We start from the raw sequence: 54,863 nt of genomic DNA on the forward strand, positions 1-54,863 counted from the left end.
GGAAGGTACCGCCAAGGGTGTGGAGTCACTGAATACTGGGAGGGAAACAGGGTACGGTGAGGTGCAGACGTTCTTTGGTAGGGATAGCCATGGTGTGGATCAAGTCTGCACGCTTTAAGACCATCTTCGAATTCAAGCGTATAGGTTTGCACATCAACTGGGCGGTGTGCCGTCAAGCGGCAATCCGCATGTCACGCTTTTCATTGCTCAAAGAAAGGAAAAGAAATCATGAGTCGACTCAATTGGTTTGAAGCTTCGCCTAGTGCAGCCAAGGCCCTTGGCGGGCTGCATCATTTCGTGACCACCGCGACAAATTTGCCAGCCCCGTTGATTCACCTGGTGTTTCTCAGGGTGTCTCAAATCAACGGCTGCGCCCATTGCATCGATCTGCACTCACGCGATCTGATCAAAGCAGGTATATCAGTGGACAAGGTGCTGTTAGTACCGGTATGGCATGAAGCGCACTATTTGTTCTCGGATCAGGAGCGCTCAGCATTGGCCTGGGCAGAAGAAGTCACGCGTGTAAGCGAGACACATGTATCCGACGGAGCTTATGCAGCAGCATCAACGATGTTTGCAGAAAAGGATCTTGTCGACCTGACAGCGGCTATTGCCGCAATGAACGCTTTCAACCGTATGGGCGTCAGCTTCCGACTAAAGCCTGCGGCTAGAGCTTGATGGCATAGACATTTAATATGTTAAAGCATACTTTAGTGATCACCTAGATCGTCTCCTACAGTCGGGCTCTGTCTGTTAGCTGTCTTTCGAGGGTAGCAATTTTGGGTCAACACCTAGCGGTCGCGAACTAATACTATCGATACAGTGTATGAAACGCCGGAATGTACATGGCGATGTTGACAATAGAGGCCCGTGCATAGGAGCGGGCCGCTCAGAGAGCAACTCCCGCCTCGTTCAGTTCTCCAGTTCGTCGTTGATGATCTTACCGTCGTGAGTATCAACCTGGAATTCGTACTGCTTGCCGTCAGCCTTGATGCGCTCGCCTTCCCAGTGACCATCGTCGGCCTCGATCTTGGTGATCTGCGTGTAGCCGGCACCTTTCAGCGTCGCCACAGCCTGATCTTTGTTCACCTTCCAGTCAGCACCGGGCGTATCAGCCCATGCGGAAGAAGCGCCCATAGCACCAACCAATGCAAGGCCGGTGAAAAGTCGAGTCATCGCTTTCATCATTAACATCCTTTTTGTTGTGAATGTGAACATGCGACCTGGCCCTAACGAGCCGGGTTCAGGCGAAGAGTTCGTGTAGAAATTTCATCCGCACCCAGCCCAAGGAGGTGGGGTATCAGCATTACGCGGTGGAAACCTCTATCTGAGACAATCCAAGCAAATCGGCTTGAGCCAGGATGTCGTCAGGCGATGAATCAGCTGCAGGCAGTACAAGGCTGTTTTCACTATCCCCGAAGTGCAGCACGATCAGGTGCATTGCAGCCTCATGACGTCTGAGCTCGTCCTGCTCCAACTCCAGTCGGTAACTCTTCGGCTCTTCAGCCAAGCGATATTGAATGTTGTACGTGGCCATGCTCACCTCAAGGTTTACGGGACTACGAAACCTGACCACCAGGACAACAATCTGTTCCTATGAGGATTGGGCCGCTGGGTTAATACCTGGTCATGTCTGCTACTCGACGATTTGCTGATCGAATGGGGCAAGCGACGAGAGATCCCTCGATAGCAGCGCAGCTGCTGTGGGCTTAAGCATGGTCGGGCTCAGCTGAGCCCACTCTACCCACCTGCAGGCCTCGATCCGCTTTCCTAAGACAACCCGGCAGCCATCAGGTACCTCAGTGGAAAAGAGGTGGTGGAGGATTTTCCCCACTTGGACGGTGCCAGTACCGTGCAGACCGGAGCAATGCAGCGATAGCTCACTCCAAAGCTCGCGCGCAGCTGCAACGATTGGCGCCTCACCTGCAGCGAGTGCCCCACTCGGAAACTTCCACTTGGCGCCCTTTCTGCGCACAAGCAGAACCTTGTCGTTGTGGGTACAGATAATAGTGGCTTTGGCTCTGACTGGGCGATGCTTGGATACGCTCATGACAAATCGCACCTCGATAACGCGCGACATCCTGAACGCTGATGTGACCTTCCATACGATGGATGACCTGACGGATTGAAGTTCAGTTCCGACCAGCATTTTGACGGCTCGAATTACTACCTGCTTTGGAATGTCTCGAAACGTTTGAAAGCTCCGGAGTAGAAAGGACGAGCTAGGCTTGCCGTATGGAGATGTGACGAGGGGCCAAGGATGCGACATCGAGGAGCAGTATTTTGGGCTTGGGCAGATCCTGCCTTGCAACACCATTCGCATCTGGAGTCGCTAGCTGACGGAGCTTGGCTAGACATCCAGGTTCGGCTATCTCGCACTGGCGATACTCAACTGTTTATCGGGATCTACGAGCAATCCGGCCTAGCACGTGTTGAGGAAGCCTATGCAAAGCGGCCAGGTGAGACAGTAACTCGAGCAATGGCGTGGGGCGCTCGCAGAGGTCGGGCACTCGCTGAAACAGGCTCTCAAAGCAAAGCAGGCACTGTTTAGGTCGAAGGAGGGAATCCCATGATTGATCCGATCATGCAGCTAGACGCTGAGTTAGAGTGGCTGGGTCAGATCGCAGACGAGCTCGAACGGGAGGTAGCTATCTGCCCTCTTACTCGGCCAACGCTGATCGCGTGGCTAACGGAGTGGGCAGCAAGGCCTGACGGAAAGGCAGGATTGAAGCGGGAGATCCCTCACCTTCCCCAGGCCTTGAAGTCGGCCTACGCAGAGTGGATTCATCACGGTGGGGGTCGCTGATATTACTGCCAGCGACCACCAATCCGTTGCCTAGGCTTTTACGCTACATGCTTCTCGGCAGGACGCTGCTCGGTCGCCAAGCATCTGGCTCTACCTACCCCCCATGCCAACGCGCGTGTCATCGACTCACCCGGGCGAGAGTCGTAAGCCTCTTCGTGAAGAGCCATCCCTGAGCCGGCATAGACGCCAATGAACAACTGCGTATGGCCCGTCCGCGACAGCCGCACCTGGATGTCCATGCTTGTGCCGTTGTCCAAAGTTTCATCGTGAGTTCTATGGTGGAGCGATGGTCAGCCCATTTCCAAAACACATCACCGCGAATCCGCATGCCGCCCTCCTACGACTTTAGTCTTATATGTGGGGTGCCTCTACCATAGCGCAGCGAAGCCGAATCGGCATAACCACCGAGCGGATTATGGATCCGAAATATGACGGGATGTGAATGGTGGAGAAGCAGAACCGAGCGGCTAATTGGCTTCGAGGTACCCCACCCTTTTAAAAGCCTTCTCAAGGTTGCTCCTGAGTGCCGACGTACACCACCTACCAACAGTAATCAGCGCTCCATGTGATCAGCCTGGCAGCATCCAGCTCCACCTGCCGTCCGCGCTTTCTCATCACAATTCTCGTCTCCGCCGCCAGATGCAGGCTCGCATCATCAGCGTTGGGTAGCTGAGTTTCCCGAGCTGAACCAGCTTGACTGTGCACCGTGATTTGCCGCGAGCGCAGTGCTTCATAGGCAGTGCGCAACAAGCGCCGAGCGAGACCTCGGTCTTTCGCTGAGCCTGCATCGCTTCCTATGACCAGACAGGCCGCCGCGAATACCTCGGCAATCAACTGCTCAGCCTGATCTTGGTTCTGATGTGGCATGGCATCTTCTTCCGTTTTCCGAGGAGAGCTTTGTGTTGCTTTGATGAGACAACTGACAAAGATTTTAGAGGGCAAACCTCCGCTACCTCCGTTTGTGAATCTGCATTGCCGGCCCCGCTTGGCCTGGTCTCATAGAGAAAACGACCAACGAGGCAGCATTTTGTTCGCTCGAAACGACTTCCTAACCTGCAAGGAGTGTCAGTAGTGGACTGCAAGATCTTGCCCTTTCGATTGTCTCGGCGGCACTATCATTCTCTTGGAGCCAACGCCTCTTGGCCGAGCGGAGAATCGATCCATGGACATTCAGCGCAGGAACAACGTCAGAGTCCATGGCGAAGGTACTTCGACTTTGGTCTTCTCTCACGGCTTCGGCTGCGATCAGACTATGTGGCATTACCTGTTCCAGCACTTCACCAACCGCTTCCGTGTAGTGTTGTATGACTTGGTCGGCGCAGGCAGATCAGATCTGGATGCGTATGAAAGTGGGAAATACGATTCACTGGCCGCTTACGCACAAGACCTGAACGACGTCATAGATCACTTTGGGCGCGTCCCTGTAATCGTTGTCGGCCACTCGGTGAGTGCGATGATCGGCGCACTAGCCGACCGTCTTTCCCCGAATCGCATAGCCGCTCATGTCATGGTTGGGCCCTCTCCGTGCTATATCGATTCTGATGGCTATGTGGGTGGGTTCAAGCTCGAAGACATTCACTCGCTCCTTCACACCTTGGACAGCAACTATCTGGGATGGTCGAGCGCGATGGCCCCTACCATCATGGGTTCACCAGGGCAGCCAGCCCTAGGCGACGAGCTTACAAATAGTTTCTGCCGCACAGATCCGGAGATCGCGAAGCAATTTGCTCGGCTGACCTTCTTATCCGACAACCGCGAAGACATCGCCGGGCTGGATACACCGACGCTCATCCTGCAGTCTTCCGATGACATGATTGCGCCGTTAACCGTGGGCGAGTACATGCATGCACAGTTGCCCAATAGTGTCCTTCATCTCGTAAATAACGTGGGGCATTGCCCGCACATGAGCGCTCCAGAAGCGTGTGCGGAAGCCATGGACAACTTCCTTCAGCCCTGGGTAAGCAAAGATGTCGATTGATAAGCCTCCGGCTCCCGACTTCGAGGATCTTTTCGACGGTGCCCCTTGTGGCCTGGTTGTCACCGACGAAGACGGCACCATCCTGCGCAGCAATCGGATTTTCAGCCTTTGGATGGGCATCAGCCAAGAAGCTCTTACCCAGCGTAGGTTTCAAGATCTCCTGACAATGGGCGGAAAAATCTTCCATCAGAGCCACTGGGCGCCACTAATGCGCATGCAGGGCTCCGTTGCAGAGGTAAAACTTGACCTCAAAAACGCGAGCGAGCAGACAGTCTGCCATGCTGCTCAATGGCGTGAGGCGCGAGCATGCCGATGGCGTTTATTACGAACTGGCGCTGTTCGGGACGACTGATCGGGACAACTATGAGCGCGAGATTGTGGAGTCACGCCAACGCGCCGAAAAGCTGCTATGGGAAAAAACAAGCGCAGAGGCAGCTTTACTGCAGGCAAAGGTGGAGCTAGATCACGCTTATGAAAAATCCCAACAGAGGGCTTTCTTTGCTGAACAAATGGTCGCTATCGCAAGCCATGACCTCAAGAATCCCCTCACCGCGATCAAAATGGCCGCAGACCTCTTGGTAAGAGGAGCACGTTCTCCAAGAGACACAGAATTACTGGGCCAAATCAGCCAGTCATCCGAGCGTGCTCAGCGGATGATCGCAGATCTTTTGGACTTTGCATTGGCTAGGGTAGGTCGTGGAATCGGCATCACGCGAAGGACAGTTAATCTGTACATGGTCATTGAGCGAAGCGTAGACGAGCTACGTGTAGCCTTCCCCCAGGCAAGAATGATCCATGAGCAGGTAGGGGTAGGTTTGGCAGAGGTCGACTCTGACAGAATGCATCAGATTGTTGGAAACTTGGTGGCTAACAGTGTGGCTTACGGGGATCTTGACCAGCCCATAAAAGTCACGTCTACCCTGCAGGGGGATATAGCCATGCTATCGGTTCATAACCTGGGTAACGCTATACCCGAATCTTCGCTGGGTACCCTCTTTGAACCGATGACGAGAGTGAGCGACCTGGACACAGATCTTAGAAGCGTAGGTCTGGGCTTGTTCATCGTCAGGGAAATAGCCAAGGCCCATGGCGGCGATGTGGCCGTCAACTCCACGAACGAAATGGGTACGTCATTTTGTGTGAGTTTCCCCGTACCGGTACTCCGCCCCCAATAGACGCACCACCCTGCTAAACACCTGGTCGGCGCTTCTCCTCTCGGATGAGCTGTTAGCCGACCTCAGACACTCCCAGCAGCGTCCGTTGAATTCGTATCGGGTGGATTATTGCGGTTGGTGCATTCGTACTCAGCGTCGGCACGTGTCGGCAGACGCAGGATCAGCCGCGTTTTCTCTTGGTTATCATAAAGATCGAACCCCACCTCCAATGCACGCGGGAAGCCAATACGCCTAGGAAAATGCTCTTTTCCAGCAGGGAAAGCGGGAACCACAACGAAGCGCTTCAGCATGGCCACCCTCAACCTACAGTTCTTTAGCATTAATCTTCCTGTAGGAAGAATGTCTGCAATTCAAAGTTCATTTTCTTTGGTGAGGCGGCGTGGATGAAGGCCACGGACAGCTACCGGACTCACCAGATATCCGACGGCAACAACACCTACGCGATGACAACCCAAAAGGCCGATTTAAGGGCAATAGCCGTGACTCGAGATGCCATTTTGGTGGCCACCGCCGACTATCGCTTTCCAATACCCTCGAGCATTGAATGGGGTTAATCTCTCGCCGCTTTTGCGCATCCCCCTCACCGACCGGATTTCTGGAGTAGCTATACGTGGAATGCTGCAACATTGGTGCTGCCGCAATACTGGCTTGGCGTAACCGTTTTTTGAGGGCAGGTTCACTCGGGGAGGATGAATACGAGAGTGCGTGCCGTAGCGCTGAAGATCTGGAATTATCCGGGATGATCAGTCGTAGACAATGGGTTCATCTGGTGAGGCAAAGCCAACGCTGCGCTTCTCAACTTTGATGAGACCCGAGCGGCCTGACAAGCCATCCACTGTAGCAGAATAATGAACGGGAGCGAGGTTCACGAGCCAAATACCTAAACCAGTCACAGCATGACTAAATAGGTAGAAACCCATGGCTGAACCAAAGGAAACCACCGATCTCCCCCTTGATCCCTATGTTGATCCAATACCGCACAACCCTGGAGAACCCGTCCCGCAACCTGAAACTGAGGCTCCTGATTGGCCCGAGGGTCAGGTACCCCCAGAGGAGCAATCTGATGGTTGAGCTGTCACGCTAGTCTATCGGTCGCTGCCAGTCAGGCGCCTCTCCCACACCGATAACAAGCTCGCACTTCATCTTCCTCCCCGCTGAGCAGCCGGGAGAAGCGCCGACTCTACAGCAGGCCACCGTGAGCCGTCCGGCTGTCACCGCGCTCAAAGCAGTAATGACTACCATCGGACTTGTTGGTCTGAACTTTGCCGACTGTCATGGCTTCCCCTGCATACCTATCACGGAAATATGCGACTGCAGGAGCTGGCCACCAATGAGAGCACTGACCTACCACGGAGCAAACGACGTCAGGGTCGATAACGTTCCTGATCCCATCCTCGAGGAAGCAGACGACATCATCCTCAGGGTCACCGCCACAGCCATTTGCGGCTCTGACTTGCATCTCTACCGAGGCAAAATTCCAGAAACCGAAGCGGGTGATATCTTCGGCCATGAGTTCATGGGGATCGTTGAAGACACCGGCAGCGCCGTCACTAATCTGCAGATCGGCGACCGGGTGGTGATTCCCTTCGTTATCGCTTGTGGCAACTGCTTCTTCTGTCAGCACGATCTGTTTGCCGCCTGCGAAACCACCAACACTGGGCGCGGCTCAATCATCAACAAGAAGGGCATTCCGCCAGGCGCCGCGCTGTTTGGATACAGCCATCTCTATGGCGGTATCCCTGGCGGTCAAGCTGACTACGTCAGAGTACCCAAAGGTAACGTCGGCCCGTTCAAAGTCCCTACCGACCTCGCCGATGACAAGGTGCTTTTCCTGTCCGATATTCTGCCCACCGCGTGGCAAGCGGTCATCAATGCCGAGATTGGCCAGGGTTCATCGGTGGCCATCTATGGCGCCGGGCCGGTGGGGTTGCTGAGTGCCGCCTGTGCACGAATGCTCGGTGCGCAGACCATTTTCATGGTCGATGACAACGATTACCGACTGGCATATGCCCGGGACGCTTATGGGGTTGTCCCCATCAACTTCGAGAAGGACGACGATCCTGCAGACAGCATCATCCGTCAGACGCCAGGCATGCGCGGCGTTGACGCGGTGATCGACGCGGTCGGCTTCGAGGCCAAAGGCAGCACTGCCGAAACGGTGATGACGGCACTGAAGATTGAAGGCAGCAGTGGCAAAGCGCTGCGCCAGAGCATTGCTGCCGTGCGTCGTGGCGGCGTTGTCAGCGTCCCGGGTGTGTACGCCGGCTTTATCCATGCATTCATGTTCGGCGATGCCTTCGACAAGGGACTTACCTTCAAGATGGGCCAGACCCATGTTCAGAAATACCTACCCGAACTGCTGGAGCACATCGAAGCAGGACGCCTGCAACCGGAACTAATCGTCACCCACCGCCTGGCACTCGAAGAAGCGGCCATGGGCTACAAGATGTTCGATCAAAAGCAAGATAACTGCCGCAAGGTCATCCTGGTGCCAGGCGCTGCGGCGGGCACCCTAGGCCCTGACTACGTGTAGAGGAGCCAAGGTCATGAACGGTCTCGCCAGTTACTTCTGGATTGCCGTGGCGGCAATTCTCTTACTCATCGACCTGTGGGCCATCGTGAGCGTATTCAGGAGCGACAAGACGGATGCGGTCAAGGCCGCCTGGGCGCTGCTGATCGTGGCGCTACCGCTTGTTGGACTGGGTATCTGGGGCGTTGCTGGCCCGCGAGGCATCAAGCGAGGCTCTGGGCCCACTTCAGACGAGCACAGTAAAGGCTGACATTTCTGAGCACCACCTATAGGGGGTTGCAACATGATTGATCAAGCGACAGGCATGAAATTAGGCGAACGCTACAGCGTAGAGAACGTCGAGCGCGCCCATCAATTTCCCGGTTTCTTTCTGGATGGAAAATACTACCTTGGCCCTGAACTGCTGACGGCTGTCGGCTGGCTCGAAGGGACAAAGTTCATCTATGACAGCCTGGATGCGCAAGGCGAGCCAGTCTTCCCGGATCGAGTGGCAGGTACCATCGAGGGGCTGAAATTAGTGCTGATTGACGGCACCGCCCTTAAGCTTTCGAGGATAGAAGCCAGTTCCATCCTCGCGTCTGCGACTAACGAGCCGGAGCAAGATTCACCGCCAGCCGAGCAGTCACGCCCAGCACCGACAAAAGGCCCGTTGCGCGGCAAAGTGGTGGTCATCACCGGCGCTTCAAGCGGCATAGGCAGGGCCGCCGCGCATGCGTTTGCCTGCAAAGGTGCTCGCCTGGTGCTGGCCGCACGCGATGAAGAAGCGCTGTTCGATGTTTTGGACGAGTGTACCGATTGCGGGACGGACGCCGTGGCAATCACCACCGACATGACCCGCAGCGACCAGGTGCAAGCGCTGGCCGTGCAGGCAGCCGCATTTGGTCAGGGAAGGATCGATATCTGGGTCAACAACGCCGGCGTTGGCGCAGTCGGCAATTTCGAGGACACGCCATTGGAGGCCCATGAGCAGGTCATTCAGACCGACCTGGTCGGTTACCTGCGTGGCGCCCATGTGGCCCTGCCGTACTTCAAGGCTCAACGCAGCGGCACTCTGATCAACACGCTGTCACTGGGAAGTTGGATTGCCCAGCCCTATGCGGCGGCCTACTCGGCAAGCAAATTCGGCCTGCGTGGCCTGACCGACGCACTGCGGGGAGAGCTGACGGAATTTCCCGAAATCCATGTCTGCGACATCTACCCCGCGGTCATGGACACGCCGGGGTTCAGAGATGGTGGCAACTACACTGGCCACGCCCTGACCCCGCCTGGGCCGATCTACGATGCCGAGTTGGTGGCAAAGGCCATGGTGGCATGCGCTATTTCCCCTCGTGCGCACACTACAGTCGGCGCCGCCGCCCGCGTCGCCCATCTGGCCAGCTTCCTGGTTCCAGGACTACCGCTGCTTTCCGGATGGCTGACACGCTGGGGCTTAAACCGCAGTCCCAGTGCAGCGATTTCATCGGGCAATCTGTTCGAGCCACCCAGTAGCCGACGCAGCGTGGACGGCGGCTGGCGAAACCGCAAAGACAACAAGCCGTTGTTAGTGAGTGCGGCAGTCCTCGGCATCATTGCCGGGTTAGTCATTACCCGCACGCAACGGCGGCGCCGCTGATTTGAACCACTCAGCATCGCGCAGGAACTTTGCCTGCTGGTGCCGGCCCCTATATGAGTTCTATCGGTACGAGGAGAAGAACGATGAGTGCACAACTGAACGGCAAGCGCGTGGCCTTTCTGGTCACCGATGGCTTCGAGCAAGTAGAGCTGACGGGCCCGCGTGAAGCCTTGGAAAACAGCGGTGCGGTGGTCGATATTCTAGGCGAAAAGGAAGGTGTGGTTCGTGGCTGGAACCATGACAAGCCCGGCGACGAATTCGCAGTTGATGCGACATTCGACGGTGCCGACCTCAACCTCTACGACGCATTGGTGCTGCCTGGGGGCGTGCAGAATTCCGACACCATCCGCCTGATCCACGGTGCGCAAAAGCTGGTGAAGAGCCATGACGCGGCTGGCAAGCCGCTGGCCGTCATCTGTCACGGTGCCTGGCTGCTGGTGTCCAGTGGTTTGGCCAAGGGCAAACGGATGACCAGCTACAAGACACTGCAGGACGACATTCGTAATGCGGGTGGCAATTGGGTGGATGAGCAGGTGGTGGTGGACGGCAACCTGATCACCAGCCGCCAGCCCGACGATATTCCGGCCTTTAATGAGCAGTTGATCAAGGCATTGGCCGGCTGATTTCGCGTTCGAAACTGCAGGAGCTTTCACCATGAGCGAGTACCCTACCCCTCCATTCCCGTCGCAACCGCAAAGCGTTCCAGGCTCACTACGCAAGATGGAGCCCTATCCAGACTGTGGTGAGCAGACCTACACCGGCAACAATCGGCTGGAAGGCAAAATCGCCTTGATCACCGGCGGCGATAGCGGCATCGGGCGCGCAGTTGCTATTGCCTATGCTCGGGAGGGCGCTGACATTGCCATTTCCTACCTGGATGAACACGAAGATGCGCAAGAAACCGCGCGCTGGGTTGAGGCTGCTGGCCGCCAATGCCTGTTGCTGCCAGGCGACCTAGCGCAGAAACAGCACTGCTTTGACATCGTCGACAAGACCGTGGAGCAGTTTGGTCGTATCGATATTCTGGTCAACAATGCCGCGTTCCAGATGGCTCATGAGGGCCTGGAAGAGATTGACGATGATGAATGGGTAAAGACCTTCGATACCAACATCACCGCCATTTTCCGGATTTGCCAGCGCGCGTTACCCTCAATGCCCAAAGGCGGTTCGATCATCAACACCAGCTCCGTCAACTCTGACGACCCATCACCCAGCCTGTTGGCATATGCCGCCACTAAGGGAGCCATTGCCAATTTCACTGCGGGCCTGGCTCAATCACTTGGCAAGAAAGGCATTCGGGTCAATAGCGTGGCGCCCGGCCCGATCTGGACACCGTTGATTCCTGCCACTATGCCCGATGAAGCCGTCAGGAACTTCGGTTCGAGCTACCCGATGGGGCGGCCAGGACAACCTGTGGAAGTAGCGCCAATCTACGTCCTGTTGGGATCCGATGAAGCGAGTTACATCTCGGGCTCACGATATGGAGTAACCGGCGGCAAACCCATCCTCTGAAGGTATTCCTGAGGCCAGATATCACTGGCCTCAGTGCTTCTTCTCCCCTTCATGCCGCGCTGTTTTCTGCGCGGTCGAGTCATGATCAGTGCCTGACGAGCCATCCGGTCGATGCGCATCGTTGTCGCGTTCTTCTTCACCCTGAGTTTTTGACGGGGCCTGCGGTTTATGCCCGGCGTCGGTGTGCTTTTTCATGGCCTACCCTACCCTTATCAAATAGCGGTTCGGAGCATGGCTCCGTGTTCCCTACAGTGATGTCAGCACGAGCATTAAAGTTCAGGTTAAGAAACCAAGCGAACCTACGCTAAACCGGTGAACCATTTACCTGACGGATACGTCCACCGCAAAAGAACAACGAGTCGACACCAAGATGGCAAGTGACCCCGTACTGGCCGTGCTCGGCTATCTCAAAGACCACCACCTGGTACTCACCACTGCCGAGTCATGTACAGCAGGCTGCATGGTCGCTTTGCTGGCGGCCTTCCCTGGTACTGGCGAGGTACTGGAAAGCGGCTATGTCGTGTATTCGCCTACCGCCAAGAAGCGTCTGCTAGGGGTAAGTCCGGAAACCATCGAACGGTACGGGCTGACCAGCGAGCCAGTTGCCTGGGAAATGGCGCTAGGGGCATTGAAGGACAGCGATGCCAACGTCGTTATTGCAACGACCGGTGTAGCCGGGCCTGGCCCAGCATCCGGGGTTTTACCCGGCACGCTGTGCTTCGCGTGGGCGTTCGCCGGCGAGCCGATTGCCGTGTTTACCCGAACCCAGCGTTTTTTGGGTGAGCGAGCGCAGGTCATGCATGACGGCGCCGTCTATGGGCTCACCCGCCTGATCCATTATCACGAGCGCTGGCTACGTGGGGAGCGCGCCTGAGGGCTAAAAATGTGACGGATGATGAACTGGTGTCCAGGCAGCACCCTGTCCAGGAAGACATGGCCATGCAACAGCGCGTTTGGCGCTTCGAACGCGTGGGTTGGTACGTGCTGGTGGTCATTGTCTTACTTGGGTTGGCCGGCGTCTTCGGCAACGGCCCGCTCAGCAATGCCCAGGTCACAAGCGCAGATGGCCGTTTGCATGTCGAGTATCAACGCCTCAGCCGTAGCGGCACGACTGACTCCCTGCGCATCACGGTTCGCGGTAGCGCCCGAGAACCCATCATGGTGCTACTCGATGGTTCACTACTGCGCGAAGCCAGTATCGAAACCCTGCAACCCCAACCACAAGCCTCGCTCTCACAGGGCAAGGCCATTCTGCTGCAACTGGGTACCAGCGAGGATGGTATTGCCACGCTCTACCTCACCGTGCGCAGCGAGTCTGTGGGCACCCTTGAAGGTATCGTGCGTGCAGGCCCATCCAGCGCTGTCCACTTCACCACTTTCCTATTCCCTTGAGGAGCGAGTGATGGATTCGATCCTCCGCGCAGCCGGCATGTACGTCGCATTGATGCTGTTGTTTCGCGTCGCCGGCAGACGCTCACTGGCCGACCTGACCACCTTTGACTTCGTCCTGTTACTGATCATCGGCGAAGCGACCCAGCAGGCTTTGCTGGGCGATGACTTTTCCTTCACCAACGCCATGTTGGTCATTGCGACGCTGATAGTGCTGGATGTCGGGCTGTCGCTCGCAAAACTTAATTCCAAGCCCTTGGCGCGGCTGCTGGACGGCCACGCAACGCTAGTCGTCGAGCATGGCCGATTTCTTCACCATCGCATGCGTAGAGTTCGGCTCACGGAAGACGACATCCTCGAATCGGCCCGGGACAGCCAAGGGCTCGAAAAAGTAGAGCAGATCAAATTTGCCATCGTCGAGCGCAATGGGAAGATTTCGATCATACCCGACGAGTGAGTACGCTCTTATGCCTGCGCTGATTTAAGTGACGAGGATGGCATGATGAGGTTCGATAGCGGGGATGGACACACAACTGCGCCGGGTCGTGAGCCACTTCCGCATCCGTAGGGTGTCGAAGATTTGCCCCTCTTCCATCATCACCAGAACGAGCGTTTGGGACATGCGATAGCTCCCGCACTGCGAGCAATGGCGCTCCTCCCAACCCGCAACACATTCAACGGACTCAGCATTTCCGGCGCAAATCAGACAAGTCATGAAGCCTCCTTTTGCTGTTGTTAGTAGGAGGGTTGAAGTCAGGCGACTGGCGCCTGTGACGCTATTGAGAGTTCGATGGCCATTTGAAATTCCCTTTATTGTGAATCCGTGAAAAGCGCGCGAGCTGGAAACTGAGACGAACTCTGCATTCGACGGCTATGTCCGAACAGGACAACCTACCTCGGATGCGTCGCGTGGCAATTACATCGGTCGATGGATGGCAACACGGGGAGCCTCAGCGGGATGAAGGCGGCTGGTTGTTGCTGGAGGAGTACGGAGCGCTCGGCGATGGGCGCTCTGTAGCCTTGATTGGCCTGGATGGATCCATCGACTGGTGGTGTGTCCCCCATATGGATTCGCCTCCGCTGTTCGACCGATTACTCGCGCCCCATTCAGGTGGGTTCTTTTCCATTACGCCTTGCGAAAACTACCGCGCAGAACGCCGTTACCTTCCAGACAGTAATGTACTGGAGACACTGTTCGTCACGCCCAGTGGCCGGGCCCGGCTGACCGAGTCACTCAACAGCGGGCCAGCGGGCCGTTTGCCATGGGCAGAACTCGCCAGACGCATTGAGGGTATCGAAGGGCAAGTCGATTTCAACATCGCCATCGACTTTGGCACCCAAGCCGACACCGTCAGCCCCTACCTTGCACCGAACGACAACGGCTGCGTTTTCCATGCCGGACACATACTCGGTATGTTCATCCACGACGCCCAGGTGCGTATTGATCGCAAGGACGATATGGGCGTCAGGGCATTCGTCAGCGTTGGCCAAGGACAAAGAACCGTACTGGCTATCGTCGCGGGACGGGATGAGCCGTTGGTGCTTCCCCCGCTCGAACTCATCGACGAACGTATCGATGGCTCCCACCGTGAGTGGCAGCAATGGTCGAAAGGCCTGATCTACGACGGCCCGTTCAAATCGCTGGTTGTCCGCAATGCGCTGGCATTGAAGCTTCTGCTGTCCTCACCGAGCGGCGCGATCATGGCGGCAGGCACCTCGTCACTGCCTGAGCGAATAGGCGGGAACAAGAACTTCGATTACCGCTTCGCCTGGATCCGGGATGCCGGCTATACCATCGAAGCCTTCCTCGCTATCGGCGCGCAGCCTGAGGCCAAGGCAGCCTTCACCTGGCTGCTGAATCGGCTAGGTGAACATGGCCCACGTGTGTTTTATACACTCGACGGTGCAATCGGAGAGTGCACCCACCCGGTAGACCTGCCGGGTTACAAAAACTCGCCACCGGTGGTGGGTAACGACGCTCGCGACCAGCTCCAGCATGGAGTATTCGGCGACATATTCGAGACCGCCCGCTGCTTTATCGACAGCGGCAATATCCTCGATGCGACCAGCGCGATGATCCTCTCTGGGCTGGCCGATCAATGCGCCGACAGCTGGAGGCAGGCCGACGCCGGTATCTGGGAGCTACACGAGAAACGGCATTACACCTTGTCCAAGATCAGCTGCTGGCAGGCGCTGAGTCGGGCCATAGAGTTGGCAGATGGCGGCCACCTGCCGACCACCTGCCGTGAACGGTGGCACCGGGAGCGTCAGCGTATCCAGGCGTGGGTAGAGGAACATTGCTGGAACGAGAAACGCCAAGCCTACGTGTTCTACGCGGGCAGCGACCGCCTGGATGCGTCCATCGCACTCGCAGTGCGTTTCGGCTATCCCTCGCGGCCACGCCTGGATAGCACCCTCGAAGCCATACAGGCGGAATTGGGGACAGGGCCCTTTCACTACCGATTCAGTCAGGCCAGTGAAGAGGAAGGTTGCTTCCTGGCCTGTACTTTCTGGCTCATCGAAGCTTGGGCATTGATAGGTCAATGCGACCGCGCAGAAGACGCCTTCCACCGTGCGGTGAACGGCCTTGATCACGGCGTCGGCATTTACTCCGAAATGGTTGATCCAGCCACCGGTCAGTTTCTTGGCAATCTGCCGCAGGGCTTGACCCATCTCGCGGCATTGCGCGCCGCACTGGCGATAGGGGGGCAAGGGCCAGAGCGCTAAAACAGATCTGCCCTACGCATCATCATTGAACCCTGCCGTTGTCGGCCACTCAACTCCTAGGAAGTCAGTATTTATCCACCCATGACGAGGTGCCTCCATGAATGCTATCGATCTGCTGATTCAAGACCATAAAGTGGTCAAGAAACTGCTGGAAGAACTCTCATCGACCACTGAACGTGCCGTTAAAAAACGCGCTGAATTGCTGCAACGCATCGAACAGGAGCTGCAAATCCACACCGCGTTGGAAGAGAACATTCTCTATCCAGCGATCAAGGAAGCCGGTGGTAAAGAGGAGGCCAAGATGTATTACGAGGCCAAAGAAGAACACCGCACAGTGGACTCACTGGTGCTCCCTGACCTGCTTAATACCAAAACAGGAACGCTCGAATTCGCCGGTCGAGTGAAGGTGATGAAGGAGCTGCTTGAGCATCACATCGAGGAAGAGGAAGGTGAGCTCTTCCCAACCGCGAAGAAGCTTCTCGGTAAAGACCAATTGGAGGCGCTGGGACAAGCCATGGAGATCCACAAAAAAGTGCTGAAGAGCGAGCAGCGTGCCGCTTGATTCAAACCCGCGTTGCCGGATCAACGATCTGGCAATTGCGTCATGAATTGACGATTGGAACAGGGGCTGATGGAGAACTGGATTGAATTGCTGGAGTGGCCTGCCATGGCGGTCACGGTATTGGCAGCCTGGTGTATCGGTTCGCACCGTCCTAGACGACGCATGGTAGGTTTCTGCTGCTTCATCGCCAGCAACCTGCTGTGGTCAGTGTGGGGCTGGCAGGCTGAAGCTTGGGCACTGATTGTGCTGCAAGTAGCGCTGTTCCTCATGAATTTGAGGGGCTGGAGGAAGAACAGCATATCCAAAGAGATGGGTAGCCTATACGACGGGAACTCAGGGGGTCGATGATGCATGAAGCATGATTACCTCGAATACGGTTCCATCCTCGCCAGATGAGCTGACCTGGATTTTGCCCCCATGGCTGGCCACTATCTCCGCTGCGATGAATAACCCTAGGCCCAGGCCCGCTGACACGCCCCTATCACCCGCAGCGTAGCTCGAATAACGACCCTCCGGCTTGAAGAGATGTGGCATGGCCTCAGTGGGAATGACCTCTCCCCAATTATGGACACTAACGCACGGATCACCTTCATGGTCAAAGACCTTCACATGGATCGGGAGGGCTGGATCACCATGGCAGATAGCGTTTCTAATCAAATTCGAGAAGACTTGGGCCATCCGTGCCGGGTCGAATAGCCCTGTGATGACCGCCTGTTCACTCAAAACAATCCTGGCCTCGGGGAAGGCAGTGCGCAGTTCATTGATAACCGAGTGACAGATCGCATTCAGCTCAGCTGGTTCTAACTGTCCTGGAATGCCGGTGCCGATGTTGCAGCGAGCAAGATCAAGCAGATCGTTCACCATGTTGTTGGCACGTTGGGCGCTCGTACAGATTTGGGCTGCCAGCACCCTCCCTTTCTCATCTAAGCCTTCTTGGCGGAGGATCAAGCCGCCCGCCATAAGCACCGCACCCAAAGGGGAGCGCAGATCATGGCTCAGCACAGCGAGTAGCATCTTACGGGTTGATTCCAGGGCGGATCCGTAGGCTGCGATTGACTCTACGAGGGCTTGGTCTATCGCTTCGTTGAAGCGGATCATGTCTCGAACATGGTGCTCTTCTTCAAACATCTCTTGCGCAAGCCAGTGCGATAGGACGCTGGAGCGTAGCGCTCGGTACTCTGAGACCATTTGATCCAGTGAGAAACCGGCAACCAAGCGCGTCAGTGCATGCGTCTGGGCAGCAGTCTCACTGGTATTTAGGGGGCCCCGGCCCTTAGCCTTTTCCGCTTGTTCTCGTGTGGTCTGCTCTTTGCACAAATCGGCGGCGATCGTTCGAAGAATCTTCTCTGCATGATTCCTAAGCCCGGTTGCATCGAGATCCGGCTGTTTAGTCTCTACCGATCGGGCAAAGTCTTCCCATGCCTGGAGAATACGTTCCATGCTGTTTTCGATGAAATCGTGCAGTCGCATAGCAGTCTTGATGCTCGCCGGTTAGACATCCCTCCAGATTAGCCCAAGCCGTAAGCCGGCATAGCAACAGGTTGTGAACCTTCTGTCTGTCTTTTGCAACGACTCGCTATAAGCCACACCTAATGAGAACAGTCAGGAGTAGATGCTATGGCGAGTCGCGTGCTGATCGTCGAGGATGACGATGTGCTGAGGTGGCTGATGACGGAAGCCATTACGCATCTGGGGTATGAAGCGACCGGGTGCATCAGCGCTGATGCAGCTTTGCCGAAGCTGCAAGTTGATGATTCATTTGATTTAGTGATAACCGACGTTATGATGCCAGGACAATGTGATGGTATCGGTTTAGCTAAAGCTATCTGGTCAACGAGCCCTGACTTTCCAATTATAATCGTGTCCGGCAATACGGTTCTACCTTCTGGCTTTTTACCAGCCAATGGGCGGTTCATTGCTAAACCTTGCACATTTGAGACGCTCAACCAAACGATGCTTGAGCTGTTCTCACTCCGCTGATGCTCAACCAGAAAAACTACGTCGTATGAAAGCATGCTGCACAAACGCGCTTACTATTCATGCGCCGAATATTTTCATCAGAAATCAGACAAATAAAATGAATGGACGAGAGAAGATGAATGTCTCAAATATGAAGGATCGAAATAGCTCTCTACATCAGGTTTGGCCCGCTAAAGCGGGCCTTTTTTTGCGTTCAATTCATCGCTCGCGTATTTTCATAAATACCAATTTGATGAATGAAGAACGCTTTCTTTCCCGAAGTAAGTGCTCCGCATTGCTCCAATTCAACAATTGTTGCTATTAAGCGCCTCGCTGCACCAGGGCGATTATCAATCCAGTCAGTCAAGCCCGAAACGAATGTCTGACCAATTACCTCTGGATGTATAATTTTGTCATAGGCTATCGAATCGACAAAAATAGCGCGTAAGATTTCGATATCGCGAGAACTACTAGGGTGTATTGGCGGTGCATTTGCAGGCAGATCATCGAGCGTCATAATTCCTCTCCTACTCTATACAACCATCCTACTGCAGATACGCAAAGCCGGGTGAGCAATTAAAGAGTTCGAGACCGACGGCCTATTTTCTAGGAAAAAAAGCCCAGCAAAATGCGCTGAGCTTTCCCACCCTGCGACTTACTTTTCTAGAGTAGCCGCCTGATTCCCCCCTTCTTCGGCAATCGCTGAAAGCTTCTCATCGGCAGATTTTTCTTCCACCAGTGTGTCCGCCAGCAGCTGAGCCGCCTCCTTCATTCGCAGGTGTTTAGCCATCGCGATAAGCGTGCCATAGGCAGCGATCTCGTAATGCTCAACCTTCTGTGCAGCACCAATGAGTGCAGCATCTAATACAGCACCCTTTTCAATTTCGTCCAGGAGTTCCTTACTCTCCTCAATCAGGCCCTCCATGGCGACGCACTTCATTCTCTTGAGCTTCAAGCCTGCAATCTCAACCAGCTGGTCAATTCGCTCGATCTGACCCTGCGTTTCCTCCAGGTGAGAAAGGAAGGCTTCAGCAAGTAGTGGATTGGTGGAGGCGCGCGCCAAACGAGGCAGGGCCTTGGTGATCTGCTTCTCGGCGCTATACACATCCGACAGCTCGTGAATGAACAAATCTTCAACGCTTTTACGTGCAGGCATGAGTATTTCCTCAGAATAACTACTATCGGTTATGAATGCTTTCCGTGGGTATCTGGTAGGCGTGGCGGCTCGGGCAGATCGTTTGGAAGCAGTGTCCCTACGCCGAAGACCACCATGGCCATGCGGATTCGCAATGCCCTGCACGCCAGGCGCGAGTCCATTTCAAACTCCATCAAGGCCCTGCGCATTGCAAACTCAGCGCCCTTGCCTTTCATGGCCTGACCGGCCTGTTTTGATGTACGCATCGGAACTACTCGCTGTCGCGCCCCTGCACCAATCCCGACCCTAGGTCAGCGCCGGTAATCGGATTACTGTCCGGCTGTGAGGTCGTGCGTACCTTCATGGCCTCAACCGCTTCAAACTCCATTTCGGAGAGGGTTACCGAAGCGCTGCCATCCCCACCGTCTACCGCTGGGGCGGGATCCTCGACGTAATCCCACTCGCTGCCTTCGTTCCATGGGCCGCGCACATTAGGTTCACCCGACATGTTGAAGTACTTGTTGGTGAACTCAGGCATTCCAGGGAGCTTGCCTTGTGGGAAATTGGGCTGGATGGCGTGAAGCGCTTTTTCGAATGAGAGCTGATGGGCGATTTCGCGTGTCATCAAGAAGCCAAGCGCTTCCCTGACGCCTGGATCATCTGTCACGTTCATCAACCGCTCGTAGACGATTTTGGCGCGCGCTTCAGCGGCGATGTTCGAGCGGAAATCTGCAGTCGGCTCACCGATGGTGTCTACATACGCAGCACTCCAAGGCACGCCGGCAGAGTTGGTCAGTGGTGCACCGCCGCCATACAGGATGCTGGTGATATGCGAGTCATTACCGGCGCCGTTGATGGCACGGTAAAGCTCACCCTCTTCTTCACCCCCTTCTGCCAGCCGTCCTTTGGCCCCTTTATTGAGCATGACGATAATCGAGCCCACGATCTCCAGATGGCTCAGTTCCTCCGTTGCAATGTCCATGAGCAGGTCTTTACGGCCAGCATCGTCTTCCGCCAGCGCCTGGGTGAAATATCGGCTCGCTGCTGCCAACTCCCCTTGCGCGCCACCAAATTGCTCCAGCAGTAAATTGGCCAGACCAGGATTAGGCTGAGCAACGCGCACCGTATACTGTAAACGTTTGTTATGAATGAACATATTATGCCTCCACGGCAAATACAGCGCCGCAAATACGATTATTTGCCGTGCGTTATTATGGGAGCTAATACGTGAAGGAAATGTGCGGACAAAAACCCGAAAAGCAGACGAGCGGAACAATTACTGTAGATTAAATTTCATAACGAATGGGGTCGTGTAATTTGGCGCACAAGAATCAACGACCATCACCGCATTTGAAAACTAGATCAATCTTAGCCATAACTTCCAAACGAAACTGATTAGTCAACTCCTCTTTCCAACAATCGGAGCATACTAATTAAGCTAGCGCATCAGGATCGTGGCTTGAGCAATCAGTCCGCCAGAGGGCCGGTAGTTAAACATCAAGCTTCAGTGCAATCCCTTTCACTGTGGAACTTACTTCGCCTAGTTATTGAGCGGCTCTGAGACGGGCGAGCGGGCTAATAGCGGTTATCGAACCGGCATGTAATACTGTGGCGCTCTTTTCTCTCGAAAACCCTCGGATCATATTTGAGGGATAGGAGCGCAATTGTAGCGAATCATACTGTGGATTATTTGCTTTCCTTAATAATGAACCGGTGATGGCACGGATAATCTGCCCCAGCAACCGCCTTCAGGTAAGCTGCATGAGCCTCCATGCGTAGCTCCCGCCATTCCTGCCAGGAAATAATCCCTAGGCGATCCATTTCATCAGCCTGCCGGGTGAGTTCATCGTGATAATCATCCGGAGAGTCCATGCGCAGCTGATGATTCTCTAGCTGATGATGCCAATTCGCTAGCGCATTTAGCTTTAGCAGTTGTGATTCGGAAGGGAAGTCGTCAAGAATTCTCATTGGTCAACCTCGCGAACAGATGATTGGTTGAGTGCCTAGACCATCAGAGGTTCAGCAGAGGAGGTTTAACGGCGCTGTTGGGTTTGGCCATAGGCAAGCCCGACGAGGATAAACACGTCAGCAGCAGCCCTGCCGTATGCGCAGCGCAGGGCAAAATTGCCGTGTTGAATGCTTACCCGACGGAAAAAAGACGGCGCATCATGGGAGGCTTTGAACCGGACGTTGCACCTTAAATGTAAAAAAAGATTTCCCCACTCCGTTGCGGTCAGAGATCTGGACGACATTGGAGACCACCATGAAATTCGCACAGTTCTGTCAACGGCTTGCAGATCACTCCGGTAAGCCCCGAACATTCCTCGTTGCAGTAATCCTGATCGCCATGTGGGCAGCTTCAGGCCCCTGGTTCCACTACAATGACACCTGGCAGCTAATCATCAACACTTCGACCACCATCATCACCTTCTTGATGGTTTTCCTCATCCAGAACACCCAGAATCGTGATAACGACATCATCCATGTGAAGCTAGATGAGCTCATCAGGGCGACGACGTCAGCAGAGCGTTCCGTACTGAATCTTGAAGCGCTGGACAACAAGCAGATCCGCGAGCTGAGAAATGAATATCGGGCCATGAGCTCCCAATGTGAGAGCCCGAAAACAACAGATTAGACGTTGGCGGATGGAGCATTGGTCAACGATTTCAAGCGCTAACAGAGCGTTCGCTCACGGTGGGTTTGCAGGGGATTGGGTCTGGCCGTCGAGGGCATGCTTTATTGCAATCGAGAGTTCAGCTATCGACCAAGGCTTGAAGAGATACGTCACGGGCGGGGTTACCTCAGACGCGTCCAATTGGTAACCGGATGTCAGGATGGCCGGTAACCCAGGCCATTTCTCATGGGCCAGAGAGATGAGCTCCATACCCTTTATAGTCCCAGGAACACCGTGATCTACTACCATCAGGGCGCAGTCACATCCGGTGTCCAACAAGTGAATCAAAGCATCTTCGGCATTGTCGAATGCAGCGTAGTCAGCTCCCAACTCCACCAGAATATCAACTAGGAGCGTTCTCAGGGTTTCATCATCCTCCACCACTAAGATCGTCTTCCCTGACAGGGATAAACCCTCAACGTCGAGTTTCATCAAGCACTCCATGTCCGTAGCGGAATTTTTTGAGTGTTTCACTCCCTTGTTTGCACGTCGATGGCGGCCAAGGGCCATGCCCAATCGCCGGACAGGGCTTAATGATGGTGTTCAGAAAATTCTCGCATGAATATCTCCAATGTCTTAGGGCCCACGCCTTCGAAGCTCAGCAGCCAGCGCTTGAAATCGTCGCTACTGAGAAAACCAGCTTGCATGTCCTGAAGTTGGCCCTCCCACTTTGAAGCCAGGGTGCAGCCTAGCGCATGGAGACGGCGGGCAGTCGACTGATCGTAACGGGCGTAACCTCCCTGGCCGAGCAAACGGACGAGTGTCGAATGCGAGCAGCGAGCGAGCCTACCCGGTGTATCCGCAGCTTGTTGGTCGACCAGTACTCGATAAGTATGCACTGCGACGCTTGAGCGAATCAGCTTTCCCATCAGGAAACTGGCGAGCAACCACCTAAACAAACCGTCGGCGCTCGTGACATCAATGCCAAGATCACGAGCTGTGACAGTGTTCACCCCTTGGTTCGACGTGGGTCAGCTGAGCGGGGGTAAGTGCGCTCCTCTTCAATCGTGCCATCTGCTTTGTGAATCTTCACAGAGGCAGTTTTGCCGTCAAAGAAATCCGGCAGCATGCTGACCAGTTCCTGCTTCGTCGCTGCGCGCTTGGATGCCCGGTCAGCACCGGCTTTCTTCAACTCCCAGCCATCCGACGTCGGGCTTAGGTGATAGTTATCCATAGTCTTCTCCTACTAGCTAAATTGACTGGCCATCGTCCTGGATATCTTCTTCAGCTTCCGCTGCATCCGTGGCGTCAGCGTCATTCAAGGGTGGCGAAGTAGGCTTTTCCGGATCATTGACGAAGGGGACGTCGCTTGGCCCCTTCTCTTCGGTGCCCTCGGTCTCCGGTTGCATGGCTAAACCTCCAAACTGATGGATCAGGTCTATACACTAAGCACCTTCACTGGCGCCTGAAAATTTCCCGACATCAATAGGCTGAGGAACGAACTCAGGGCCTTGGCCAGCCACCCGCCATTGCACATGGGCAATGCCGTATCGCTCGGCTACAGGGCGGCTAACCAGCTTGATTTTCTGCTGACTGAATCGGGGGATGATGCCAAGGCCGGCATCACAACTGGCCCAATGCCAGGCGCTGGCGTTGTCCATTTTTTCCAGGCGAATGATGAATGTCCGGTGATAGCCGTGCAGTTCGTAGTCGATCACGTACAGTTGCTGTCCAACCATGAGAATCCCTCCCTAGCTCATGCGTTAGTGAGGTACCTAAGGGAAGAAAAATTCAGTAGGAAAGACCAGCGGTGGATCCCCGCTCTAGGGTGTCCACGAGCTCGTCCAGCGCGTGCCGTAGCCCGCCGTTCTCTATCGCCTCATCCGACTCGGGCTAAAACTCATGAGTATGGCGAAGCAACCCCCTCGGAGTCAGTAACAGGAGATCGACCTGGAAGTTAACTTAATTGTGGTGACTCCGGCGCGTCTTGGCGAACCTCCGCAATTCGATGAATTGAGCGCACGTGTGCACGATCGTGTTCGCCTCGAAATGCGAAATGTACTTATGGAAACGCCCCCTCCTTCTGGACAAGCAGACTGAGACACTGCATTCATTTGTGCAATGATCGCAGGCTCACCGATACACCTATCAACAAGTCAAAGGTGTAGCGATGCGTCCAAGATCTCACGCAAAAAAAAGGCCCTGTCCATCGCTGGCGGGCCTTGAGGTAATGCGTTAGCAACCTAATGGTGTCAGGCGTTCAGCTTCTCAACGCGCTTACGCAACGTGGTCAGCTCTCGACTCTTGCCAAACTTCTCCGTGATCGCCAAGAGATCATCATCTGCTAATGAGGCAGGATCGACGGTCTTCAGAACCGCCAAAGTTCCGAGCTGATGTGCCAGAGTCGCGAGCTGGCCTTTGGTGGACATGGATGGGCATCGCGGAAGCTGCTTGAGCAACACATCGGCGACATTGTGACGCTCGCTCTGACTGATGACACGCCCAGTCAGTGCCTTGAGTTCCTCAAGCACGGCGCTTGCTGTTTGCGGCGAATCCGGAATTTCCAAGAGTGGCAATGCGATCTTGAGCAACTCCATGTCGCCGGGCTTAGTGCCTGGAGAGATGATTTGTCTCCACAAACGACGCCGCCTGTCATCGGTAGCGGCATCCCCAATCGCTCGCTTGAGTGTCGGATAGGCCTTGGTGCCGAGACATGTCGACCATAGCGTGAGGCACTGATCTGTGACCTCCACATCCCCAGACTGAGCTTTGTTCAGTATCAAAGACGTCGCTGCGACCTGCTCTTCGGCACTCAGCTTGGCCGCAAGATTGCGCCACACAGCTACCAAGCGAGCCACTTCCTTGTCATTGCCCCACTGAATGGCATGAGGCAAAGCGGCCACTTGGGCACCAGTGAATGTGGCTATGCTGTTTGCCAGGAACCACTCAGCTTCAGCAGAATGGGTTTGCCATGCAGCGCATGACAGTGCTGTCAAGGCGTTCTGTTGAGCGGGATCGACGAGCCCCTCATCAATCAGCGATTGCAGCGATCGGAGCACGCCCGCCTTAGCTTCTGCTGGGTATGAGGTCATCGTAGAGATGGCATCAGTGAAGATTGTCTGAGGCACATATCCAGGCGCATTTTCCGCAGTCGGCCAAGTTAAAGCGAAGAATTGGTGGAGAAGATTGAGCATTGCAGGGTAGCTGTTGCCTGTACGGAAGGTTTCCCGCAGACAGGTACCAACGGTACTTGGCTCTGCGTAGTGGTAGACCTGGGTGAGGCCCGGCAAAATTGCTTTGAGGTCTGCCTCGCCTCTGGCAAGCATAGAAGGCAAGCGGCTCATGGCCGCATTCAAATGCGCCTGCAGTTCCGGCTCCTTCCAGCAGCGCCCAGGAATTTTCGATGCAGCTATTGGATAAACCTGACTGAAGCGCTCGGACAGCGGCGACGCTGACGAGCCGCTTTCAAGTTGGTTGGCTATCGAGGCTTTAACTGCCGCAGGCAGTCGATCATACGACCTGAACATCGCTGCGCAGCACAGCAAAGGAAGATCCTTGCTCAGCGACTGAGCCCAGGACTCAGCCACACTTGCCAGCGAAATATTATCCCGCTGAATGATCCCCTCGTACAACGACACTGCGTCAGCCGCACAGTCCTCGACAGGCAAGTCTTTGGCCAACGCCACCAGCGATTCCCGGGCCTCGTCATCCAACTCGTCAAAGCGACTGCTAGCGCTCTGCATGATCCATTTCAGCCCACGATCAAATTCGACTTCAGAATCAGGTTGCTCGATCAGGAGCTTGGCCACCGTTTCAAGGCACGACGACAATGCCTCGCTGCTCATCAACTTCTGGTGCTGCTCAATCACAGCGAATGCACAGCTTCTCAGGGTACCGTCCGGAAGCATCAGATAACTCTCGACCAGCTCCCACAAGTCTTTCCTGCTTTCCTCTCCAGCCTGAGCCAACGTTTCAAAAAGCTCGGCTACGCGAGGCGCCACGCGCGCCATGTCGAGCTCCTGGCTGGCCCAGACTCGACTTCGTTACCCAAGAGGTTGAGGTATTCCGTACCCAGGGCCTCCATGAGCATGGTCTCGTGTTGGCTGATCCAGGACTCCAGTGTACTGAAAGGGAACGAATAGGCTTTGCCGCCAACGGTGATGCTCCGCTCGTCAAGCCATTTCACGAACTTGCGATCTTGCCCCGGAGCAAGTCCGTGCTCCTCACGTACAGCCAAGACAATCTCCGCCACCTTCTCTGCCATTAACTTGGCATCATCCAGGCTTGGGGTCTGCATATTTGCAAGGGTCAACCCGAGCCCTTCAAAGCTCAGGACTTTATCAAGCCTGGACAGTTCGGGTCACGGCTCTGGTACAAGATGTTCGGCGGAACGCATCTGGTTAACCGGGCAGGACTTGCGCGTACCTTTCAAAACATCCGTCTATTCAAGGAAATGACTGTCCTGGAAAACCTGCTGGTCGCTCAGCACATGCTGGCTCAACGCAACCTGCTGACTGGCATCCTGAACACCCCCGCTTATCGAAAAACAGAGAGCAAGCTACTCGATACGGCCTTCTACTGGTTGGAAGTAGTCGACCTGGTCGAGCACTGCAACAGACTGGCAGGTGAGCTCTCTTATGGCCAGCAGCGACGCTTGGAGATCGCCCGAGCGATGTGTACCGGGCCGGAGCTGATATGCCTCGACGAACCCGCTGCCGGCCTCAATCCTGCCGAGACAATTGCTTTGAGCGCTATCATCCGCAAGCTTCGGGATGATCATCAGCTGACCGTACTGTTGATTGAGCATGACATGGGTATGGTCATGAGCATTTCTGATCACGTTATCGTGCTGGATCATGGCCTGGTCATCGCTCAAGGCGCACCAAGCGCGATCAAAGATGACCAGAAGGTAATCGCTGCTTACCTCGGTGCAGAAGAAGAGGAAGTAGCATGAGCACACCCATTCTCGCGTTCAAAGACGTCGACGTTCACTATGGCCCTATCCAGGCTCTGCGAAAGGTGAACCTCCACATCAACACCGGAGAAACTGTAAGCCTGATCGGGGCTAACGGAGCGGGCAAGTCGACGCTGTTAATGTCGATATTTGGACAGCCACGAGCCACTAGCGGGCAGATCCTCTATCAAGGGCAGGACATCACGCGCAAGAGCACCCACTTCGTGGCGTCTAACGGTATCGCTCAGTCGCCCGAGGGACGGCGCGTCTTTCCGGACATGACAGTCGAAGAAAATCTTCTTATGGGTACCATTCCTGTCGGCATGAGTCACGCCGAGGAGGATCGAGAGCAGATGTTCAATCTTTTCCCTCGCCTCAGGGAGCGGCGCAATCAACGAGCAATGACAATGTCGGGTGGCGAGCAGCAAATGCTTGCCATTGCCAGAGCACTCATGAGCCGACCCAAACTCCTGCTACTCGACGAGCCCTCACTCGGACTGGCACCTATCGTAGTGAAGCAAATCTTTGCAACTCTAAGAGAGCTCGCGAAGTCAGGCATGACCATCTTCCTGGTGGAGCAAAACGCTAACCATGCCCTGCGCCTAAGTGACAGGGCTTATGTCATGGTGACCGGCGAAATCAGAATGACAGGGACTGGCGAGGAACTGCTCGGCAACCAAGAGGTGCGCGAGGCGTATCTGGGCGGACACTAGATGAAGAGAGGGAGGCTCCTCACACGCCTCCCTCCCCCAAGAGCATCAATAGCCCTTTGAACGATCAACAACGTTGAGCAGTGGCAACCCACGCTGCTCCCGCTCCACATTCGCCGTAATCACAGCCACGGCACCTTTGACCTGCACGTTGCTCGCAATGTGCGGCGTCACCAAAACTCGAGGGTGGCACCAGAACGGATGATCAGGCGAAAGTGGCTCCTGATCGAAAACATCCAGAACCGCTCCTCCGAGCCTTCCTCCATCCAATGCCTGCAGAAGGTCTTCTTCAGCTACGTGCGCACCTCTAGCGACATTCACAAGCCCAGCACCCTGCGGTAACCGATTCAACGTGGCAGCATTCAGAATCCCCTGAGTTTCAGGAGTTAAAGGCAGAAGGTTGACCAGAATGTCGCACTGCTCCAAGAAGTCATACAGCTCTTCTCGTCCGACATAACACCGCCCATCCGGTACCTCTTTGTAGGAGCGATTCCATGCGCTCAACTGAAAGCCGAAGGGTCGCAAACGGTCGAGAGCGACTAGCCCCAAATTACCTGCGCCCATGATGCCAACGCGGCGCTCGCTGGCTGGAACGATGGGCAAGGGCGTCCAGCATCTCTCCCGCTGACTAATCTGGTAATCAAAAATGTCACGATGCAGGGCGAGCACGCTAAACACTACATACTCGGCCATGATGTCGGCCATCGACGTTTCGATGAGGCGCACCATCGAGACATGCTCTGGCAGCTGGGACAGGTCGAACTGATCGACACCGGCGCCGGCTGAGTACAGCGCCTTGAGATTTGGGAAACGCTGCATGAGATCCGGAATCGGCTCCCATGCGATGATGTACTGAACCTCATCTGGATTACCCGCATCTGGCCACAGACGAAAATCAAGTTCTGGGGCCTGCTGTGAAAAAACCTGACGCCATTCAGCTGCGCTGCCGGGCTCGGCCATGTACAGGATACACATGTCTAGCTCCTAGATTTCTGACCAGACATCATGCCCGCCCACAGCAGTGATTACTTGGCACCAAAACCCCAAAAAACTCGAACCAATTCCTACTTTGAGTTGATTGTTGGCCTCAGCTAGTGAGGGCAGTCTGGGACGTTCGCACTTCCGTACCCCACAGAAAGGACTCTCATGGCTAGTCACTCCTTCTTGCTGACCTACAGCGTCTCTCCGTATACAGAAACCGATCGGCAACATCAGAACCAAGCCGTTCGCTTGCGTCAAAAATTGAACCGCATTGAGATTGAGGAATGGAACAAGCTCGAAACTGTCGAGACAGCTTTCAAAGGCGTCGTTCACCTGAGCGAAACGACCATTACTCAAAAGCGGAATGAGGCCGAGGACATCGCCTGGAATCAAATCAAGGAGGTGATGGAGTCCTTGGGCGCTTACAAAGACACAACCGTACATGTGGTGATGATGGTGCAAGGGCTTGGCGAAATCATCGAGTTCAAGCTCTGACGGCCACTATTCCCTGCCAACTGCGAGAGGCCATCTCAGTGAATGGATGATGGCCACTGCGTTTGTTTTCGCCACCGTGCAGAGAGAAGCTCGCAAGCTAAACGTGATTCATGAATCAATGTAGCGGAGAAACGAATCACTTCTGTCTGTCCAGACGTGCCAGCAACCACCTCACAGAACCAACTGTCTTATAGGACACCACGTCTTGGTGAGTAAAAGAATCCAGCCCACCAAGCTGTTGACGGGGCATGCAAGTGGGCCTGCCCCGTGACAGCGGACGCCAAGAAGCTGGCTACAGAGCCAACTGCCTTAAGCCTTTTGCGTATTCGTTCGGTGAACGGTAACCCAGTGCTGAATGCAGTCGACAGCTGTTGTAGAACCCATGGATGTAGCTGGCAATTGCCAGGTGAGCCTGTTTCTTTGTGGGATAGACCGCGCAGGCTTCCTCTCTCTTCAATGTAGCGAAGAAACTTTCAGCTGCGGCGTTATCCCAGCAGTTTCCTCTTCGACTCATGCTTTGCGCGAAGCCCTTCTTGGCCAAAGCGAGACGGAACCTGCTCCTCGCGTACTGGCGCCCTTGATCGGAGTGGAAAATTACTCCATAGGCGCCCAGGCATGCGCTCCAGGCGTTCATAAAAGCGCGCTCGACCAAGTCGTCAGGCATCCTGTCCGCCAGGCTGTAACCTAGCACCTGGCGGGTTTGGATGCTCAGTCCCACTGCCAGATAAAGCCAGCCCTCTTTCGTAGCGATGTAAGTGATATCGCTGACCCAGGCTGGGGTGGAGCTTTGAATGGAGAACTGACGATCCAATAAATTGCTCGCCACTGGCAGCGCATGGTGACTGTCGGTGGTGCACGGCCTGAAACCGCCCTTGGATCGGCCTTGTATGTGCTCTTCATGCATCAGCCGGTCAACGCGCTTATGACCTACCGCATAGGCCTGCTGCCGTAGAGCCTCGACTAGCCGTGGTCGGCCATAGGTCTTGCGGCTAGCCGCGTAAACCTTGTGGAGATCGATGCGAATTTGTGCATCCGGATCTGGACGGCCTTGGCGATGCTGATAGTCGTAAAACCCTGAAACCGAGACACCCATTACCCGGCACAACAGACGCACCGGGAACTGAGCCCGTTCTTCAGCGACGAAGGCGTATCTCACCTGGACTCTTTGGCAAAGAATACCGCCGCCTTTTTTAGGATTTCACGCTCCAGTTTCAGCTCGGCGTTCTCGGCTCGCAATCGTGCTAACTCGCTGTCCTCTCTAGTGATTGCGCGACGGTCAGGAGAGCTCAACGGCTGGCCGTTGCGGGAAGCGTTGACCCAGTTGTCCAACGTTTTCACAGACATCTCCAGCTGGCGAGCAGCTTCCGTCCTGCCAAGCGTTTCAGCCAGCGCAACGGCCTGAATCTTGAACTCATTGGTGTAATTGCGGCGAGTGGTTGGGTACATGACAACCTCCAAGATAGCGATGTAAGTATCGCTTCTTGGCGTCCGTTGTCACGGGGCAGGCCCAAAGGTACCCTACCTTAGCTGCGCTATCAGGTTGAAAGAAGCGGGTGTAGTTGAATGGTACAACTATAGCTTCCCAAGCTATCGGTGAGGGTACGATTCCCTCTACCCGCTCCAACCCTTGATTTAGAGCTTCTCTAACAGTCCTGGCTGGACATCTGCTTGGTATCACCCTAGCGTGTTCCGGTCAAAATAACCTCTCCCAAGAAACGCAAAAGCCTCCTCACGCTGCCCCCTGAAAAGCGGGGGGATTGCCCAAATCTGTTTACTCACCAAGCTGCAGCCCCCCCTGCCACCGCCATTCCCCCATCCCGTAATCAACCCCCAAGCCCGGAAAGTCAAAGCTCCCAGCAGGCACGGATACAATATTCATAGCTTTTTAGCGCGTAGGTTTTAGCTAACCTTCCTTTGATTGAGCGCTGCAAAACCATGCCGAAAGCCCGTAACCGAGCAATAGCTAACAGACAACGCAGGCAGGAAATTATCGGAGGCCAATCAACGCCCTCCTTCGGAAATTACGCGTAAAAGCAAGAATCAGTAGAAAACTTGCGGCACGATAGGTTCAAGTGGGCGAGAAAACCAGGCGTGATTGGGCGCGTTTATCGGTGGCTTTCTTCTCAGGCATTATTGATAGATCGACCCAACTCCCAGTAGCTTTCATGTTATTTCGTATCCTCTGCCCACTGATCGTCGTCAAGTGCGCGATGACTAGGAAACATTAGCCCAGCTTGCCACATGATAGGTATGTATGGTTTGAGACAGGGAGATCGCGCAGTCATTGCGCAGGGTATACAGCGTTACTTATCCAACCCCTTGCCTAATGGCCGGGAACGGTGCGCGCCTTCTCAACCGGTGTAGCAAGGATGACTTGGAACCCAAGGGTAACGTAACCCCTACCTGACTAAGGCCTTCGGAAACCTATCCCCACGCTCAGCCAAAGCAGCAAAGTCACATGCTAAGACTTATGGCGCGATAGGTTAATGGTAACCACTAGCAATGGTGCCTGCGTAGCAATGGAGCGCCTGACTTACGGCCTACGAGGGCTCCTTGGGTCTGTACCAGTCGCGTTGCCGACCCTCGAACAAGGTCAACCACCGGCGCTGTACTCACGGCCAGCCCCATCTCAAGCGATAAGTCTGCGCTGCGTTCACTCCCGTCTTAACCGCTATCTGCATGGCATAAGGCTTAAGCACCAAAGACGATGCAGAACAGCCAAGATTGCCAGCATACCTACTAGGTGGTAGGCTTATACGACCCAACGATTTTGAGCTTGCATTGCTATGCTGCCACAGTGAAAACCTAACGCCAGTCAATGCTTCCCATGGAAATCATCATGAGCAAACAAAAGATCACGTTCCTAAACACCGAGGGTACGAGCCTTTCAGGTCTACTTGAAGCCCCTGAGTCACCCAGTTCTTACGCATTGTTCGCACACTGCTTCACCTGTGGTAAAGATATTAAAGCAGCTGCGCGTATTGCGAAGGCGCTGGTCGACAATAATATCGCTGTACTACGATTTGATTTCACGGGTCTGGGCGGCAGCGGCGGAGACTTCTCCAATACCAATTTTTCATCAAACGTTGCTGACTTGGTATCTGCGGCGGATTATTTACGCAACACGTATCAGGCTCCATCCCTTTTGATTGGCCACAGCTTGGGGGGCGCTGCAGTCATCGCAGCAGCTAAGCACATCCCTGAGGGAAAAGGTGTTGTGACAATCGGAGCTCCCGCTGATGCGACCCATGTTATGAAGCAGTTCAAGGGTCAAGTAGAAGCTATCAGAGACATTGGTGAATATAGAGTTACGCTTGGAGGAAGGGAGTTCACTATAAAAAATCAGTTCCTCGAAGATATTGAAAGTCAGCAGCAGGATAAAAGCATCGCGAACCTCCGACGCGCACTGCTTGTTTTTCACACACCTACCGACAATGTTGTATCCATAGAACAAGCACAGAAGATTTACCAGACAGCTAAACACCCGAAGAGCTTCATATCGCTGGACTCTGCCGACCATTTACTTACAAACAGCCGAGACGCAGAGTATGTTGCCTCATGCATTACCGCCTGGAGTTCCAGATACTTATAGCTTTATAGAATCATCACATAAAGGAATACCTATATGAGGTACTGCTCAACTTTAATCCTAAAGCAGGCGAGAGAAAAAAGAAGAGTATATCCTACTTTTTGCGACAGTGAGTCGGCAAAGCGACAAGAAAAAGCAAATGCCGGAAATAGCTCTCTATCAATAATACTCTTGATAATTTTGGTGACGTTTTTCGCGCTAGCTCTAATCGGAGCTAGCTAATTCCTGCGGAAGCTGGGATACGAGAAGTTGGCGCACCGGCTACTAATATTGCGTCCACTCATTATAAGCCCAGCCCCGAAGCCTAATCGTGAAGCCCTAGTGCTCTACCGCTGGCCACTCACCTACCCACCAGACCAACCGCAACAGCCTAAGCACTTACCTGAAATGCCGGCTCCACTCACATCCGTTACAGGAGCCGCCTAACCTACCGACAGCGCTGACAGCAAAAATAGCTTGATCCCAGGGGAGCAGCTATGCACCTGAAATGCATTGAAATCGAGATGTGGAGCCGCTTGCAGACCTCAGGCTCAGCGTCGCATGGGCTGCTCCTGCCTGCTGACCGGACGAATGCAGCTTGAAAAGGGCATTGCGACTTCTACCTACTAGATGGTGGCTAAGCCTGCACGCAAGAATCCGTACTCAACATTTCCATTTCTACGCCTTGGCGTAGCTGCGAGGATCACATGCAAGACTGGAAAAAAGCACGACAAGACATTAATGCTCGCGTTATGCAGCTCGGCTCGCTTTCACCGGAAACCATCAAGGGCGTAATGGCGCTGGGCGGGGCCGGCGCGAAAACCAACCACCTCGATGCCAAGACCCGCGAACTGATTTCACTTGCAGTGGCAGTAACCACTCGCTGCGACGGCTGCATTGCTTTCCACGTCGCCGAAGCCAAGAAGCTTGGTGTCACAGTTGAGGAGGTCTCAGAAGCTCTCGGAGTCGCAATCAACATGAACGCAGGCGCAGCCTTGGTTTATAGCACTCACGTGCTAGACGCCTTCGACAAGGAATGACCTGAGGAGGCTGCTCCCCTAACGAGCAGCCCATCTTTTTCGAGTTCGTCCCGCACACTCATAGCGAAAGTGCTGAGCATCTTAAGGTGATACAAATGAGCGCAGAATCCAAATTAATCACGATTGACGTTTGGTCGGACTTCGTCTGCCCTTGGTGCTGGATTGCGAAGCGCCGGTTCGAAAGTGCTCTTGCCGATTTTGAACACAAAGACTTGGTTCAGGTTAACTACAAGGCCTTTCGGCTCGCTGTTGGCCAAAAAGCCGCACCGATAAAGCAAGTGCTTGTGCAAAAGTTTGGCAATGAACAATCTGCAAACGGGATGATCCAAGCTGTCACTTCTTATGCCAGAGAAGTCGGCCTTGTTTACAACTTTGACACGATGCTGTTTGGAGACACTACTAAGGCACACGCTCTCGTCAAAGCGGTCGACGATAACGATATCAAGAAGGCTCTCAGCGAACGCCTTTATGAGGCCTGCACCACAGATGGACGCTCCATCTTCGAAGAGAACTCGTTGTCGGGAATTGCGGCAGAAGTGGGTATCTCAGCAAGCTTCGTACAGCACGCCTGGAATGATCAGACGCTGCCCAATCTAATCGCTAAGGATGAGAAAGAGGCTCGCGAGGTCGCGAACGGCGTTCCTCTGTTTGTCTTCAACAACGGTTTCTACATCTCGGGAGCTCAAACTGTTGACGCATTCAAACTGGCGCTACAGCGAATGTATTCGAGTGCCACCGAAGGTGAGTCCTTCCAAGGGCAGACCTGCGGCCTTAACGGATGCGACAGCTGATCAACATGTCTGCACGTTAACGATAAATATTAATTTCTGTAGGCCGTCAGCATGAGCAGCATTGTGAATGGTATCAACGTTACTAACCTAGAAAACTTCGCTCGCGACGTAGCAGCGGATCACACAAACGCTGAAGTCCGCTTCAATGTCCAGACTAAATGGATGGGCCAAACCAAAAGCGTTACGAATGTTACTCAATGCAGTCTCGCCGGTCAGCAAATGGAGCGAGACTTCCAGATCGTATCGGACGAGCCTGTTGAGCTATTAGGTGAAAATACAGCACCTGGCCCAATGGAGTTGTTACTTGCTGCCTTGAATGCATGTATGTCGGTAGGCTACGTAACAGGCGCTGCAGCGAGGGGCATCAAGATTAAAAGTCTTGAGATTGAAACGGACACTGATCTCGACCTGAGTGGTTTCTTGGGACTTGATGAAAATCTAAATCCTGGGGTCAACGAAGTACGTTACAACGTAAGAATTTGCGCAGATGCCTCACAGGATCAAATCGAAGAGCTTCATGCCCAGGTCATGAAAACCTCACCAAACTTCCATAATATGGCGAGAGGAATTAAAGTATCGCCAAAACTGGAGATCATATAAATCTGGCAGCATCACAGCTGAAGGGTCGCCGAAGCATCTGGCGACCTTGCGCTGCACTTTGAAAAAAACTGGCACATATCTCTATGAATGAAAGTTACGAATTAGATACCGATGGACTCCATAGAGAACTCAATACACCCAATAGAATTCATGTTATTTGCTTTTCTTCCTCTTGGTGCGGCCCTTGCACCGGGATGAAGCCAGTTTTCGAAAAACTCGCTGATGCATACTCTCAACTCGCGACATTTAGACACGTTGATGTCTCACAGTCTCCGAGGGTGGCGAAAGCAATGAATATCCACGGTGCTCCGTCAATCGCAGTATTTAGAGACGGGACTCCATCTAAGCTGATCATGGGTGCGAGCTCATACAGCGAGCTGCAGAAAACTCTGGAAATCGAACTAGAGTACATAAATTGAATCGTCCTGAAAGTTCTGAGGCACGTTCAACGGATGCTCATTTAGGAAATCTCACCCTACCCAGTGGAAGAATTCTCTTGAATACCCCTCTATCTCCAGCTTTGACCACCAAACAAGTACATCGCGTTGTGTTCCTGACGGCCATCGCGATGATAGCGTTTGCAGCGAACTCAGTTCTGTGTCGGGTCGCATTGCGGCACAGCGCCATCGATCCGATTAGCTTCAGTGTCATACGTTTGGTGAGTGGTGCACTGATCCTATGGATGATTCTCAAATTTCAGCGACCAGCAAAAAAGAGCGCAGGCTCTTGGGGAGGCGCTGTATCACTCTATGTCTATGCCTTCGCTTTTTCCTACGCGTATTTGAAACTGGATACCGGTACCGGCGCGCTTGTTCTGTTCGGCGCAGTGCAGCTAACCATGCTTGGGTACGGATTTCTCCATGGAGAGCGCATGGGCGCCTTGGCATTGCTAGGCTTACTGCTGGCGATTGCAGGCCTTGTCATACTACTTCTTCCGGGATCCAGCGCCCCGCCCCTGGCAAGCGCAGTGATGATGCTCGCGTCAGGGGTGGCATGGGGAGTCTACTCAATCCTAGGAAAAGCCTTAGCTGATCCGTTAGCGGCTACAGGTGGCAACTTCATGATGTCTGTTCCGCTCATCGTGCTTACCGCACTGCCCTTCATGTCCTCTTTCCATGCAGACGCTGTCGGTATTACTTATGCCATCGCATCAGGCACCATCGCATCAGGCGCGGGATACGCTATCTGGTACGCGGCGGTTCGACATCTCTCATCTTTCCGGGCAGCTACTGTGCAGCTAACAGTCCCAGTGATTGCCTCCATTGCCGGAGTTCTACTGCTGGGGGAAACCTTCACCACTCGCCTTGGCCTGAGCTCACTGACAGTACTAGGTGGCATAGCCCTGGTATTGTCGGCTAAGCAAACACCTTCGCTAAAGCCACGAGACTGAAAAGCATCGAAACGTGCAACTCAGTAGATTTTGGGCTGCACGCACTGCATCAATTACTGGAACAAGTTACACACTGCGCGTCACATTGGCACTTACAAAGGAAGCGTCGAACATCTTTTTATCTCTTTGAGAGAAAAGCCCGTATACATCTCCTTAATATTCCCCAAACGGCGTATCTTGTACATAGCCAGCTGATGGAAATCGTCCATATCTTTAACCACCACCTGCAGTAAATAGTCATACTTCCCAGATATATTATGACAAGAAAGCACACTCGGCAGGGAATTTACCCCCTTCTCAAAGTTATCCATCGCCTCCTCTGAGTGTGTATCCAACGTAATACTGATGAAAGCAAAAACATTCAAACCAATAGCTTTTCGGTTAAGCGAAGCGTGATACCCCTCGATCACCTCCTCTTCAAGTCGCTTCAATCGCTTCCAGCTTGCCGGGGCGGAAAGCGAGACGCGAGCTGCGATCTCAGCGTTGGTGAGACGACCGTTCAACTGAACGATCTCAAGGATCATGCGATCCACCTTATCCAGCTCAATCATCGGCATGTCTCGGGCAATGGCAGAAAAATCTGAGTTAATGGGACAAGAATTCGCACTAGAAACGCCTAATAATATTCACCAATAAACCGCTTAGCAAGAAATATACGAAAGAAAATTTCTCTATAGAACAAATATAATTAGCTGATCTAGTCATGTATCGATCAGAGAGAAAAGCCTTGAATAACAATAAGTTAACTGCATCAAGCGCGACGGTCATTGCTCACGCAGGTAGTCACCCCGAAGACCACTACGGGTTCGTCAACCCTCCTATCTACCGAGGTTCGACAGTCGTATTCCCAAACGTCGACTGTATGCAGAATGGCGACCAGCGCTATCAGTACGGGCGGTGGAACAATCCATCGACTGAGGCCCTTTGTGAAGCTATATCAGCGCTAGAAGGCGCTACTGGGACTGTTCTGTGCCCTTCCGGCCTGTCCGCATGCGTTACCGCGATACTGTCCGTGGTGGGATCAGGCGAACATATCCTGGTACCTGACAGCGTTTACGCCCCGACACGCCATTTCTTGGATACCGCAGGAAAACGGCTGGGCATTCAGACAACCTACTACGACCCTCAAATTGGAGCAGGCATTTCTGAACTTTTCCAATTTAATACTGAGGCAGTGTTTACTGAGTCGCCTGGCTCACATACCTTCGAGATTCAAGACATCCCAGCAATCGCCAAGGCCGCACACGCCCATGGCGCGCTGGTTCTGCTCGATAACACTTGGGCGACACCGCTGTATTTCAAAGCGATCGATCATGGCGTTGATCTCTCGATTATGGCCGCCACCAAGTATATCGTAGGTCACTCTGATGCTCTTATCGGCACTATCGCAGCATCATCACGCGCATGGCCTCAACTAAAAGCCTACCATTTCCAATCGGGCACATATGTAAGCCCAGACGACGCGAATCTGGCTCTACGAGGCCTCCGGACATTGGACGTCCGTCTGGAGCGCCATCAACGCAGTGCCCTATGTGTGGCCAAGTGGCTGGAAGAACAAGACCAAGTTTCTCGCGTCATTTACCCTGGTCTGCCATCCCACAAAAATCACTCGCTATGGCGCCGAGATTTTACCGGAGCAACCGGCCTCTTATCGTTTGTTACCAAATCCGCCCCCATTGAAGCAGTCAAAGCCCTTCTTGATGATCTGAATCTTTTCGGACTCGGCTATTCATGGGGTGGCTTTGAAAGCCTAGCGATGACAGTAGATCCACGGAAACTGCGCACTACAACGCTTTGGGAGGAAGAAGGTCACCTCATTAGACTTCATGTCGGCTTGGAGAACCCAGAAGATCTTATCGCCGACCTAAAACTTGGCTTTGATAGATTCGACCTAATTCGCCATCAGTCTTAAGAATGATCTATCACTAGTTAAACGAGCATGAGAACGAACCTTGGCACATGTTACGACCAGGGACGCCGGCAGCTTACACCCGTCATCACGCACTGCCGCAAATAATAAAACTGGAGGCAAATGTGAGCATTTTTAGAACAAAAAGCTTAGAAGAAATAAGCAAATTACAGCACTCCAAAGCATCTCTGAAAAAAGTACTCGGGCCAGTCGATTTGATTTTTATCGGTGTGGGCGCCATTGTAGGAACAGGTATTTTTGTGTTAACGGGCACAGGAGCTCTAACAGCTGGGCCCGCATTAACAATTTCATTTATCATCGCTGCTTTAGCATGTGGGCTTGCAGCACTCTGCTATTCAGAGTTTGCATCAAGCATTCCAGTAGCAGGCTCCGTCTATACGTACAGCTATTTCACACTTGGGGAGATCGTTGCATGGATGATCGGCTGGGATCTTATGCTCGAATACGGCCTGGCGAGCGCAGCAGTCTCTGTTGGTTGGTCTGGTTACTTTCAATCCCTGCTAAGCGGGTTCGGATTATCGTTACCCACTGCGTTGACTGCAGCACCTGGGGCGCTACCGGGCGTTAGCACATTCTTCAATCTGCCTGCGTTTATCATCATGATGGTAATCACCTGGCTGCTTTCTATTGGAATACGTGAATCTATTAAAATCAACAACATTATGGTGGCACTCAAAATTGCAGTAGTGCTTTTGTTCATTATCGTCGGCGCCCGACACGTAAAGCCCGAGAACTGGCAGCCCTTCGCGCCTTTTGGGTTCAATGGAATCATGAGCGCAGCAGCGTTGGTCTTCTTTGCGTTCATTGGTTTTGACGCAGTATCTTCTGCAGCTGAGGAAGTCAAAAGACCTGGGCGTGATTTGCCTATCGGGATTATCGGTTCACTGGGAATATGCGCGATATTGTACGTAGTTGTATCCATGATCATGACAGGTATCGTTCCATTCCGTGAGTTCCTCGGCATCGACCATCCCGTCTCGCTCGCCCTCCAGTATGCAGGTGAGAACTGGGTAGCGGGCTTCGTCGACCTGGGTGCTATTTTGGGTATGACAACGGGCGTGCTTGTAATGCTCTATGGGCAATCCAGAATTATCTTCGCTATGTCTCGCGATGGACTGGTACCCTCTAAGTTCTCCGAAGTACATCCTGAATATGGCACACCATTCTTCACTACTTGGACGATCGGCATCATTTTTGGTCTTATCGCAGCAGTAGTCCCACTGAATGTACTTGCCGAACTTATGAATATAGGCACGCTAGCTGCATTCTGCCTAGTTTCGTTTGCTGTAATCGTGCTTAGGAAGAAGCGCCCCGATCTGCCACGCGCCTTCAAGTGCCCGCTCGTACCACTCGTACCAGCACTCGCAATTATTTCCTGCATTACGCTGATGTCGTATCTAAAACTGCACACATGGATTGCATTCGGCGCATGGCTGCTCGTTGGAGCCGCAATTTACTTCCTATATTCCAAAAAACACTCAAAACTCAATACTTCTGCGGACGGCGCATTGAAAGGAGGCATTCGCTCGATCTAATTCACTAGCGCCCCATTTTGGCCAGTCTCGTTGAATACGCGACTGGCCTTCATTTAGCTCAGACTATGGAGAGCACATGCCACATCGGATAATTATTGTCGGCGGCGGTATTGGCGGCACAATGACTGCCAATCATCTTGCCACCAAACTCTACCCTGAGATACGCAGTGGCAAGGTGGAAATCTTGATGCTGTCTAACTCTCCCTGGCACTATTACAAACCTGCGTTCATGTACATTGCCTTTGACAGTTTCTTCAAAAATGAGCTTCGGCGGCCTCAGCGCAGCCTACTCCGCCCTGAGATCGACTTCCTTATAGAAGAGGTCGAGGAATTCCAATACAACCAGAACCGCGTGAAATGTAAAAGCGGAAAAGTATACGGATACGACCAACTCGTTATCTCCACAGGCTGTGTACCCACCCCCGAGCGAATCGATGGCCTAAAAGAAGGCGGTGATCATTTTTATCAATATGAGCCTGCGCGGCAGCTTGCAGATAAATTGAAGTCTATAGAAAAAGGCAGAATTCTAGTCACCGTAACATTCCCCAAGACCCCCAATGTACCTCACCAATGTGGTATTGCACCCATTGAGACTACGCTAATGCTTGACGACCTGCTACGTAAACGCGGCGTTAGAGACAAAGTGGAAATCGTCTATACATACCCTACCGTAGCTCAACTGTTACGTAACTGTCTTTTTTTGCAGAAGGACACCTGCGAAGTATTACCCAGTATATTTGAACAGAGGGGCATTAAGCACCAGAGAAGCTTTACGCTTAACCGAGTTGATCCGGGAAGCAATATCGCGTTTTCAGAAGAAGGCGGAGCGGAAGATTTCGACATTCTTATGGCCACTCCACCTATCCGCGCAGTAGACGCAGTTAGAAACTCCGGACTGTCGCAAGCTCAAGATGATGAAGGGTGGCTCCCTACAAACTATCAAACCATGAAAGTATATGGTTTAGAGAACGTATATGTCCTGGGCGATACCGTTGATCTTCCCGTGAGCAAGGCCGGGGGCGCGTGCCATAGCCAGTCCCCTGTTGTAGTAAATAACATAGCCTCCGAGCTTCGTTTCGGGCGGACTTGCGACAGTTATGAGGGTAAGGTTGCTGCAATTGCGCAAATGGGATTAGAGGCAGGAATGCCGCTCTGGTACGACTATGAAAATGATGTAAAGCCTACGCCCCCCACTAAGATTGGCGGACTTATGAGGAAAAGCTTCAATAGAGGCATATATTGGGCGGTCGCGCGCGGCCTGGTGTAACACGATCAATAATTTTACAGGACACCTTAGATGAGCTCACTCCCTGAACAAGAAAGCCTCTCGAAAAATAAACCGGGAGCGCCCTCGATTTCGGAATCGTTGGAACTTAGCGAGGCTGCGCTCGAAGGGCTCAGGTCGCTTGTCGTAAAGCTTGAGCCCCTCTTGGCCGGAGATCGACTCTCAAGACTGGTCGACCTAATGTCAGTTGCGACCGACATCGTCGACATGAGCGATTCTTACATGGTCGAAAAGCTAGCAAATGTCTTCGAAGAAGGCTCGTCGGCTGCATGGTTAGCGGGTAACGCGGCTCGCGTTGCAAGCGCCCAGGTAAGCAAGCTTTCGGAACCCCCCTCTTTAGTCCGTTTGCTTCGGATGACCTCTGATCCGGATGTCAGACGGGGACTAGCATTTGCGTTGGAATTTTCGGGAGCACTCGGAAAGCAACTCAACCATGGCGTTACTAACCATCTAGAAGACTGACAGCGTTTTCGCAGACCAAGACGCAAAGCGCCCGATGCATTGCATCGGGCGCGATTGACTACGCAGAAAAATACCTCAAGGTACTAACAGCAACGTGGCTGACCGTTGCCGCCGCCGTATCGAGCTTCCTGTCTCTCCCGAAAGAATTCCTCATATGACATCAGAGGTTTGTCAGGGTGCTTGTTTTGCATGTGCTCGACGTAAGTGTCGTAGTCAGGCATGCCCACCATCAGACGCGCTGCCTGACCCAGGTATTTACCGAGGCGACTCAGGTCATTGAACACGTTACACCCCTCCTTTATGCATCAGGCAGTGCTAGGTAAGGCGACTCTTTATCCGTACGCTCCTTGCTACCCCACGCTGCAATCCCGACCTTGAGCGCGTAGAACAAAATGCTAAACATAACAAGCAAGAACAGGGCTGTGAGCGTAGCGTTCGTATAGGCGTTGAAGATCACATGCTGCATCTGCGAAATGTCCTTCGCCGGCGCCAAAATCTGACCATTGGCCTGCGCATCACTGTACTTACGCGCCAACGCCAGGAAGCCCATAGCAGGGTTAGCATCGAACAGTTTGATGAATCCTGCGGCTGTAGTGCAAATCAGCAGCCAGATCGCTGGTAGCAGGGTCACCCAGACATACCGATGACGCTTCATTTTGATAAGCACGACGGTACTCAGCATCAAAGCGATGCCTGCCAACATCTGGTTGGAAATGCCGAACAGCGGCCAAAGCGTATTAATACCACCCAACGGATCGATCACGCCCTGATAGAGCAGATAGCCCCACAATGCCACGCAGCCAGCGGTGGCAATAAGGTTTGCAGCCCAGGACTCTGTACGGCGCAGGGCAGGAACAAAGGAACCTAACAAATCCTGCAGCATGAAGCGGCCTGCCCTGGTGCCAGCATCCACAGCGGTCAAGATGAATAACGCTTCGAACAAGATTGCAAAGTGGTACCAGAACGCCATGGTGTTCTCGCCCGGCAGAACGTGGTGCAAAATTTGGGCAATGCCCACAGCCAGCGTTGGTGCCCCTCCTGCGCGAGCGAGGATGGTGGTTTCACCTATATCTTTAGCTACCGACTCTAGCTGATCCGGGGAAATGGTGAACCCCCAACTGCTAACCGTCTGCGCTACGGACACTGCATCACCACCAACGATAGCTGCAGGGCTGTTCATGGCGAAGTACACACCAGGCTCAATCACCGACGCAGCCACCATAGCCATGATTGCTACGAAAGACTCCATCAACATGCCACCGTAGCCGATGTAACGGGCGTGGCCTTCGCTCGCAAGCAATTTAGGTGTTGTGCCAGAGGCTATCAGCGCATGGAATCCCGAGACGGCACCGCAGGCAATGGTAATAAAGAGGAACGGGAACAAGCCGCCTTTCCACACCGGCCCTGTACCATCGGTGAACTGAGTCAACGCCGGCATTTTCAGCTCGGGCATAGTGACGAGAATTCCGACAGCAAGCGCGAGAATCGTGCCAATTTTGAGGAACGTGGACAGGTAGTCACGCGGAGCCAAGATCAGCCAGACTGGTAGCACCGCAGCGACGAAGCCGTAGCCAATGAGCATCCAGGTGATTTGAATACCGGTGAAGGTAAAAGCCTTGGCCCAAACTGGATCGGCAGCAATCTGCCCCCCCAACCAAATTGAGCCCAACAGCAGCAACACACCAATTACCGAGATCTCTCCGATGCGCCCAGGACGAACATAGCGCATGTAGACGCCCATAAACATGGCGATCGGAATGGTGGCCATGACGGTGAAGATACCCCAAGGGCTCTCGGCCAGCGCCTTGACCACAATCAGCGCTAATACGGCAAGGATGATGATCATGATCAGGAAGCAGCCGAACAGCGCGATCGTTCCTGGGACTCTGCCCATCTCCTCTCGCACTATGTCCCCCAAAGAGCGACCGTTGCGGCGGGTAGACAGGAATAGCACCATGAAGTCTTGTACCGCGCCGGCAAGCACCACGCCGGCTATCAGCCAAAGCGTTCCAGGCAAATAGCCCATCTGGGCAGCGAGTACCGGCCCAACCAAAGGCCCCGCACCAGCGATGGCAGCGAAGTGATGCCCGAAGAGCACGTGTTTGTTGGTCGGCACATAATCCAGGCCGTCGTTGTTGACTACGGCGGGAGTGGCTCGACGAGGGTCTAGCTGCATCACTTTCTGGGCGATGAACAGACTGTAGTATCGGTATGCGACAAGATAGATGGCTACTGCTGCGACTACGATCCAGAGAGCATTGATAGCTTCGCCGCGGCGCAAGGCCACGACGCTAAGCGCGAATGCTCCCAGAACAGCCACGGCAAACCAGGCAATGTGTTTGGCCATATGGGTCATTACGTGTCTCCTGTCGACAGCCTGTAGGTCGTCGACCGTGATTATTATATTTGTGTCCGCTTCGCGGCAGCGGCCAATATCCGCGTATACCCACTACAAATAAATCCGCAGAACTACGCCCACAAGCCTACGTAGTTCTACTGAGCTACCGGCTATGCGATCGGGTCTTTCGACCGCTAGCCGCTTTCGGCTACTCGGTGCATCGGGGATTGACATAAGATGCTGAAGTCCCAGTGGCCTCAGATCGCAGCGTCCAAGACTGCTGGTCGCGTACAAGGTCTGGACAGGAGTAGGAATGCAGCTCAAACACAAAATTGTCGCCCTGGGGATCTTGCCACTTGTACTGGCTATTGCCGCTATCTGCGCGCTTGTCATCTCCCTGAACAACCAGCTGGGTGACCAGCAAGCACAACTGATCGAAGACAGTATTTTGGTCAGTAAGCGCGCAGAGCTAGAAAACTACGTAGCGATGGCGAGGAGCTTGATCGCCCCCCTCTACAACGATGGCCATGGCGACGACCATGCTAAGCAGAAAGTCCTAGACGAGCTGAGGAAGCTCAGCTTCGGCATCAATGGTTATTTTTTCGTCTACGATCGCCAAGGCCGCAGTCTGATGCATGCAAGGCAGGCAGAGCTGGTCGGCAAAGACCTCATGGATATGAGGGATCCACACGGTCTCCTAGTGATTCAAGCGTTGCTCCAGAGTGCCAAGTCTGGTGAGGGCTTCCAACGCTATGCGTGGAGCAAGCCTTCCTCCGGGAGAGTGACCGAAAAGCTCGCCTACGTCGTAATGTTGGAACAATGGGGGTGGATGATCGGTACGGGCATCTACCTTGAAGACGTTGAAAAAGCCACTCAGCAAGCTCGTGATGAAGTGGCTCATGGTATCCGCAAAACGATGTTGTCAATTGCTGTCGTAGCCCTTGTGGCAGTCTTGTTAGTATTTGCAAGCGGAATGACGTTGAACCTGAGTGAGCATCGGCTAGCCGACACCAAGCTACAACGCTTGAACCAGCGAATTGTGAGCCTTCAGGAAGAGGAGCGTTCGCGCGTTTCTCGCGAGCTGCATGATGGAATTAGCCAAGTCCTCGTGTCCATAAAATACAAACTTGAGCTAGCAAGCTTTCTGCTCGAAAACGGAGAAAGCCCAGGTGCAGTTATCTTGAAAGAGGCTACCGAGCGGCTTGGAGAGGCCATTGGTGAGGTTCGGAGCATCTCACACGACCTTCGCTCTTCGCTCTTGGACACCCTGGGGCTTCCTGCCGCGATTGGACAATTGTCTGAGGAGTTCGAGCAACGCAGTGGGCTGCGGGTAACGTTTGAGACTAATGAGTTTGAGTGCCTGCTGGACGATGGGGTGCCCGTCTCGCTTTTTCGAATTGTTCAGGAGGCGTTATCCAACATCGAGCGACACGCTCAAGCTCACGATGTAGCCATTACGCTGTATGGAACCGAGCAATCTGTTCGCTTGAGAATAAGCGACGATGGAGTTGGCTTTAATGTTGATGAAGTTGAGCGTCGCCACACTGGGATCGGGCTCAGAAATATACGGGAACGCGTCGAACACCTGGGTGGTCGATTACATCTGGCCTCTGCACCAGGCCGAAGTGAGGTCGATATTGAGATTCCAATGAGTATTCCCTGTAAAAAAGTTTGACTCACCTAACTCGATAACAATGGACACCCCCATGAGCCTATCAGCACAAATTCGTTTAGCCTTGGTCGATGACCACTCGCTCGTTCGCGACGGGATTAAGGCGCTGCTTTCGGTAGTACCCAATGTGGCTGTTGTGGGTGAAGCCGAAAGTGGCGCACACGCCATGGAAATGGTTGATCAGTGCAAGCCTGATCTACTTCTAGTAGACATCAACCTACCGGACATAAACGGTCTTGTACTCACACGAACATTACGCGAAAGGCATCCTTTACTGCGGGTTCTAGTACTCAGCATGCATGACAGCAAGGAATATGTCAGCGAATCACTGCGTGCAGGTGCAAGCGGCTATGTGTTAAAAAACTCCCCCTCAAGAGAAATCGTCGCTGCAATTGAAGCAATCGCAAATGGAGGTACTTTCTATAGTGCAGAAATAGCGCAAAAACTTCTTCTTGATGACGGCAGTTCAAGCGAACTAACACCGAGGGAAAGCGAAGTTCTCTATAAAATGGCTCAAGGACTGAATAACAAAGAAATGGCCCGAGAACTTAACATAAGCGTCAGGACTGTAGAGACTCACCGCCTGAGTATTCGACGAAAACTAAAAATCGACAAACCTGTAGCGCTGGTAAAATATGCGATCGACCATGGAATAATTTCCAGCCAACCAGCGGCGAAGACCTGAATAATTAGCTAACACACCCGTCTACACTGAAATCAAACCGATTAACATGCATATCAAACAGCTCAGCATCACCGAAATTATCATAGCCCGCGATAATTATCGTAGATTTCGTTTTGAGGGTTGACGCGACGATGTTATCAGCAGTCGCGGATAACAGCGCGTAGGGTTCGCCGACTGAGTTTTTTACTAATGCATAGCGCAGCCTTGCACGAACAACTCTCCCTATCATGTACAGAATCACTTCTAAAAGGGCATACACCATGCCTTTTGTCTCGGTCAAACGCTCAACGGCCTAGGTGAGGGCCTCCCTTGATGGGCAGTTCCACCTTCGATAGGTGTGCTTTGTGCGAACTTCGCGCATCGAATCGCATACGAGGAGGGCTGATAGCCGGTAAGCAGGTGTGTTGGCGTCTTCATGATACCGCTCCGACCTCAATGGATGCCCAGGCAACCTGGGGCTGCACACCCTTGTACCTTCTCCATGCCTGCTTCCATTTCCTATCCTGGAACGCTTCTCATATTCATAAGCCTCTGCTGGGCAAAGACAAAAGTGCTGCCAGCCTCAAGCATTTACCACCTCGCTAATTTTAATAATAAAAACAGTAACTTGGAATTTTTTCCTTGAACCGCTACCGCATCACCCTACGGGATCACCTCGATACCCGCTGCTGACCTTGGAAGGATGCGGCCTGCTGATCCTGCGTTGATCTAGATGATGCGAAAGAAAGGGTTTGCAGTCGCCTACCCGGCTCGGGAGCCATTAGCCCGCGCGCCCGCCAGGTACGAAGCGCTAAGGATGGACAGGTCGTGACATGGGGACATGGCCCCTTGGTTGAAATAATTCCTTGCAAGCCACCCTACCAGTTGGTAGAGTAATTCCTCAGCGAACACCCACCCATAAATGTGTTGCACATAGGACTTATCAAATGACAAACAACCTGAACGGTATTGACGTAGCAGCCCTGCAACAGTTTGCCCAAGGCGTTGCTGAGGATGCGAGCAAGCGTCACGCCAGTTTCAACGTTAAGACCGCGTGGAAAGGCCAGACCCGCACTGTAGCCAAAGTCAGCCGTTACAGCCTGGCCGGTGAAACCTACTCGCGTGATTTTGAAATTGCCGCCGATGAGCCAAATGAATTGCTGGGCCAAAACACCGCACCTAACCCTCAGGAGCTGCTGATGGCTGCTCTCAACGCCTGCATGTCGGTCGGGTATGCCGCCAATGCCGCGATGATGGGCATCAAGATCCACAGCCTGGAAATTGAGACTGACGGCACTCTCGATCTCCGTGGCTTCTTGGGCATCGATGAAAGCGTTAACCCAGGTTACGACGAGGTAAGTGTCGTAATCCGCCTGCACACCGATGCCTCCCGTGAGCGCGTGGAAGAGCTGCACAAGGTGGTGCTTAAGACTTCGGTGAACTACGCGAACTTCTCCAAAGCCATTCGTATGGTGCCTACCCTCGAAGTGCGCGAGGGCTGATCCTTAGCCGCGTCACATCCAAGCCCAGCGTGCATCAGTAGAAAACCTGCTGGTGCCGCTCTTAACGAAGTCGGGATAGCCGGAGTCTGCAATGATTGATTTTTTTAATGGCAAAAAACTGTTGGTCGTCGGCGGCACGAGCGGCATGGGCCTGGAAACGGCGCGCCTGTTTTTGAAGGCTGGTGGTAGCGTGGTACTCACTGGCAGCAAGCAGGACAAAGCCGACGCTGTTCGCGCTGAACTGAGTTCATTGGGGAACGTATCGGTGATCGTTGCGAACCTGATGACCGAAGAAGGAATGAATTTCGTACGCAACGAAATCAATGCCAAACACAACGACATTGGCTTCATGGTGAACTCTGCCGGCATATTCATTCCGAAGCCTTTCATCGAGCACGATGAGGCTGACTACGACATGTATCTGGATTTGAACCGGGCCACATTCTTTATCACTCAGGCCGTGGTCAAGAATATGCTTGCCGCCAAGCGCGAAGGTTCCATTGTCAACGTCGGTTCGATTGGCGCCCAAGCTGCACTGGCCGGCTCTCCAGCGACTGCTTATTCGATGGCTAAGGCGGGCCTGCACGCAGTCACCCGAAATTTGGCAATTGAACTGGCGCACTCTGGCATCAGAGTCAATGCCGTGTCGCCTGGCATCGTCCATACCTCAATCTATGAAGGTTTCATGGACAAGGACGCGATCCCCGATGCGATGAAGTCTCTGAACGATTTCCACCCGCTGGGGCGAGTCGGTGTTCCCAAAGACGTGGCCAACACCATCCTCTTCTTGCTCTCGGATAAAACTTCCTGGGTGACAGGTGCTATCTGGGACGTTGATGCAGGAGTGATGGCAGTACGCGCCTAATACCCTAGCAAGCCCTGCGTATGGCGCCTCCTGCTGAGGCGCTTTCTCAGTGCGCTGACTCAGGTGAAAGGTGCTGGCTGTAGGAGTTTCAAATGTCTATTACGACAAAAGCTGCGCTTATGAGTTACGCGGAAACCCAGATGCGTTCAAAGGGTTACTCAGCATTCAGTTACGCTGATCTCGCTGCGAAGATCGGTATTAGAAAAGCCAGCATTCACCATCATTTTCCTACGAAGGAGTGCTTGGGCGCAGAACTGATCAGCGATTATATCTCCCGGTTCAATGAAACGCTGGCATCAATCGAAGCCTTGCATCCCGAGCCATTGCAGCGCTTACAGGCCTTTTCCCGACTATTCGTGATCAGCGCGAATGAGGGGCTGCTGCCTTTATGCGGCGCATTGGCTGCGGAAATGGCTGCGTTGCCATTGTCGCTCCAAGGGCTCACGCGGGACTTCTTCAACTCTCAGCTCGCCTGGCTCCAAAGCACTCTGAATGATGCAGTCCGCCAGCACGGATGGTCGCTGGGAACAACGTCTGAGAACTTCGCCTTCATGCTGTTGAGCATGCTGGAGGGGGCAAGCCTTATTGATTGGACACTCGGTCGATCAACCGACCCTCTGGCTGGCTTTAACCATTTGCTTGAAATGGCGGCAATGCAGGCTTCCTTCCTTCGCGCAGGCTAAATTATGCAAAACTCATCGAAAAAATATGTAGTCGACATCTGGTCTGATTATGTGTGTCCTTGGTGCTGGATAGCCAAGCGCCGCTTTGAGAAAGCACTTGAAAGCTTCTCAGAGAAGGACGACGTGCAAGTCAACGTTCGGGCCTATCGGCTGGCTGCTAACCACACTCCTGAGCCGATGATCCCGGCCCTGAAACGTAAGCTCGGCAACGCAAACTCCGCTTTGGCGATGATGGGTACGGTCAGTAACTATGGCAAGGTCGACGGGTTGGATTACTGCTTTGACACCATGATGTTTGGCGATACCACTGACGCTCATGTGCTAGTGAAAGCTGTTAAAGATTCGGCAGTAAAAACGCGGCTCGTAGAGGCGCTGTACGAGCAAAGTACCAGTCACGGCAAGTCCCTCTTTGATCGCACCAGCTTGGCAGCGATTGCTAAAGACGCAGGTGTGTCGGACGAGTCAATCCAACTGGCTTGGTCATCTGCAGAGCTGCGCGCTGAAATGGAGGCGGATGAGCAGTTTTCCGCCCAATTGGGCGCTGGCGTACCGCTTTTCGTGTTCAACAATGAATTTTCAGTGGTAGGTGCGCAGCCTGAAGCTACGTTTCTTAAAGCACTTAATCACATGGTTGAGAGCATGCAAGTCGACGACAGCTCACCCACTGGACAGGTCTGCGGCATCGATGGCTGCAAGATTTGATTGGCAATGAATGGAGGCACTCTGAAGGTGCCGCCTGCCCGTAATACAGAACGAGAAATCCAGATGAGTCGTATCGTTGAGTTGAGCGCTCCCCAATTTGCTCGCTTCGTAGCCAAAGGGAGCAGTGTCGTAATGTTCTCAGCCTCCTGGTGCAAACCTTGTAAAGAAATGAAGCCGATCTTCTTGGAGCTGGAGGGGAAACTCCATTCATTAGCGATATTCGGAAAGATTGATATTGCGGTGTCTCCGACAATTGCGCCGATGTATGGAATCCGCTCTGTGCCATCCTTGGCGGTTTTTCACGAAGGCCGATTACTGAAAATCTTCGCAGGGTCTAAGTCAGTTTCATCCTTGAAGAAAGCGATTGTTGCTGAGCTGGAGGATGCTTGCTGACCAGCATCCTCCGTAACTCGTCAATATGGTCGGTCATTATTCTCGCGGTTTCTTAGACCATTTTCTCCTGGGCCTGTGTCAATTGGGTGAGCACGATCTTCGTTGAATATTTCCGTCAGTAAAGCGTTCGCTCGTTTGTAAGCGTCGTACTTGAATTCGGTGTCATCAACGGGTTGAGCGGCCATTTCTTCCAGCATTTCCAAATTCAGGCGACGGAACCGATCCGCACGCTCACGAGCCTCGTAGCGCCCTACACCCAGTTGCTCCAAGGCTCTTCGCCCAAGAGACAACGCGCTTTCAAAGGTTTCCCGTTCCACGGCCTCTATGCCCATCTGGCGCAAGGTAATGCTGTGCCCCATATCACGAGCGCGCACCACCAGTTTTAGGGATGGAAAATGCTCCTGGGCCAGCTCGGTCAGTGCCAGGTTATCGTCCTGATTGTCGATAGCGTTGATCAGCACCACGGCTTTCGCGGCACCCGCAGCGTGAAGAAGATCGAGACGTGTAGCATCCCCGTAAAACACCTTCACCCCGAACTTCCGCAGTGTCTCAATGTGGTCGGGATCATGATCCAAGACCACTACCTCAAAGCCACAGGACATCAGCAGACGCCCAGCGATTTGACCGAACCGACCGAAGCCAGCAATGATGACCCGAGGATTGCTCTGATCAATGATGTCTGATTCCTTGCTGCCCTGTTTGCCCGACGAGTCAAAGTGATTGAGCAAGAGGATCAGCAGAGGCGTTACACACATGGACAGCGCAACCGCCAACGTCAGACTTTTACCCCAGGGGTCGACCAGGATGCCGGCGACTGTCGCTGCGCCAAATACTACAAAGGCAAACTCACTGCCTTGGCCCAAGAACACCGCCTGCCATGAGCGCTGATCACTGGGGACACTCAGGAAGCGCCCCAGAAGCTTGATCACGAGCAGTTTGATCAGGATAAAGCCCAACGTCAGAGTGATCACCTTCAAAGGGGCATCGATCAGCGTTCCGAAGTCAATCGACATGCCTACGCCGATGAAGAACAGACCCAGCAAGAGTCCCTTGAAAGGTTCGATATCGCTCTCCAGGGCGTGACGGTATTCCGAACTGGCCAATAGAACGCCCGCTAAGAAAGCCCCCATGGCCATGGATAAGCCTGCCCCTTCCAATAAGAGGCCGAACCCGAATACCAGGAAAAGGGCGACAGCACTAAAGATCTCCCTCAGGCCAGAGCGCGCTACAAAGCGAAGGACGGGTCTAGATACGTACTGACCCAAGAGAACAACTGCGACAATTGCACCAACGATTTTGGCGATGGACAGGGCCAGTTCCGAACCCGAGGGCGTACCGCCATTTGCGGCCAACAGTGGAATCATAGCCACGAGGGGAATCGCCGCGATGTCTTGGAAAAGCAACACGGCAAAGCTGCTTCGACCCACCGCAGTCGAGGTCACGTTCCGCTCATTCATGGCCTGCATGGCGATGGCTGTAGACGAGAGGCTCAGCGTCAGTCCCACAAGCAGCGCAGCTGTCCAGCTCAAGCCTAGTGCCGCGCAAAATATTGCGATGGCTGCACCACATGCCAGCATCTGCAGCGCACCTCCACCGAACACCATTCGACGCATAGACCAAAGACGCTTGGGGGTCGAGTTCAAGACCGATGATGAACAGCATCAACACCACGCCAATTTCAGCAAAGTGCAGTATGGACTCAACATCGGTTACAAGCTTCAAGCCCCACGGGCCAATTAAGCAGCCGGCAATCAGATACCCCAGAACCGGGCCTAAACCTAACCGAACGGCAATTGGGACTATCAAGGCAGCTGAGCCCAGATAGATAAGCATTTCAATCAGGCTGTGAGTGTCCATTTAATCTTCCATCCACGAGGCCAAAAGCTCGCCGTAATGACGGATCTGTCTGAGCAGTCCGGCTTGATCTGCTCTGTATGTGCCGTGAACTGCAACTGGACTTAACCAACGCATTCCACAGTAATTTGCGGTTGCTTGAAGGGGCTGGGACAGCACGGCGAAACCTGGGTGGTCGCCGCCTTCAAAATGATCATGGTCTCCGCCCGTGGTCACGACCCACAGTAGATTTTTATTTTTCAAAGCAGTAGCACCATTGCCGTATGCCCAGCCCCGTGTGAAGACCTTGTCAATCCACAACTTCAAAAGTGGCGGGTAGCTATACCAATACAAGGGATGCTGCAGAACCAGCAGGTCTGCTTGTTCCACGGCCTCCTGTTCAGCTTCAACGTTGATATTGAAATCCGGATATAAGTCGTACAGGGAGCGTATTACAACATCGGGTCTATTTGCTGCGAACCTGAGCATCAACTTGTTTACGTTGGATTTCTCAGGATAAGGATGGGCGTAAATGATCAGAATCATGGCGTGATACCCCACCAACCTGGCGTTCTACAATAACGGAAAAAGCCCCCTGATCGTTGAGCGTAAAATGCACTCAACGATCAGGGAGCTATTGGTTCAACGATGAAGCTTTACTGACCTGCTTGCAGCTTCAACACATCCTGGGCAGTGACTGGATTGCCAGCAATGCCCCAGTCTCCGCTCTTGACCTCTTCGAAAATTACCCAGGTCAGGGCACGCATATTTTCCCCTTCCACGGACACCATGGCGTCAGTCACTTTGCGAATGACCTCAGCTTTTTGCTCGTCAGAAAAAACCCCTTCAATACCCTTGATAGTTACGAGTGGCATGGTGTTCTCCTAAATGTTTGGGATGGAATATCAGGCTTTTGCTGCTGCGTATTCCGGGTAGTCGGTGTAACCCTTTTCAATCGAATCGCTTACGCCGTAGTAGGTCGCACGATCACCCTCGGCTAGAGGCCAATCGTTCTGCATACGCTCTACAAGATCAGGGTTAGCGATATAGGCGGTGCCGAAGGCAATCAGGTCTAGCTCGCCTTTAGCCAGCTCAGACTCTGCGATTTCCTTGGTGAAGCCGCCCGCAGCCATCAAGGTGCCTTTGTAAGCCTCGCGGAACGCAGCACCGAAGCCTGGTGGCGTTTGCGCGGCCAAGATGGTTGGTTGGTAGTTCAGGTGAACAAATGCCAGCTCTCGTTCATTGAGGGCAGCCGCCATGCTCATCCAGGTTTCTTCTTCGCCTTCGTAAACACCGAAGTCGTACAGGCGACCAAACGGCGAGAAGCGAACGCCAATCTTCGAACCACCGATTTCAGCAGCAATGGCGTCAATCGTTTCCAGCAGGAAGCGCTGGCGGTTGGCAATAGAGCCACCGTACTGATCAGTCCGAGTGTTCAGGGCGCTGCTCAGGAATTGATCGAACAGGAAGCCGTTGGCTGCCATGATCTCAATACCGTCAAAACCTGCATCCATCGCCATCCGCGCGGATTTAACGAAATCCGCAATGACGCGTCTCACTTCTTCAGTTTCCAGGGCGCGTGGTTCGCTTGGTTGAACAGGCCCAGATTTGCCCGGTTCGATCCAGGCATACACCGTGGTATCCACCGCAGGCACCGTACCGGAGGATACAGGCACCATGCCATGTACCGAAACGTGGGACATGCGGCCCACGTGCCAGAGCTGTGCAAAAATCTTCCCGCCCTTGGCGTGCACCGCGTCAGTGACTTTGCGCCAGCCTGGTAGGTGCACATCTTCGTAAATGCCAGGGGTGTACAGATAGCCACGAGCCTCATCGGAGATAGGCAGGCCTTCGGTGATCAGCAAGCCGGCAGAAGCACGTTGCGCGTAGTACAGCGCGTTGGACTCATTTGGAATGTTGTTCAGAGTTCGGGTGCGAGTCATGGGCGCCATGACAACGCGGTTTTTCAGGGGAATGCCAGCCAGATCGTAAGGTGTGAAAAGCTTATTCATGATTACTCTCGAAATCGTCTAGGAAGGAAAGTCGGCGTTATGCTTAGGACTTATCGAAAGCGTCGAGTACATGGGTGCTGTACACCAAAGCGGCACCGGCGTTCATGTTGATGGCTACACCCAGTGCTTCGGCGACTTCTTCACTTGTAACGCCGAGCTTCTTAGCCTCAGCAGCGTGGAAGGCGATGCACCCGTCGCAGCGAGTGGTCACAGCTACAGCCAAAGAAATCAGCTCGCGGGTTTTGGCATCCAGATGATTCGTCTTCCCACCAGCAGCGCCTAGCGCAGCCATGCCTTTCATGGTTTCAGGGGACAGCCCATTGAGCTCTACGAGGCGAGTGTTGATGTCTTTGCGGGTTTGCTTCCAATCTTGCATGAGGCTCTCACATGGGCGTTAACGCCCGGCAGGTTCGCGGGTTTGGTTCGACAATGGATATACACTACCATCTAGTTGGTAGG

Annotated in this window: 63 protein-coding genes, 1 tRNA gene and 4 pseudogenes; 38 read left to right on the forward strand and 30 right to left on the reverse strand. The window is 53.6% G+C overall.

Annotated elements, in window-relative coordinates; translation table 11 throughout:
* The first annotated feature begins 228 nt into the window (after positions 1–228).
* On the forward strand, positions 229–678 hold the full coding sequence (locus GIB19_RS18795) for a carboxymuconolactone decarboxylase family protein (protein ID WP_274887573.1): 450 nt from the start codon (positions 229–231) through the stop codon (positions 676–678).
* 234 nt (positions 679–912) lie between these two features.
* Here GIB19_RS18795 and GIB19_RS18800 read toward each other — a convergent pair whose 3' ends face one another.
* The 3 genes from GIB19_RS18800 to GIB19_RS28275 form a co-directional block, all read right to left on the reverse strand.
* Complete coding sequence (locus tag GIB19_RS18800; RefSeq protein WP_274887574.1) at positions 913–1,185, reverse strand: PepSY domain-containing protein; 273 nt, start codon at positions 1,183–1,185, stop codon at positions 913–915.
* A gap of 121 nt (positions 1,186–1,306) precedes the next feature.
* Positions 1,307–1,537, reverse strand: a complete 231-nt coding sequence (locus GIB19_RS18805; RefSeq protein ID WP_114942061.1) for a hypothetical protein — start codon at positions 1,535–1,537, stop codon at positions 1,307–1,309.
* Positions 1,538–1,636: 99 nt separating this feature from the next.
* The gene (locus GIB19_RS28275) at positions 1,637–2,323 is read right to left on the reverse strand and encodes an NUDIX hydrolase (RefSeq protein ID WP_342456466.1); all 687 of its coding nucleotides are present in this window, start codon (positions 2,321–2,323) and stop codon (positions 1,637–1,639) included.
* Between GIB19_RS28275 and GIB19_RS18815 the strand changes: the two genes are divergently transcribed.
* Complete coding sequence (locus tag GIB19_RS18815; RefSeq protein WP_274887577.1) at positions 2,261–2,551, forward strand: hypothetical protein; 291 nt, start codon at positions 2,261–2,263, stop codon at positions 2,549–2,551. The genes GIB19_RS28275 and GIB19_RS18815 overlap by 63 nt on opposite strands.
* 293 nt (positions 2,552–2,844) lie before the next feature.
* On the opposite strand, the pseudogene GIB19_RS18820 reads toward GIB19_RS18815, so the two are convergent.
* A pseudogene (locus tag GIB19_RS18820) lies at positions 2,845–3,134 on the reverse strand (hypothetical protein).
* Between the two features lie 212 nt (positions 3,135–3,346).
* Positions 3,347–3,673 carry a hypothetical protein gene (locus GIB19_RS18825; RefSeq protein WP_274887578.1) on the reverse strand — a complete coding sequence of 109 codons (327 nt, stop codon included), beginning with the start codon at positions 3,671–3,673 and terminating at the stop codon, positions 3,347–3,349.
* 295 nt (positions 3,674–3,968) lie between these two features.
* Between GIB19_RS18825 and GIB19_RS18830 the strand changes: the two genes are divergently transcribed.
* Together GIB19_RS18830 and GIB19_RS18835 are read left to right on the forward strand one after the other, a co-directional pair.
* Positions 3,969–4,784: an alpha/beta fold hydrolase gene (locus GIB19_RS18830; protein WP_274887579.1), complete on the forward strand. Its 816-nt coding sequence runs from the start codon at positions 3,969–3,971 to the stop codon at positions 4,782–4,784.
* Positions 4,774–5,959, forward strand: a pseudogene (locus tag GIB19_RS18835) (ATP-binding protein). The gene GIB19_RS18830 and the pseudogene GIB19_RS18835 overlap by 11 nt, the downstream one beginning before the upstream one ends.
* A 62-nt stretch (positions 5,960–6,021) precedes the next feature.
* Here the strand turns inward: GIB19_RS18835 and GIB19_RS18840 are convergent.
* Entirely contained in the window at positions 6,022–6,249 is a 228-nt protein-coding gene (locus GIB19_RS18840; RefSeq protein WP_446731394.1) for a hypothetical protein, read from the reverse strand.
* Positions 6,250–7,289: 1,040 nt separating this feature from the next.
* Between GIB19_RS18840 and GIB19_RS18845 the strand changes: the two genes are divergently transcribed.
* The 5 genes from GIB19_RS18845 to GIB19_RS18865 all read left to right on the forward strand — a co-directional run bounded on the left by GIB19_RS18845 (position 7,290) and on the right by GIB19_RS18865 (position 11,613).
* Positions 7,290–8,492 carry a zinc-dependent alcohol dehydrogenase gene (locus tag GIB19_RS18845; RefSeq protein ID WP_221100684.1) on the forward strand — a complete coding sequence of 401 codons (1,203 nt, stop codon included), beginning with the start codon at positions 7,290–7,292 and terminating at the stop codon, positions 8,490–8,492.
* 13 nt (positions 8,493–8,505) lie between these two features.
* Positions 8,506–8,739 (forward strand): PLD nuclease N-terminal domain-containing protein, encoded by a 234-nt coding sequence (locus GIB19_RS18850; protein WP_064614504.1) that lies wholly within the window; start codon positions 8,506–8,508, stop codon positions 8,737–8,739.
* Positions 8,740–8,772: 33 nt separating this feature from the next.
* A complete protein-coding gene (locus tag GIB19_RS18855) occupies positions 8,773–10,101 on the forward strand; it encodes an SDR family oxidoreductase (protein ID WP_274887582.1) in 1,329 nt (442 codons plus the stop codon).
* A gap of 83 nt (positions 10,102–10,184) precedes the next feature.
* Positions 10,185–10,724: a type 1 glutamine amidotransferase domain-containing protein gene (locus tag GIB19_RS18860; protein ID WP_221100614.1), complete on the forward strand. Its 540-nt coding sequence runs from the start codon at positions 10,185–10,187 to the stop codon at positions 10,722–10,724.
* Positions 10,725–10,755: 31 nt separating this feature from the next.
* On the forward strand, positions 10,756–11,613 hold the full coding sequence (locus GIB19_RS18865) for an SDR family oxidoreductase (RefSeq protein ID WP_274887584.1): 858 nt from the start codon (positions 10,756–10,758) through the stop codon (positions 11,611–11,613).
* 30 nt (positions 11,614–11,643) lie between these two features.
* Here the strand turns inward: GIB19_RS18865 and GIB19_RS18870 are convergent, their stop codons facing one another.
* Entirely contained in the window at positions 11,644–11,808 is a 165-nt protein-coding gene (locus GIB19_RS18870; protein ID WP_221100612.1) for a hypothetical protein, read from the reverse strand.
* A 175-nt stretch (positions 11,809–11,983) separates the two neighbouring features.
* Here GIB19_RS18870 and GIB19_RS18875 point away from each other — a divergent pair, with 175 nt between their 5' ends.
* From GIB19_RS18875 to GIB19_RS18900, 6 genes are all read left to right on the forward strand, one after another.
* The gene (locus tag GIB19_RS18875) at positions 11,984–12,487 is read left to right on the forward strand and encodes a CinA family protein (protein WP_221100611.1); all 504 of its coding nucleotides are present in this window, start codon (positions 11,984–11,986) and stop codon (positions 12,485–12,487) included.
* Positions 12,488–12,552: 65 nt separating this feature from the next.
* On the forward strand, positions 12,553–13,005 hold the full coding sequence (locus GIB19_RS18880; protein WP_274887586.1) for a hypothetical protein: 453 nt from the start codon (positions 12,553–12,555) through the stop codon (positions 13,003–13,005).
* A 10-nt stretch (positions 13,006–13,015) separates the two neighbouring features.
* Positions 13,016–13,459, forward strand: coding sequence for a DUF421 domain-containing protein (locus GIB19_RS18885; RefSeq protein WP_274887587.1), 444 nt, complete (start codon positions 13,016–13,018; stop codon positions 13,457–13,459).
* 515 nt (positions 13,460–13,974) lie between these two features.
* The gene (locus GIB19_RS18890) at positions 13,975–15,729 is read left to right on the forward strand and encodes a glycoside hydrolase family 15 protein (protein ID WP_274887700.1); all 1,755 of its coding nucleotides are present in this window, start codon (positions 13,975–13,977) and stop codon (positions 15,727–15,729) included.
* A gap of 97 nt (positions 15,730–15,826) precedes the next feature.
* Positions 15,827–16,291 (forward strand): hemerythrin domain-containing protein, encoded by a 465-nt coding sequence (locus tag GIB19_RS18895; RefSeq protein WP_274887589.1) that lies wholly within the window; start codon positions 15,827–15,829, stop codon positions 16,289–16,291.
* 69 nt (positions 16,292–16,360) lie between these two features.
* Positions 16,361–16,639, forward strand: a complete 279-nt coding sequence (locus GIB19_RS18900; RefSeq protein WP_259674116.1) for a hypothetical protein — start codon at positions 16,361–16,363, stop codon at positions 16,637–16,639.
* Here the strand turns inward: GIB19_RS18900 and GIB19_RS18905 are convergent.
* Positions 16,625–17,761 (reverse strand): sensor histidine kinase, encoded by a 1,137-nt coding sequence (locus GIB19_RS18905; protein ID WP_274887591.1) that lies wholly within the window; start codon positions 17,759–17,761, stop codon positions 16,625–16,627. The two genes, GIB19_RS18900 and GIB19_RS18905, sit on opposite strands and share 15 nt — an antisense overlap.
* Before the next feature lie 147 nt (positions 17,762–17,908).
* Between GIB19_RS18905 and GIB19_RS18910 the strand changes: the two genes are divergently transcribed.
* Positions 17,909–18,271 carry a response regulator gene (locus tag GIB19_RS18910; RefSeq protein WP_274887593.1) on the forward strand — a complete coding sequence of 121 codons (363 nt, stop codon included), beginning with the start codon at positions 17,909–17,911 and terminating at the stop codon, positions 18,269–18,271.
* A 193-nt stretch (positions 18,272–18,464) separates the two neighbouring features.
* Here the strand turns inward: GIB19_RS18910 and GIB19_RS18915 are convergent, their stop codons facing one another.
* The 5 genes from GIB19_RS18915 to GIB19_RS18935 form a co-directional block, all read right to left on the reverse strand.
* Entirely contained in the window at positions 18,465–18,767 is a 303-nt protein-coding gene (locus tag GIB19_RS18915) for a hypothetical protein (protein WP_274887595.1), read from the reverse strand.
* Between the two features lie 138 nt (positions 18,768–18,905).
* Complete coding sequence (locus GIB19_RS18920) at positions 18,906–19,406, reverse strand: YciE/YciF ferroxidase family protein (RefSeq protein WP_274887597.1); 501 nt, start codon at positions 19,404–19,406, stop codon at positions 18,906–18,908.
* A gap of 29 nt (positions 19,407–19,435) precedes the next feature.
* Positions 19,436–19,651: a hypothetical protein gene (locus GIB19_RS18925; RefSeq protein ID WP_274887599.1), complete on the reverse strand. Its 216-nt coding sequence runs from the start codon at positions 19,649–19,651 to the stop codon at positions 19,436–19,438.
* Between the two features lie 5 nt (positions 19,652–19,656).
* Positions 19,657–20,541 carry a manganese catalase family protein gene (locus GIB19_RS18930; protein WP_274887601.1) on the reverse strand — a complete coding sequence of 295 codons (885 nt, stop codon included), beginning with the start codon at positions 20,539–20,541 and terminating at the stop codon, positions 19,657–19,659.
* Between the two features lie 530 nt (positions 20,542–21,071).
* A complete protein-coding gene (locus GIB19_RS18935) occupies positions 21,072–21,353 on the reverse strand; it encodes a hypothetical protein (RefSeq protein ID WP_274887604.1) in 282 nt (93 codons plus the stop codon).
* Positions 21,354–21,648: 295 nt separating this feature from the next.
* Here GIB19_RS18935 and GIB19_RS18940 point away from each other — a divergent pair, with 295 nt between their 5' ends.
* Positions 21,649–22,020: a low affinity iron permease family protein gene (locus GIB19_RS18940; protein WP_274887606.1), complete on the forward strand. Its 372-nt coding sequence runs from the start codon at positions 21,649–21,651 to the stop codon at positions 22,018–22,020.
* Between the two features lie 54 nt (positions 22,021–22,074).
* Here the strand turns inward: GIB19_RS18940 and GIB19_RS18945 are convergent, their stop codons facing one another.
* The 6 genes from GIB19_RS18945 to GIB19_RS18970 form a co-directional block, all read right to left on the reverse strand.
* On the reverse strand, positions 22,075–22,491 hold the full coding sequence (locus tag GIB19_RS18945) for a response regulator (protein ID WP_274887607.1): 417 nt from the start codon (positions 22,489–22,491) through the stop codon (positions 22,075–22,077).
* Positions 22,492–22,589: 98 nt separating this feature from the next.
* The gene (locus GIB19_RS28475; protein WP_274887609.1) at positions 22,590–23,012 is read right to left on the reverse strand and encodes a DNA methylase; all 423 of its coding nucleotides are present in this window, start codon (positions 23,010–23,012) and stop codon (positions 22,590–22,592) included.
* Positions 23,009–23,233, reverse strand: coding sequence for a DUF2188 domain-containing protein (locus tag GIB19_RS18955; RefSeq protein WP_274887612.1), 225 nt, complete (start codon positions 23,231–23,233; stop codon positions 23,009–23,011). Before GIB19_RS18955 ends, GIB19_RS28475 begins: the two co-directional genes overlap by 4 nt.
* 16 nt (positions 23,234–23,249) lie before the next feature.
* Positions 23,250–23,408, reverse strand: coding sequence for a hypothetical protein (locus GIB19_RS18960; protein WP_274887613.1), 159 nt, complete (start codon positions 23,406–23,408; stop codon positions 23,250–23,252).
* Positions 23,409–23,444: 36 nt separating this feature from the next.
* A complete protein-coding gene (locus GIB19_RS18965) occupies positions 23,445–23,738 on the reverse strand; it encodes a DUF6555 family protein (RefSeq protein WP_274887615.1) in 294 nt (97 codons plus the stop codon).
* Between the two features lie 513 nt (positions 23,739–24,251).
* Positions 24,252–26,009, reverse strand: a complete 1,758-nt coding sequence (locus GIB19_RS18970; protein WP_274887616.1) for a hypothetical protein — start codon at positions 26,007–26,009, stop codon at positions 24,252–24,254.
* A 305-nt stretch (positions 26,010–26,314) separates the two neighbouring features.
* On the opposite strand from GIB19_RS18970, the pseudogene GIB19_RS18975 reads away from it, so the two are divergent.
* Positions 26,315–26,953, forward strand: a pseudogene (locus GIB19_RS18975) (ATP-binding cassette domain-containing protein); the annotation flags it as partial.
* Positions 26,950–27,666 carry an ABC transporter ATP-binding protein gene (locus tag GIB19_RS18980; protein WP_063427187.1) on the forward strand — a complete coding sequence of 239 codons (717 nt, stop codon included), beginning with the start codon at positions 26,950–26,952 and terminating at the stop codon, positions 27,664–27,666. The pseudogene GIB19_RS18975 and the gene GIB19_RS18980, both read left to right, overlap by 4 nt.
* A gap of 45 nt (positions 27,667–27,711) precedes the next feature.
* Here the strand turns inward: GIB19_RS18980 and GIB19_RS18985 are convergent, their stop codons facing one another.
* The gene (locus GIB19_RS18985; RefSeq protein ID WP_274887623.1) at positions 27,712–28,638 is read right to left on the reverse strand and encodes a 2-hydroxyacid dehydrogenase; all 927 of its coding nucleotides are present in this window, start codon (positions 28,636–28,638) and stop codon (positions 27,712–27,714) included.
* A gap of 171 nt (positions 28,639–28,809) precedes the next feature.
* On the opposite strand from GIB19_RS18985, the gene GIB19_RS18990 reads away from it, so the two are divergent.
* On the forward strand, positions 28,810–29,139 hold the full coding sequence (locus GIB19_RS18990; protein ID WP_063427190.1) for a hypothetical protein: 330 nt from the start codon (positions 28,810–28,812) through the stop codon (positions 29,137–29,139).
* Between the two features lie 292 nt (positions 29,140–29,431).
* On the opposite strand, the gene GIB19_RS18995 is transcribed toward GIB19_RS18990, so the two are convergent.
* Both GIB19_RS18995 and GIB19_RS19000 read right to left on the reverse strand, forming a co-directional pair.
* Positions 29,432–30,295 (reverse strand): IS3 family transposase, encoded by an 864-nt coding sequence (locus GIB19_RS18995; protein ID WP_274887625.1) that lies wholly within the window; start codon positions 30,293–30,295, stop codon positions 29,432–29,434.
* A complete protein-coding gene (locus GIB19_RS19000; RefSeq protein ID WP_134697511.1) occupies positions 30,292–30,585 on the reverse strand; it encodes a transposase in 294 nt (97 codons plus the stop codon). Before GIB19_RS19000 ends, GIB19_RS18995 begins: the two co-directional genes overlap by 4 nt.
* Positions 30,586–30,688: 103 nt before the next feature.
* Here GIB19_RS19000 and GIB19_RS19005 point away from each other — a divergent pair.
* The 7 genes from GIB19_RS19005 (at position 30,689) to GIB19_RS19030 (ending at position 36,528) form a co-directional block, all read left to right on the forward strand.
* Positions 30,689–30,762, forward strand: a tRNA-Gly gene (locus GIB19_RS19005).
* A 1,216-nt stretch (positions 30,763–31,978) separates the two neighbouring features.
* Positions 31,979–32,731, forward strand: coding sequence for an alpha/beta hydrolase family protein (locus tag GIB19_RS19010; RefSeq protein WP_274887630.1), 753 nt, complete (start codon positions 31,979–31,981; stop codon positions 32,729–32,731).
* A gap of 683 nt (positions 32,732–33,414) precedes the next feature.
* Positions 33,415–33,747, forward strand: a complete 333-nt coding sequence (locus GIB19_RS19015) for a carboxymuconolactone decarboxylase family protein (RefSeq protein ID WP_014860742.1) — start codon at positions 33,415–33,417, stop codon at positions 33,745–33,747.
* A 95-nt stretch (positions 33,748–33,842) separates the two neighbouring features.
* Positions 33,843–34,538 carry a DsbA family oxidoreductase gene (locus GIB19_RS19020; protein WP_274887633.1) on the forward strand — a complete coding sequence of 232 codons (696 nt, stop codon included), beginning with the start codon at positions 33,843–33,845 and terminating at the stop codon, positions 34,536–34,538.
* 51 nt (positions 34,539–34,589) lie between these two features.
* A complete protein-coding gene (locus tag GIB19_RS19025; protein WP_274887635.1) occupies positions 34,590–35,138 on the forward strand; it encodes an OsmC family protein in 549 nt (182 codons plus the stop codon).
* 83 nt (positions 35,139–35,221) lie between these two features.
* A complete protein-coding gene (locus tag GIB19_RS28480) occupies positions 35,222–35,557 on the forward strand; it encodes a thioredoxin family protein (protein ID WP_446731395.1) in 336 nt (111 codons plus the stop codon).
* A 77-nt stretch (positions 35,558–35,634) separates the two neighbouring features.
* Positions 35,635–36,528: a DMT family transporter gene (locus tag GIB19_RS19030; RefSeq protein ID WP_264309585.1), complete on the forward strand. Its 894-nt coding sequence runs from the start codon at positions 35,635–35,637 to the stop codon at positions 36,526–36,528.
* A gap of 92 nt (positions 36,529–36,620) precedes the next feature.
* Here the strand turns inward: GIB19_RS19030 and GIB19_RS19035 are convergent, their stop codons facing one another.
* The gene (locus GIB19_RS19035; protein WP_274887636.1) at positions 36,621–37,079 is read right to left on the reverse strand and encodes an Lrp/AsnC family transcriptional regulator; all 459 of its coding nucleotides are present in this window, start codon (positions 37,077–37,079) and stop codon (positions 36,621–36,623) included.
* A 152-nt stretch (positions 37,080–37,231) separates the two neighbouring features.
* Here GIB19_RS19035 and metC point away from each other — a divergent pair, with 152 nt between their 5' ends.
* From metC to GIB19_RS19055, 4 genes are all read left to right on the forward strand, one after another.
* Positions 37,232–38,440 (forward strand): cystathionine beta-lyase, encoded by a 1,209-nt coding sequence (gene metC / locus GIB19_RS19040; RefSeq protein WP_099429027.1) that lies wholly within the window; start codon positions 37,232–37,234, stop codon positions 38,438–38,440.
* 122 nt (positions 38,441–38,562) lie between these two features.
* Positions 38,563–39,993: an amino acid permease gene (locus tag GIB19_RS19045; protein ID WP_274887637.1), complete on the forward strand. Its 1,431-nt coding sequence runs from the start codon at positions 38,563–38,565 to the stop codon at positions 39,991–39,993.
* A gap of 76 nt (positions 39,994–40,069) precedes the next feature.
* Positions 40,070–41,260: an NAD(P)/FAD-dependent oxidoreductase gene (locus GIB19_RS19050; RefSeq protein ID WP_063427202.1), complete on the forward strand. Its 1,191-nt coding sequence runs from the start codon at positions 40,070–40,072 to the stop codon at positions 41,258–41,260.
* Positions 41,261–41,290: 30 nt separating this feature from the next.
* The gene (locus tag GIB19_RS19055) at positions 41,291–41,740 is read left to right on the forward strand and encodes a DUF1641 domain-containing protein (protein ID WP_063427204.1); all 450 of its coding nucleotides are present in this window, start codon (positions 41,291–41,293) and stop codon (positions 41,738–41,740) included.
* Positions 41,741–41,823: 83 nt separating this feature from the next.
* On the opposite strand, the gene GIB19_RS19060 is transcribed toward GIB19_RS19055, so the two are convergent.
* Together GIB19_RS19060 and GIB19_RS19065 are read right to left on the reverse strand one after the other, a co-directional pair.
* Positions 41,824–42,024, reverse strand: coding sequence for a YbdD/YjiX family protein (locus GIB19_RS19060; RefSeq protein ID WP_014860748.1), 201 nt, complete (start codon positions 42,022–42,024; stop codon positions 41,824–41,826).
* A gap of 14 nt (positions 42,025–42,038) precedes the next feature.
* Positions 42,039–44,096: a carbon starvation CstA family protein gene (locus tag GIB19_RS19065; protein WP_063427205.1), complete on the reverse strand. Its 2,058-nt coding sequence runs from the start codon at positions 44,094–44,096 to the stop codon at positions 42,039–42,041.
* A gap of 295 nt (positions 44,097–44,391) precedes the next feature.
* Between GIB19_RS19065 and GIB19_RS19070 the strand changes: the two genes are divergently transcribed.
* From GIB19_RS19070 to GIB19_RS19100, 7 genes are all read left to right on the forward strand, one after another.
* Positions 44,392–45,753, forward strand: coding sequence for a cache domain-containing protein (locus GIB19_RS19070; protein WP_128610698.1), 1,362 nt, complete (start codon positions 44,392–44,394; stop codon positions 45,751–45,753).
* A gap of 31 nt (positions 45,754–45,784) precedes the next feature.
* A complete protein-coding gene (locus GIB19_RS19075; protein ID WP_274138151.1) occupies positions 45,785–46,435 on the forward strand; it encodes a response regulator in 651 nt (216 codons plus the stop codon).
* Positions 46,436–47,361: 926 nt separating this feature from the next.
* Positions 47,362–47,916 (forward strand): OsmC family protein, encoded by a 555-nt coding sequence (locus GIB19_RS19080; protein WP_014860752.1) that lies wholly within the window; start codon positions 47,362–47,364, stop codon positions 47,914–47,916.
* A 91-nt stretch (positions 47,917–48,007) separates the two neighbouring features.
* On the forward strand, positions 48,008–48,781 hold the full coding sequence (locus tag GIB19_RS19085; protein ID WP_274887638.1) for an SDR family NAD(P)-dependent oxidoreductase: 774 nt from the start codon (positions 48,008–48,010) through the stop codon (positions 48,779–48,781).
* 92 nt (positions 48,782–48,873) lie between these two features.
* On the forward strand, positions 48,874–49,464 hold the full coding sequence (locus GIB19_RS19090) for a TetR/AcrR family transcriptional regulator (protein ID WP_274887639.1): 591 nt from the start codon (positions 48,874–48,876) through the stop codon (positions 49,462–49,464).
* A gap of 3 nt (positions 49,465–49,467) precedes the next feature.
* The gene (locus GIB19_RS19095) at positions 49,468–50,166 is read left to right on the forward strand and encodes a DsbA family oxidoreductase (protein WP_274887640.1); all 699 of its coding nucleotides are present in this window, start codon (positions 49,468–49,470) and stop codon (positions 50,164–50,166) included.
* 63 nt (positions 50,167–50,229) lie between these two features.
* Positions 50,230–50,559: a thioredoxin family protein gene (locus GIB19_RS19100; protein WP_274887641.1), complete on the forward strand. Its 330-nt coding sequence runs from the start codon at positions 50,230–50,232 to the stop codon at positions 50,557–50,559.
* A gap of 20 nt (positions 50,560–50,579) precedes the next feature.
* On the opposite strand, the pseudogene kefC reads toward GIB19_RS19100, so the two are convergent.
* The 5 genes and pseudogenes from kefC to GIB19_RS19125 all read right to left on the reverse strand — a co-directional run bounded on the left by kefC (position 50,580) and on the right by GIB19_RS19125 (position 54,780).
* Positions 50,580–52,416, reverse strand: a pseudogene (gene kefC, locus GIB19_RS19105) (glutathione-regulated potassium-efflux system protein KefC).
* The gene (gene kefF, locus GIB19_RS19110) at positions 52,417–52,938 is read right to left on the reverse strand and encodes a glutathione-regulated potassium-efflux system oxidoreductase KefF (RefSeq protein WP_128610701.1); all 522 of its coding nucleotides are present in this window, start codon (positions 52,936–52,938) and stop codon (positions 52,417–52,419) included. It abuts the pseudogene before it with no gap.
* Between the two features lie 110 nt (positions 52,939–53,048).
* Positions 53,049–53,267: a tautomerase family protein gene (locus GIB19_RS19115; protein ID WP_014860756.1), complete on the reverse strand. Its 219-nt coding sequence runs from the start codon at positions 53,265–53,267 to the stop codon at positions 53,049–53,051.
* Positions 53,268–53,297: 30 nt separating this feature from the next.
* Positions 53,298–54,404, reverse strand: coding sequence for an alkene reductase (locus GIB19_RS19120; RefSeq protein ID WP_274887642.1), 1,107 nt, complete (start codon positions 54,402–54,404; stop codon positions 53,298–53,300).
* Between the two features lie 43 nt (positions 54,405–54,447).
* Positions 54,448–54,780: a carboxymuconolactone decarboxylase family protein gene (locus tag GIB19_RS19125; protein ID WP_014860758.1), complete on the reverse strand. Its 333-nt coding sequence runs from the start codon at positions 54,778–54,780 to the stop codon at positions 54,448–54,450.
* Positions 54,781–54,863: the final 83 nt, after the last annotated feature.

The sequence above is a fragment of the Pseudomonas sp. ITEM 17296 genome (assembly GCF_028895205.1).
GTDB classification, from domain to species: Bacteria; Pseudomonadota; Gammaproteobacteria; order Pseudomonadales; family Pseudomonadaceae; genus Aquipseudomonas; species Aquipseudomonas kermanshahensis.

Coding starts and splice junctions, on each gene's coding strand:
- GIB19_RS18795 (WP_274887573.1), top strand. CDS start 229: ATGAGTCGACTCAATTGGTTTGAAGCTTCGCCTAGTGCAGCCAAGGCC.
- GIB19_RS18800 (WP_274887574.1), bottom strand. CDS start 1,185: ATGAAAGCGATGACTCGACTTTTCACCGGCCTTGCATTGGTTGGTGCT.
- GIB19_RS18805 (WP_114942061.1), bottom strand. CDS start 1,537: ATGGCCACGTACAACATTCAATATCGCTTGGCTGAAGAGCCGAAGAGT.
- GIB19_RS18815 (WP_274887577.1), top strand. CDS start 2,261: ATGCGACATCGAGGAGCAGTATTTTGGGCTTGGGCAGATCCTGCCTTG.
- GIB19_RS28275 (WP_342456466.1), bottom strand. CDS start 2,323: ATGCGAATGGTGTTGCAAGGCAGGATCTGCCCAAGCCCAAAATACTGC.
- GIB19_RS18825 (WP_274887578.1), bottom strand. CDS start 3,673: ATGCCACATCAGAACCAAGATCAGGCTGAGCAGTTGATTGCCGAGGTA.
- GIB19_RS18830 (WP_274887579.1), top strand. CDS start 3,969: ATGGACATTCAGCGCAGGAACAACGTCAGAGTCCATGGCGAAGGTACT.
- GIB19_RS18840 (WP_446731394.1), bottom strand. CDS start 6,249: ATGCTGAAGCGCTTCGTTGTGGTTCCCGCTTTCCCTGCTGGAAAAGAG.
- GIB19_RS18845 (WP_221100684.1), top strand. CDS start 7,290: ATGAGAGCACTGACCTACCACGGAGCAAACGACGTCAGGGTCGATAAC.
- GIB19_RS18850 (WP_064614504.1), top strand. CDS start 8,506: ATGAACGGTCTCGCCAGTTACTTCTGGATTGCCGTGGCGGCAATTCTC.
- GIB19_RS18855 (WP_274887582.1), top strand. CDS start 8,773: ATGATTGATCAAGCGACAGGCATGAAATTAGGCGAACGCTACAGCGTA.
- GIB19_RS18860 (WP_221100614.1), top strand. CDS start 10,185: ATGAGTGCACAACTGAACGGCAAGCGCGTGGCCTTTCTGGTCACCGAT.
- GIB19_RS18865 (WP_274887584.1), top strand. CDS start 10,756: ATGAGCGAGTACCCTACCCCTCCATTCCCGTCGCAACCGCAAAGCGTT.
- GIB19_RS18870 (WP_221100612.1), bottom strand. CDS start 11,808: ATGAAAAAGCACACCGACGCCGGGCATAAACCGCAGGCCCCGTCAAAA.
- GIB19_RS18875 (WP_221100611.1), top strand. CDS start 11,984: ATGGCAAGTGACCCCGTACTGGCCGTGCTCGGCTATCTCAAAGACCAC.
- GIB19_RS18880 (WP_274887586.1), top strand. CDS start 12,553: ATGCAACAGCGCGTTTGGCGCTTCGAACGCGTGGGTTGGTACGTGCTG.
- GIB19_RS18885 (WP_274887587.1), top strand. CDS start 13,016: ATGGATTCGATCCTCCGCGCAGCCGGCATGTACGTCGCATTGATGCTG.
- GIB19_RS18895 (WP_274887589.1), top strand. CDS start 15,827: ATGAATGCTATCGATCTGCTGATTCAAGACCATAAAGTGGTCAAGAAA.
- GIB19_RS18900 (WP_259674116.1), top strand. CDS start 16,361: ATGGAGAACTGGATTGAATTGCTGGAGTGGCCTGCCATGGCGGTCACG.
- GIB19_RS18905 (WP_274887591.1), bottom strand. CDS start 17,761: ATGCGACTGCACGATTTCATCGAAAACAGCATGGAACGTATTCTCCAG.
- GIB19_RS18910 (WP_274887593.1), top strand. CDS start 17,909: ATGGCGAGTCGCGTGCTGATCGTCGAGGATGACGATGTGCTGAGGTGG.
- GIB19_RS18915 (WP_274887595.1), bottom strand. CDS start 18,767: ATGACGCTCGATGATCTGCCTGCAAATGCACCGCCAATACACCCTAGT.
- GIB19_RS18920 (WP_274887597.1), bottom strand. CDS start 19,406: ATGCCTGCACGTAAAAGCGTTGAAGATTTGTTCATTCACGAGCTGTCG.
- GIB19_RS18925 (WP_274887599.1), bottom strand. CDS start 19,651: ATGCGTACATCAAAACAGGCCGGTCAGGCCATGAAAGGCAAGGGCGCT.
- GIB19_RS18930 (WP_274887601.1), bottom strand. CDS start 20,541: ATGTTCATTCATAACAAACGTTTACAGTATACGGTGCGCGTTGCTCAG.
- GIB19_RS18935 (WP_274887604.1), bottom strand. CDS start 21,353: ATGAGAATTCTTGACGACTTCCCTTCCGAATCACAACTGCTAAAGCTA.
- GIB19_RS18940 (WP_274887606.1), top strand. CDS start 21,649: ATGAAATTCGCACAGTTCTGTCAACGGCTTGCAGATCACTCCGGTAAG.
- GIB19_RS18945 (WP_274887607.1), bottom strand. CDS start 22,491: ATGAAACTCGACGTTGAGGGTTTATCCCTGTCAGGGAAGACGATCTTA.
- GIB19_RS18955 (WP_274887612.1), bottom strand. CDS start 23,233: ATGGATAACTATCACCTAAGCCCGACGTCGGATGGCTGGGAGTTGAAG.
- GIB19_RS18960 (WP_274887613.1), bottom strand. CDS start 23,408: ATGCAACCGGAGACCGAGGGCACCGAAGAGAAGGGGCCAAGCGACGTC.
- GIB19_RS18965 (WP_274887615.1), bottom strand. CDS start 23,738: ATGGTTGGACAGCAACTGTACGTGATCGACTACGAACTGCACGGCTAT.
- GIB19_RS18970 (WP_274887616.1), bottom strand. CDS start 26,009: ATGGCGCGCGTGGCGCCTCGCGTAGCCGAGCTTTTTGAAACGTTGGCT.
- GIB19_RS18980 (WP_063427187.1), top strand. CDS start 26,950: ATGAGCACACCCATTCTCGCGTTCAAAGACGTCGACGTTCACTATGGC.
- GIB19_RS18985 (WP_274887623.1), bottom strand. CDS start 28,638: ATGTGTATCCTGTACATGGCCGAGCCCGGCAGCGCAGCTGAATGGCGT.
- GIB19_RS18990 (WP_063427190.1), top strand. CDS start 28,810: ATGGCTAGTCACTCCTTCTTGCTGACCTACAGCGTCTCTCCGTATACA.
- GIB19_RS19000 (WP_134697511.1), bottom strand. CDS start 30,585: ATGTACCCAACCACTCGCCGCAATTACACCAATGAGTTCAAGATTCAG.
- GIB19_RS19010 (WP_274887630.1), top strand. CDS start 31,979: ATGAGCAAACAAAAGATCACGTTCCTAAACACCGAGGGTACGAGCCTT.
- GIB19_RS19015 (WP_014860742.1), top strand. CDS start 33,415: ATGCAAGACTGGAAAAAAGCACGACAAGACATTAATGCTCGCGTTATG.
- GIB19_RS19020 (WP_274887633.1), top strand. CDS start 33,843: ATGAGCGCAGAATCCAAATTAATCACGATTGACGTTTGGTCGGACTTC.
- GIB19_RS19025 (WP_274887635.1), top strand. CDS start 34,590: ATGAGCAGCATTGTGAATGGTATCAACGTTACTAACCTAGAAAACTTC.
- GIB19_RS28480 (WP_446731395.1), top strand. CDS start 35,222: ATGAATGAAAGTTACGAATTAGATACCGATGGACTCCATAGAGAACTC.
- GIB19_RS19035 (WP_274887636.1), bottom strand. CDS start 37,079: ATGATTGAGCTGGATAAGGTGGATCGCATGATCCTTGAGATCGTTCAG.
- metC (WP_099429027.1), top strand. CDS start 37,232: ATGTATCGATCAGAGAGAAAAGCCTTGAATAACAATAAGTTAACTGCA.
- GIB19_RS19050 (WP_063427202.1), top strand. CDS start 40,070: ATGCCACATCGGATAATTATTGTCGGCGGCGGTATTGGCGGCACAATG.
- GIB19_RS19055 (WP_063427204.1), top strand. CDS start 41,291: ATGAGCTCACTCCCTGAACAAGAAAGCCTCTCGAAAAATAAACCGGGA.
- GIB19_RS19065 (WP_063427205.1), bottom strand. CDS start 44,096: ATGACCCATATGGCCAAACACATTGCCTGGTTTGCCGTGGCTGTTCTG.
- GIB19_RS19070 (WP_128610698.1), top strand. CDS start 44,392: ATGCAGCTCAAACACAAAATTGTCGCCCTGGGGATCTTGCCACTTGTA.
- GIB19_RS19075 (WP_274138151.1), top strand. CDS start 45,785: ATGAGCCTATCAGCACAAATTCGTTTAGCCTTGGTCGATGACCACTCG.
- GIB19_RS19080 (WP_014860752.1), top strand. CDS start 47,362: ATGACAAACAACCTGAACGGTATTGACGTAGCAGCCCTGCAACAGTTT.
- GIB19_RS19085 (WP_274887638.1), top strand. CDS start 48,008: ATGATTGATTTTTTTAATGGCAAAAAACTGTTGGTCGTCGGCGGCACG.
- GIB19_RS19090 (WP_274887639.1), top strand. CDS start 48,874: ATGTCTATTACGACAAAAGCTGCGCTTATGAGTTACGCGGAAACCCAG.
- GIB19_RS19095 (WP_274887640.1), top strand. CDS start 49,468: ATGCAAAACTCATCGAAAAAATATGTAGTCGACATCTGGTCTGATTAT.
- GIB19_RS19100 (WP_274887641.1), top strand. CDS start 50,230: ATGAGTCGTATCGTTGAGTTGAGCGCTCCCCAATTTGCTCGCTTCGTA.
- kefF (WP_128610701.1), bottom strand. CDS start 52,938: ATGATTCTGATCATTTACGCCCATCCTTATCCTGAGAAATCCAACGTA.
- GIB19_RS19115 (WP_014860756.1), bottom strand. CDS start 53,267: ATGCCACTCGTAACTATCAAGGGTATTGAAGGGGTTTTTTCTGACGAG.
- GIB19_RS19120 (WP_274887642.1), bottom strand. CDS start 54,404: ATGAATAAGCTTTTCACACCTTACGATCTGGCTGGCATTCCCCTGAAA.
- GIB19_RS19125 (WP_014860758.1), bottom strand. CDS start 54,780: ATGCAAGATTGGAAGCAAACCCGCAAAGACATCAACACTCGCCTCGTA.